General features: G+C 70.6%; 37 protein-coding genes. 20 read left to right on the top strand and 17 right to left on the bottom strand.

The window, feature by feature from the left end:
• Positions 1-1246: GAF domain-containing protein (locus IEZ31_RS36935; RefSeq protein WP_190254731.1), on the bottom strand; the 1246-nt coding region annotated here is incomplete at its 3' end.
• The gene (locus IEZ31_RS36930; protein WP_190254730.1) at positions 1243-2019 is read right to left on the bottom strand and encodes an SDR family NAD(P)-dependent oxidoreductase; all 777 of its coding nucleotides are present in this window, start codon (positions 2017-2019) and stop codon (positions 1243-1245) included. The genes IEZ31_RS36930 and IEZ31_RS36935, both read right to left, overlap by 4 nt.
• Positions 2020-2303: 284 nt before the next feature.
• Here IEZ31_RS36930 and IEZ31_RS36925 point away from each other — a divergent pair, with 284 nt between their 5' ends.
• Positions 2304-2972, top strand: a complete 669-nt coding sequence (locus tag IEZ31_RS36925; RefSeq protein WP_190254729.1) for a TetR/AcrR family transcriptional regulator — start codon at positions 2304-2306, stop codon at positions 2970-2972.
• 120 nt (positions 2973-3092) lie between these two features.
• Positions 3093-3908, top strand: coding sequence for an SDR family oxidoreductase (locus IEZ31_RS36920; RefSeq protein WP_190254728.1), 816 nt, complete (start codon positions 3093-3095; stop codon positions 3906-3908).
• Positions 3909-4082: 174 nt separating this feature from the next.
• Here IEZ31_RS36920 and IEZ31_RS36915 read toward each other — a convergent pair whose 3' ends face one another.
• The 11 genes from IEZ31_RS36915 to IEZ31_RS36865 all read right to left on the bottom strand — a co-directional run bounded on the left by IEZ31_RS36915 (position 4083) and on the right by IEZ31_RS36865 (position 17830).
• On the bottom strand, positions 4083-7598 hold the full coding sequence (locus tag IEZ31_RS36915) for an indolepyruvate ferredoxin oxidoreductase family protein (RefSeq protein WP_190254727.1): 3516 nt from the start codon (positions 7596-7598) through the stop codon (positions 4083-4085).
• A gap of 30 nt (positions 7599-7628) precedes the next feature.
• A complete protein-coding gene (locus tag IEZ31_RS36910; protein WP_190254726.1) occupies positions 7629-8411 on the bottom strand; it encodes an enoyl-CoA hydratase-related protein in 783 nt (260 codons plus the stop codon).
• 12 nt (positions 8412-8423) lie between these two features.
• Complete coding sequence (locus tag IEZ31_RS36905) at positions 8424-9542, bottom strand: mandelate racemase/muconate lactonizing enzyme family protein (protein ID WP_190254725.1); 1119 nt, start codon at positions 9540-9542, stop codon at positions 8424-8426.
• Entirely contained in the window at positions 9539-10342 is an 804-nt protein-coding gene (locus IEZ31_RS36900) for an ABC transporter ATP-binding protein (RefSeq protein WP_190254724.1), read from the bottom strand. The genes IEZ31_RS36905 and IEZ31_RS36900 overlap by 4 nt, the downstream gene beginning before the upstream one ends.
• Positions 10339-11292 carry an ABC transporter ATP-binding protein gene (locus IEZ31_RS36895; protein WP_190254723.1) on the bottom strand — a complete coding sequence of 318 codons (954 nt, stop codon included), beginning with the start codon at positions 11290-11292 and terminating at the stop codon, positions 10339-10341. Before IEZ31_RS36895 ends, IEZ31_RS36900 begins: the two co-directional genes overlap by 4 nt.
• 2 nt (positions 11293-11294) lie before the next feature.
• Positions 11295-12173 carry an ABC transporter permease gene (locus IEZ31_RS36890; protein WP_190254722.1) on the bottom strand — a complete coding sequence of 293 codons (879 nt, stop codon included), beginning with the start codon at positions 12171-12173 and terminating at the stop codon, positions 11295-11297.
• Positions 12170-13132 carry an ABC transporter permease gene (locus IEZ31_RS36885; protein WP_190254721.1) on the bottom strand — a complete coding sequence of 321 codons (963 nt, stop codon included), beginning with the start codon at positions 13130-13132 and terminating at the stop codon, positions 12170-12172. The genes IEZ31_RS36890 and IEZ31_RS36885 overlap by 4 nt, the downstream gene beginning before the upstream one ends.
• A gap of 73 nt (positions 13133-13205) precedes the next feature.
• Entirely contained in the window at positions 13206-14825 is a 1620-nt protein-coding gene (locus IEZ31_RS36880) for an ABC transporter substrate-binding protein (protein ID WP_190254720.1), read from the bottom strand.
• A 311-nt stretch (positions 14826-15136) separates the two neighbouring features.
• Positions 15137-15772 (bottom strand): TetR/AcrR family transcriptional regulator, encoded by a 636-nt coding sequence (locus IEZ31_RS36875; RefSeq protein ID WP_190254719.1) that lies wholly within the window; start codon positions 15770-15772, stop codon positions 15137-15139.
• Between the two features lie 8 nt (positions 15773-15780).
• Positions 15781-16755, bottom strand: a complete 975-nt coding sequence (locus tag IEZ31_RS36870) for a ketopantoate reductase family protein (protein WP_190254718.1) — start codon at positions 16753-16755, stop codon at positions 15781-15783.
• Positions 16730-17830, bottom strand: a complete 1101-nt coding sequence (locus IEZ31_RS36865) for an enolase C-terminal domain-like protein (RefSeq protein WP_190254717.1) — start codon at positions 17828-17830, stop codon at positions 16730-16732. The genes IEZ31_RS36870 and IEZ31_RS36865 overlap by 26 nt, the downstream gene beginning before the upstream one ends.
• Positions 17831-18115: 285 nt before the next feature.
• On the opposite strand from IEZ31_RS36865, the gene IEZ31_RS36860 reads away from it, so the two are divergent.
• Genes IEZ31_RS36860 through IEZ31_RS36845 form a run of 4 tightly spaced genes read left to right on the top strand, consistent with a single transcriptional unit; the run spans position 18116 to position 22575 of the window.
• On the top strand, positions 18116-19270 hold the full coding sequence (locus IEZ31_RS36860) for a thiolase family protein (protein WP_190254716.1): 1155 nt from the start codon (positions 18116-18118) through the stop codon (positions 19268-19270).
• Positions 19270-20184, top strand: coding sequence for an enoyl-CoA hydratase-related protein (locus IEZ31_RS36855; RefSeq protein ID WP_190254715.1), 915 nt, complete (start codon positions 19270-19272; stop codon positions 20182-20184). The genes IEZ31_RS36860 and IEZ31_RS36855 overlap by 1 nt, the downstream gene beginning before the upstream one ends.
• The gene (locus IEZ31_RS36850; RefSeq protein ID WP_268241719.1) at positions 20177-21421 is read left to right on the top strand and encodes an acyl-CoA dehydrogenase family protein; all 1245 of its coding nucleotides are present in this window, start codon (positions 20177-20179) and stop codon (positions 21419-21421) included. Before IEZ31_RS36855 ends, IEZ31_RS36850 begins: the two co-directional genes overlap by 8 nt.
• Positions 21418-22575 (top strand): acyl-CoA dehydrogenase family protein, encoded by a 1158-nt coding sequence (locus IEZ31_RS36845; protein ID WP_190254714.1) that lies wholly within the window; start codon positions 21418-21420, stop codon positions 22573-22575. The genes IEZ31_RS36850 and IEZ31_RS36845 overlap by 4 nt, the downstream gene beginning before the upstream one ends.
• A gap of 120 nt (positions 22576-22695) precedes the next feature.
• Here the strand turns inward: IEZ31_RS36845 and IEZ31_RS36840 are convergent, their stop codons facing one another.
• From IEZ31_RS36840 to IEZ31_RS36830, 3 genes are all read right to left on the bottom strand, one after another.
• The gene (locus IEZ31_RS36840) at positions 22696-23079 is read right to left on the bottom strand and encodes a RidA family protein (protein WP_190254713.1); all 384 of its coding nucleotides are present in this window, start codon (positions 23077-23079) and stop codon (positions 22696-22698) included.
• Between the two features lie 129 nt (positions 23080-23208).
• On the bottom strand, positions 23209-24324 hold the full coding sequence (locus IEZ31_RS36835; protein WP_190254712.1) for a mandelate racemase/muconate lactonizing enzyme family protein: 1116 nt from the start codon (positions 24322-24324) through the stop codon (positions 23209-23211).
• Positions 24321-25493: a M20 family metallopeptidase gene (locus tag IEZ31_RS36830; protein WP_190254711.1), complete on the bottom strand. Its 1173-nt coding sequence runs from the start codon at positions 25491-25493 to the stop codon at positions 24321-24323. Before IEZ31_RS36830 ends, IEZ31_RS36835 begins: the two co-directional genes overlap by 4 nt.
• 457 nt (positions 25494-25950) lie before the next feature.
• On the opposite strand from IEZ31_RS36830, the gene IEZ31_RS36825 reads away from it, so the two are divergent.
• The 9 genes from IEZ31_RS36825 (at position 25951) to IEZ31_RS36785 (ending at position 35554) form a co-directional block, all read left to right on the top strand.
• A complete protein-coding gene (locus IEZ31_RS36825) occupies positions 25951-27441 on the top strand; it encodes an ABC transporter substrate-binding protein (protein WP_190254710.1) in 1491 nt (496 codons plus the stop codon).
• A gap of 37 nt (positions 27442-27478) precedes the next feature.
• Positions 27479-28447 (top strand): ABC transporter permease, encoded by a 969-nt coding sequence (locus IEZ31_RS36820; protein WP_190254709.1) that lies wholly within the window; start codon positions 27479-27481, stop codon positions 28445-28447.
• Positions 28444-29307 (top strand): ABC transporter permease, encoded by an 864-nt coding sequence (locus IEZ31_RS36815; protein WP_190254708.1) that lies wholly within the window; start codon positions 28444-28446, stop codon positions 29305-29307. Before IEZ31_RS36820 ends, IEZ31_RS36815 begins: the two co-directional genes overlap by 4 nt.
• Entirely contained in the window at positions 29304-30272 is a 969-nt protein-coding gene (locus IEZ31_RS36810) for an ABC transporter ATP-binding protein (RefSeq protein ID WP_229836205.1), read from the top strand. The genes IEZ31_RS36815 and IEZ31_RS36810 overlap by 4 nt, the downstream gene beginning before the upstream one ends.
• On the top strand, positions 30269-31276 hold the full coding sequence (locus IEZ31_RS36805; protein WP_190254707.1) for an oligopeptide/dipeptide ABC transporter ATP-binding protein: 1008 nt from the start codon (positions 30269-30271) through the stop codon (positions 31274-31276). Before IEZ31_RS36810 ends, IEZ31_RS36805 begins: the two co-directional genes overlap by 4 nt.
• 13 nt (positions 31277-31289) lie before the next feature.
• A complete protein-coding gene (locus IEZ31_RS36800; protein ID WP_229836204.1) occupies positions 31290-32924 on the top strand; it encodes a carboxypeptidase-like regulatory domain-containing protein in 1635 nt (544 codons plus the stop codon).
• On the top strand, positions 32921-33781 hold the full coding sequence (locus IEZ31_RS36795; RefSeq protein ID WP_229836203.1) for an amidohydrolase family protein: 861 nt from the start codon (positions 32921-32923) through the stop codon (positions 33779-33781). Before IEZ31_RS36800 ends, IEZ31_RS36795 begins: the two co-directional genes overlap by 4 nt.
• Positions 33782-33872: 91 nt before the next feature.
• A complete protein-coding gene (locus tag IEZ31_RS36790) occupies positions 33873-34784 on the top strand; it encodes a U32 family peptidase (protein WP_190254706.1) in 912 nt (303 codons plus the stop codon).
• Positions 34785-34789: 5 nt separating this feature from the next.
• Positions 34790-35554 carry a creatininase family protein gene (locus tag IEZ31_RS36785; protein ID WP_190254705.1) on the top strand — a complete coding sequence of 255 codons (765 nt, stop codon included), beginning with the start codon at positions 34790-34792 and terminating at the stop codon, positions 35552-35554.
• A 4-nt stretch (positions 35555-35558) separates the two neighbouring features.
• Here the strand turns inward: IEZ31_RS36785 and IEZ31_RS36780 are convergent, their stop codons facing one another.
• Entirely contained in the window at positions 35559-36302 is a 744-nt protein-coding gene (locus IEZ31_RS36780; RefSeq protein WP_190254704.1) for an IclR family transcriptional regulator, read from the bottom strand.
• A 98-nt stretch (positions 36303-36400) separates the two neighbouring features.
• On the opposite strand from IEZ31_RS36780, the gene IEZ31_RS36775 reads away from it, so the two are divergent.
• From IEZ31_RS36775 to IEZ31_RS36755, 5 genes are all read left to right on the top strand, one after another.
• Positions 36401-37333 (top strand): acetamidase/formamidase family protein, encoded by a 933-nt coding sequence (locus IEZ31_RS36775; protein ID WP_190254703.1) that lies wholly within the window; start codon positions 36401-36403, stop codon positions 37331-37333.
• Positions 37330-38220: an amidohydrolase family protein gene (locus tag IEZ31_RS36770; RefSeq protein WP_190254702.1), complete on the top strand. Its 891-nt coding sequence runs from the start codon at positions 37330-37332 to the stop codon at positions 38218-38220. Before IEZ31_RS36775 ends, IEZ31_RS36770 begins: the two co-directional genes overlap by 4 nt.
• A gap of 51 nt (positions 38221-38271) precedes the next feature.
• On the top strand, positions 38272-39393 hold the full coding sequence (locus tag IEZ31_RS36765; RefSeq protein ID WP_190254701.1) for a mandelate racemase/muconate lactonizing enzyme family protein: 1122 nt from the start codon (positions 38272-38274) through the stop codon (positions 39391-39393).
• 30 nt (positions 39394-39423) lie between these two features.
• Entirely contained in the window at positions 39424-40770 is a 1347-nt protein-coding gene (locus IEZ31_RS36760; RefSeq protein WP_190254700.1) for an aspartate aminotransferase family protein, read from the top strand.
• Positions 40771-40849: 79 nt separating this feature from the next.
• The coding region (locus IEZ31_RS36755; protein WP_190254699.1) for an aldehyde dehydrogenase family protein at positions 40850-41353 on the top strand (504 nt) is incomplete at its 3' end.

The following is a 41353-nucleotide window of genomic DNA, read 5'->3' as shown; positions in this document are numbered from 1 at the left end:
CGCCGGTCCGGTCGCCGGCGTACGCCAGCCGCAGGGCAAGGTGGCGCTTCTGGACGTCGAAACCGAGTGCGGCCGCGGTGTCGGCGAGCCGGGCCGCGTCGCGGCGGCCGTGGAGCAGGTCGGCCAGGTAGTCCGCCCGCTCGTACGGCAGTGCGCCGGCGCGGCGGGATCCTGTCAGCAGCTTGAGCGCGACCGCGGTTGCCGCCTGTTCGAGCGCCGTCGCGTCGGTCGGGCACAGCCCGCCGCCGAGCTCGCACAACTCGAGGTAACCGGCGCACGCGCCGTCGACGACCAGCCTGACGAACAGGCGCCGGCAGCCCAGTTCCGGACTTGCCCGCAGCACGCTGCTCGGGCTGCCCCGGTCGAGCTCGGCAAGGACGCGGCGGACCTGGGGCAGGCAGCGCTGCACGGCGGTCAGGCCGGGGCCGTCGGGCAGGGCGAGCGACGGCGGGGCGGCCCAGGCGACGACGGTCAGCTCCGGGTCGTACAGGACGACCGGCTTGCCCAGCATCTCCGCGGTCAGGCCCAGCATCTCGCCGATCTCGGCGCCGTCGAGGACCGCGTGGGTGAGCCGGCTGTACAGCGCCTGAGCGGCGCCCAGGATCGTCCGGTGGTGCTCGATGGTCCGGGTGCGGCGGGCGAGCTGCTGGTAGAGCCAGGCCTGGCGGACCGCGATGGCGACGAGACCGGCGAACGCCTGGGCGAGCGTGATGTCGCGGGTCGTGTAGAGGTGTTCCTGCGCCTCGTTGTCCATGTAGATGATGCCGATGACCTCGCCGTCGACGACGAGCGGGACGCCGAGCATGTCGCGGACGCCCCAGCGGCGCATCGTCCGGCGGATGGTGCGCGGATCGGTCATCGCCTCCTGCACGACCACGGGGGACGCGGTGCCGACGATCTCGGCCGTGAACAGGTCGTGCTCCCCGCCCGAGACGAGCCGGCGCACGCCGGCGTCGATGTTGCGCCGCCCGGCGCTGTAGCCGACCCGCCCCTGGAACCGGCTGTCCGCGCGGCGCAGGTACACCGAGCACCGGCTCACGCCGAGCAGTTCGCACAGGCGCCGCCCGGCCCGGCGCAGCACGTCGTCGAGCGGCACCCGCTCGTTCGCGGCCAGCAGCGCGACCTCCTCGAAGGCCGCGACCGCCTCGGCGTAGACGTCGCCTGCGCCATCGCGCCGGGGGGCCGGGTCGCCGCCTCCGGGCCGCGCCGCGACGCCGGCGACCGGGCCGGTCAGCGGGCCGGTCAACGGGCGGCCATTCGGATCCCGCCGTCGAGCCGGATCGTCTCCGCGTTGATCATCGGGTTGACGATGATGTGCTCGACCAGCGCCGCGTACTCCGACGGACGACCGAGCCGGCTGGGATGGGGCACCTGCCGGGCGAGCGAGGCCTGCGCGGCCTCGGGCAGGCTTTCCAGCAGCGGCGTGGCGAACAGTCCCGGTGCGATCGTGTTCACCCGGACCTGGCTCCGGGCGAGCTCCCGCGCGATGGGGAGGGTCATGCCCACGATCGCCGCCTTCGAGGCGGCGTAGGCCGCCTGGCCGACCTGGCCGTCGTACGCGGCGACCGACGCGGTGTTGACGATGACGCCGCGCTCCTCGCCGTCGAACTCCAGCCCGAGCAGGTGCTGGGCCGCCAGCCGGATGACGTTGAACGTGCCGACGAGGTTCACCTCGACGGTCCGCCGGAACATGTCGAGCGGGAACGGCCCGTCGCGGCCGACCACCTTGGCCGGCGGGCCGATGCCTGCGCAGTTCACCACGACGCGCAGCGGCTTGCCGATCGACGCGCCGTGCTCGGCGGCGGTCACGATGGCGTTTCCGACGGTGTCGGGGTCGGTCACGTCACCGGCGGCGAACACGGCCCGCGGGCCGAGGCGGTCCACCACGCCCCTGCCGTCCGACTGTGGCAGGTCCAGGATGACGACCGCCGCGCCGGCCGCGACGAGTCGCTCGGCGGTGGCCAGCCCGAGACCGGACGCGCCCCCGGTGATGAGGGCCGTGGTGGAGGCGATTTCCATGTCGTACCTTTCGTCCGTGCCCCACCCGGTGACGGGCGGGAGCCGGGTGGCAGTGGTAGCGACGCCGGCGCTGGCCCCTTTGTGGCGGGCGAGCGGCGGTCCGCGTCGGCGCGCCCGGGCAATCGCTGCGGCTGGGCGCACGGAACCGACCGGTGTGCGGCATGCGGATGGGTACGCCGACTTACTTATCGCTCGCTAAAATCTAGGTCGTCGGGCGCGAGCCGGTCAAGGCACGTGCCGTCCGATCGCCGTGCAACCATTGAGTCCCAAGCCGAGGAGACCCTATGCCCCGTCGCTCCGCCGTTGCCACGGAGACAGCCGGCGTCCAGACGTGGCGACAGCCACCGGATCTGGCACTGACACCGATCCTGTCGCACTCCCTGGACGCGTTCTGCGAGACGGGCTACCACGGCACGACGGTGCGGGACATCGCGCGCAGGGTCGGCATCACCGTGCCCGCGCTGTACTACCACCATCAGAACAAGGAAGCCATCTTCGTCGCGCTGCTGGACGTGTCGATCACCCGGGTCAGGCAGCTCTGCGAGGAGGCCCTGCGCGACGCGGGTGACGACCCGGCGGCCCGCTTCCTCAATCTTGTCGAGTGCCTCGTGCTCTACATGGCGAACAGCACGAAGATCGCCTACCTCGACCACGAGTTCCGCGTACTCAGTCCCGAGCACCGCAAGTCGTACAGCGACAAGCGGCGCGACGTGGAGCGACTGCTGCTGGGCACGATCCAGGACGGCGTCGACGCCGGGTGCTTCGACGTCGCCGCGCCCGCCGACACCGCACGCGCCCTGCTGGGCATGATCCAGGCGGTGGCGACGTGGTTCCAGCCCGGCGGCCGGCTCTCCGCCCACAGCGTCGCGCTGCGCTACCTGGACATCGCCGCGCACACCGTTGGCGCGACGCCGGAAGTGCTTCGCCGGGTTCGCGGCGGCGCTCGCCGGTGACCCGGGCCGGCCGGGGCCACCGTCCGCCAGTTACTTGACACTTGTGTCAAGTAACTGGAACACTCGGTTCCACCGCCGATACCTGACGGCGAACCTCTGTCTTCGGTTGGGGGCTGACGCATGCACGGTCTGGTATCCAGGGATCTGCTCCGCGACCGGACCGTGTTCGTGAGTGGCGGTGGCAGCGGCGTCAATCTGGCGATCGCCAAGGCGTGCGCCTCGGTCGGGGCCAATCTCGTCATCTGCGGCCGCACCGAGGAGAAGCTGAGGGCGGCCACCAACGAGCTCGAAGGCTGCGGGGCACAGGCCGCCTATGCCGTCGCCGACGTGCGCGACCCCGGCGCCGTGGCCGCCGCCCTCGCCGTGGCCGCCGACCGCTTCGGCCCGATCGACGCGCTGGTCTGCGGCGCCGCTGGCAACTTCCTCGCCCCCGCCGAGCGCATCAGCTCCAACGGGTTCCGCGCGGTCATGGACATCGATCTGCTCGGCAGCTTCCACTGCGCGCACGCCGCCTTCGAGCAGCTGCGCCAGACCCGCGGCACCATCCTGTTCGTGTCCGGCGGCCAGTCGCAGATGCCGTTCCTGCACCAGGTCCACGTGGCGGCCGCGAAGGCCGGCGTCGACCAGCTGATGCGGTCGCTGGCGCTGGAGTGGGGCCCGTATGGCATCCGGTCCAACTCCATCGTGCCGGGCCCGGTGAACGGCACCGAGGGCATGCGCCGCCTGGCCGAGTCCGCGACCGAGGAGGTCTGGGCAGAGATGGTGCCGCTCGGCCGGTTCGCCGAGCCCGAGGAGATCGGGACCATGGCCGCGGTGCTCATCTCGCCGCTCGCCGCCTACGTCAACGGCGCCCAGGTCGTCGTCGACGGCGGCATGGCGATGTCCGGCTCGTCGGCCTTCAACCGCGCCGTCGCCGCCGCCGCGCCGGCATCCTGACCGCCGATCGGCCACCGCCGGGCCGGCACGGGCCGGCGGCGCGGTCACGTCCGCGCCCGCACGGCCAAACCCTCGCCGGTCACACCCGCATGGTTTCGCGGCCGCAGCACGGCACGCGGCCCGGGCTCGGCGTTGACCAGAGCGGTCATCGGCCGAACCCGGGCAGCGGGCTTGCTACGCCTCCGATGCGAGGTCGGTGAGCGACGGCGGGAGGCCGGGGACGATGCCGAGTGCGCGGGCCTGGGAGTCGACCGCGGCCGCGTAGCGCGCGACGTTGCGCAGCTTGACGTGTTCGTAGCCGCGCACGGCGTCGGCGGCGCCGAGCAGGCGGACCAGCCGGTCCACGGTGCCGGGGGTGACCGCGCCGGCCGCCGCCTCGGCCAGTGCTCGATAGTGGGTCACGAGGTCGCGCTCGACCCGGCGGACGTGTGCGTAGCCGAACACGTCGAGCCTGGTGTGGCGGACCCGCTTCAACGCGGCCAGGGCGGCGAACGCCGGGCGGAACCACGGGCCGAGGCGGATCTTCGACCGCATGCCCATCGCCCGGAGCATGGGCGGATGCAGGTACCAGAACACCTTCGCACCCGTGCCGAACTCGCGCTCCACCTGCTCGCGGCTGGCATCGAGCAGATGGAGCCGGGCCACCTCGTACTCGTCCTTGTACGCCATCAGCCGGTGCAGCTGGGTGGCGGCTGCCGTCGTGAGCGGACCGGCCGCGCCGGTCGCCGCCGCCTCGGCCGTGGCTACCCGCTCGACGACGTCGAGGTAGGCGTGCGCGTAGGCGGCGTCCTGGTACGACACGAGGTCACCGGCCCGGGTCTCGATCAGCTGGTGCAGGGCGGGCGCGCGGCGGGCCAGCCCGCTCACGCGCTCGGCCACCGCCGCCGGCACCGGCAGCCGGCCGAGGCGCCGCTGCCGGGCCTCGACCAGCGCTGCCACCGCGGCCGGATCGGCCACGGCGACCCGGCCCCAGCGGAACGCCTCCACGTTGGCCTCGATCGCCGTGCCGTTGAGCCGGAACGCCTCCTCGACGGAGGCCGCCGACAGCGGCAGCGCGCCGCTCTGCACCGCGGCGCCGACGAGCACGCTGTTGGTCATCAGGTGGTTGCCGAACACCGCGTCGGCGACCGCCTCGGGGTCGAGGAAGACGTTCTCTGCGGCCCGGGTCACCGCGCCGAGCTCGCCGACCTGAGCGTCGAGCGGCGGGTAGGCGACGCTCGGGTCGACCGCCATGTCCGCGGTCGGGGTCGGGCTGAGCGAGCCGACGGCGACGGTTCGCCCCGGCGACGCCTTGGCGAGGACCCGGGGGTTCATGGCGGCCAGCAGGTCGAAGACCAGCAGCAGGTCGGCCCCGCCGTCCTCGATCTGGGCGGCGGGCTCGGCGGCGGGATCGGTGTAGACCTGCAGCTGCGACACCACCGGACCGGCCTTCTGGCTGGAGCCGGTGAGGTCGAGATTGCGCACGAGCTTGCCGTCGAGAACGGCCGCGGTCGCCAGCACCTGGCTCACGGTGACCACGCCGGTGCCGCCGATTCCGGTCATGTGCACGTTGAACGCGCCGGTGGGCACCTTGGCCACCGGGGCCGGGACGGACGGCGCCGGCTTCGCCTTCGTCCGCGGCTGCCGGGCCTTGCGGGTCTCCACCCGCATGAACGACGGGCAGTCGCCGTTGACGCAGGAGTAGTCGAAGTTGCACGACGACTGGTGGATCGCCGTCTTGCGGCCGAACTCGGTCTCGACGGGCTGCACGCTCAGGCACTGCGACTTGGCACTGCAGTCGCCGCAGCCCTCGCAGACGCGGTCGTTGATGAGCACCCGCTGGGTCGGCTGGGCCAGCTGCCGGCGCTTGCGCAGCCGGCGCTTCTCGGCCGCGCAGTGCTGGTCGTGCAGCAGCACGGTGACGCCCGGCGTCGCGGCCAGCGTCTCCTGGGCCTCGATGAGCCGGTCCCGCTTCCAGACCTGCACGCCGCGGGGCAACCGGATCCGGCGATACTTGCGGGTGTCGTCGGTCGTGATGATGATCCGCGCGACCCCCTCCGCGCGCAGCATCGTCACCAGCCGCGGCACGTCCAGCACGCCTTCCACGTGCTGCCCGCCGGTCATGCCGACCGCGCTGTTGTAGAGCAGCTTGTACGTGATGTTGACGCCGGCCGCGACCGCCTGGCGCAGGGCGAGGCTGCCGGAGTGGTGGAAGGTCCCGTCGCCGACGTTCTGGAAGATGTGCCGGGTCGAGGTGAACGGGGCCATGCCGACCCATTGCGCGCCCTCGCCGCCCATCTGGGTGTAGCCGGCCATGGTGCCGTACTCCTCGCGCGGCACGACCAGCTCGAGGATGTGGCAGCCGATGCCGGCCGCGACGACCGCGCCGTCCGGGGCGACGAGCGAGCTGTTGTGCGGGCAACCGGAGCAGAAGAACGGCTTGCGCGAGGTGACCAGCGGCAGTAGCGGCCGCGTCCGGCGCTGCTCCGGCAGCCTGACCACGGCCCCCAGCCGGTCGGCCAGCGCCGGACCGAGCGCGGCAGCGAGCTGGTCGGCGCCGAGCACGCCGTATTCGGGCAGCAGCTCCCGGCCGTCGGGGTCGGTCTTGCCGAAGATCGCCGGCGCGCCCGGCTGCCCGTACAGTGCCTCCTTGAGCATCCGCTCGATCAGCGGCCGCTTCTCCTCGATCACGAAGATCTGTTCCAGACCGTCGGCGAAGGCCCGCCACTCCGCCGTGGACACCGGCCACAGCGCCGTCACCTTCTTGACCCGGACGCCGGCCCGCAGCAGGACGGCCTCGTCGAGGCCGAGCCGGTCCAGGGCGCGCCGCAGGTCGTAGTAGGTCGTGCCGGGCGCGACGATGCCGACCGTCGCGTCCTGCGGCGCGACGACGAGCGGGTTGAGCCGGTTCGTCTCGATGTAGGCCTCGGCGATCCGCCGCCGCGCGGTCACCAGGTCCCGCTCGGCCTCGCGCATCGGCGGCCCCGGCGTGTTCACCCGCAGTACCGGCGTGAAGGACGTCGGCGGCGGCACGACCGTCAGCCGCTCGGGCGAGACGTCGGCGGAGCCCGACGCGTCGGCCAGTTCGGTGACCATCTTGAAGCCCACCCACAGTCCGCTGGCCCGCGACAGCGCGAAGCCGTGCGCGCCGAGGTCCAGGATGTCCTGCACGCTGCCCGGGAACAGCAGCGGCATCCCCCAGTCGATGAACGCGCCGTTGCTGTCGGTCGGGAAGTTGGTCGATGCCGCGTCCGGGTCGTCGCCGGCCACCACGAGCACACCGCCGTGGCGCGCGGCGCCCCGGATGTTGGCCGTGCGCAGCGCGTCGCCGGCCCGGTCCACGCCCGGGGCCTTGCCGAACCACAGGCCGAACACGCCGTCGACGGTCGCGCCGGGCAGCTCGTTGACCGTCTGGCTGCCCCACAGCGCGGTCGCGGCGAGGTCCTCGTTGAGGCCGGGCTGGTGGCGGATGTGGTGCGCGGTCAGGAGCTTGCGCTGCCGCTCCAGCTCGATGTCGACGCCGCCCAGCGGCGAGCCGGGGTAGCCCGAGACCAGCCCGGCGGTGTCGAGGCCGGCGGCCTTGTCCCGCCGCCGCTGGTCGAGCAGGACCCGGACCAGCGCCTGGATCGCGGTCAGGTACACCGCACCGGAGCGCTGCTCGAACCGGTCCTGCAGCGAGAAGTCCGATCCGCGCTCGTTCGTGATGGTCATGGGCATCCCCACTGGTGGTTGACGTACACATCAAGTCCTATCGCCGGCCGGGCCCACGGCCCACCGCGGCGCGCGCCGCTCGAAGAAGGCGGCGATCCCCTCGGCCCGGTCGGCGGACCGGCGGGCCTCCTCGTCGGCCACCGCGGTGAGCAGCCACGCGCGCTCCTCGGCCTCGGCCCGTGCCTTCGACACCGCCGACAGGGTCGCGGCGACCGCGGCCGGGCTGTTGACCGCGATCCGCCGCGCCAGGGCCAGCGCCCCGGCGACCGCACCCCCGGGCTCGCACAAAACGTTGACCAGACCGGCCCGGTGGGCCCGCTCGGCCGTCATCGGATCGCCGGTCAGCAGCAGCTCCATGGCCAGCGTCGCCGGCAGGCGGTCCGGTGCCCGAAACAGCGCGCCGCAGTTCGCGACGACGCCGCGGCGCACCTCCGGCAGGGCGAACGAGGCGGTGCTCGACGCGACCACCAGGTCGCACGCCAGCACCATCTCGAACCCGCCACCCACGGCGGGGCCCTCGACCGCCGCGATGAGCGGCTTCGAGCGGACCCTGCGGACCAGGCCGTACTCCCCGCCCGCGGCCGTCCGCGGGCCGCTCGGCAGGCTCAGGTCGGTGCCCGCCGAGAAGACGGTGTCCGAGCCGGTGAGCACGCCGGCGCGCAGCCCGGGCACGGACTCCAGCCGGTCGATCGCGGTGCTCAGGCTGTCGGCCAGCGCCTGGTCCATCGCGTTGCGCCGGGCCGGGCGGTCGAGCCGCAGCACGAGCACGCCGTCGACCTCGTCGACCACGAGCCGGCCGGAGTCCGGTGTCATGCCGACGAGATCTCAGTGACCGATGACCGACGAGGCGTCGCCGATCGTCAGGTGCCGTACGGTCAGGTTGTCGATCTCGTCCTCGTCGATCTCGTAGCCGAGGCCCGGCTTGGTCGGCGCGTCGACGTAGCCCTCGGCGTTGACCCGCAGCGTGTCCTTCATGCCCTGGTCCAGCACACCGGTCGGCACCGGGAGCTCCACCAGGTCGCAGTTGTGGATCGCCAGCATCACGTGGAAGTGGGCCGCCTGGATCAGAGTCGAGCCGTAGCTGTGCGGCTCGAACTTGACGCCGAACGCCTCGCACAGCGCGGCCGTCTTCTTCATCGCCGTGATGCCGCCGGTCCAGTCGCCGACCGACCGCACCGAGTCGACCGCGTGGTTGACCAGGTACGGCGGAACGAACTTCAGGCCGCCGCCGACGCTCTCGACCGCGGTGATCGGGATCGAGAAGTGCCGGGTGAGGTCGGTCAGGCCCTGGATGTCGGCGTCCTCGATCGGCGCCTCGTACCAGTAGAAGTCGAGCTCCTCGAGCACCTTGCCGACCTTGAAGGCGCCTTGCCGGTCGTAGGCGTTGACGGGGTCGAGCATCAGGTCCATGGTGTCGCCGACACCCTCGCGCACCGCGCGGCACACCTCGATGTCCTTGTCCGGCACGCCGAACGCGTGCAGCTTGTAGGCGGTGAAGCCCTCGTCGCGGCACTGCAGCGCCAGGTCGACGTACTCCTGCACCGTGTCGTAGCGCACGGTGCTGGCGTAGGCGCGCACCCGGTCGCGGGCCGCGCCCAGCAGCTTGTAGATCGGCTGCTCGTGGATCTTTCCGACCAGGTCCCACAGGGCGATGTCCACACCGGACGAGACCGCGTTGGGCGCCGTGAGGTTGTCGGTGAGCTCGTACGAGAACTTCTCGATGTCGTGCGGATCGCGGCCGACCAGCGTGTCACGGACCCGCGGCAGGGCGTCCTCGAACTGGCCGGGGCCGGCGAGCCACGTGATGCACTGCCCCTCGTGGCCCTCGTCGTCGCGGATGCGGAGCAGGATCATGCCGACCCGCCGCGGCGGCAGCTGATCCTTCCATTGGAACTCGAACTCGGTGGGCTTGAGAACCTGGGCGCTGACCTCGGTGATCTTCACGGACGAACCCTCTCTTCTTCCGGTTCCAGCGAACGCAGCTCCGAAGCCGCGACGAGCCTGCGGGTGTACTCGTGCCGGGGGTCGCCGAGGACGTCGGCGACGGCGCCGTGCTCGACGATCTGCCCCTTCAGCAGCACGGCCACCCGGTGGCACAGGTGCCGCACCATGTGCATGTCGTGGGCCACGAAGATGTAACCGATGGAGAACTTCTCCTGCAGATCGAGCAGCAGGTTGGCGATCTGGGCGCTGACCGAGACGTCCAGTGCGGACATCGGCTCGTCGAGCACGATGACGTCGGGGTCCTCGCACAGGCCGCGGGCGATGGCGACGCGCTGGCGCTGACCGCCGGAGAGCTGATGCGGGAACCGGTCGGCGAACTCGGCCGGCAGCGACACCAGCTCCAGCAGCTCGATCGCCCGGGCCCGGCGCTCGGCCTTCGGGGCACGCCGCTCGATCGACCGCCGCTCGGTGATGATGTCCCACAGACGGCGGCGCGGATTCAGGGAGCTGTACGGGTTCTGGAAGACGGCCGAGACCGAGTTGAAGTAGTCGCGGCGATGCTCGGCGGTGAACCGGTCCCGCGGGGTGCCGCGGAAGCGGACCGTCCCGCTCGTCGGCTGCTCGATGCCGAGCAGGATCCGCGTCAGCGTGGTCTTGCCGCTGCCGGACTCGCCGACGAGGCCGACCATCTCCCCCGCCGCCACGCCGAAGTCCACGCCGGTCAGCGCCCGGGTCGTCTCGCCGCGCCGGCCGTGGAAGGTCTTGCTGACGTTGACCGCTTCCAGGATGTACCCGCTCATGACGCCACCGGGTTCCAGCAGGCGAAGGAGCTGCCGTCGGCCTTGCCGGTGGTGGCCGGCATCTCGCGGTGGCAGATGGCCGTCGCGTTCGGGCACCGCGGCGCGAACGGGCAGCCGGGCGGCATCGCGAGCAGCGTCGGCGGGCTGCCCGAGATGGCCCGGAGCCGCTGCCGCGGGCCGACGTCGAGCGAGCTCGCGTCGAGCAGCGCCCGGGTGTAGGGGTGCGACGGCGCGTCGACGACCGCGCTCAGCGGGCCGCTCTCGACCACCACCCCGCCGTACATGACGGCCACGTCCTGGCACACCAGGCGGGCGACCCGGATGTCGTGGGTGATGAACATCGTGGTGAGGTGGCGCTCGCGCCGCAGCCGGTCGAGCAGCCGCAGGATGCCGATCTGCGTGGTCACGTCCAGCGCGGTGGTCGGCTCGTCGGCGATGAGCAGGTCGGGCTCCTTGGCCAGCGCGATGGCGATCGCGACCCGCTGCCGCATGCCGCCGGAGAACTGGTGCGGATGCTCCCGCAGCCGGTCCCGGGCGTCCGCGATACCGAGCGAGGTCAGCAGCTCGACGATGGTCTCGGTGCGCTTGTTCCGCTCGACGTGCGGCATCGCCTCGACGATCTGCGATCTGATCGTGTAGAGGGGGTCGAGCGCCGTCGTCGGATCCTGCGGCACGAAACCGATCGACGTGCGCAGGATCTCGCGCATCTGCTTGGGCGACGCCGCGGTCACGTCGGTGCCGTTGACCCGGATCGTGCCCTCGGCGATGTCGCCGATCGGCGGGCGGATCATCCGCATCACGCTCATCGCCACCGTGCTCTTCCCGCTGCCGGACTCGCCGACGATGGCCGTCGCCAGGCCCTTCTTCAGCGTGAGGGAGGCGCCGCGGACGGCCGTGGCGACCTGGCCGCCCTGGAAGTAGTGGGTCGTGAGGTTGGAGATCTCGAGCATGCCTATCGCCTCGTCGCGGGGTCGAGCGCCTGGCGCAGCCAGTCGCCGAACAGGTTGGCGGCGAGCACGGTCAGGCTGAGTGCCACGCCGGGGACGACCGGGAGCCACCACGCCGTGGCCAGGAAGTTGCGGCCGTCGGCGAGCATGTTGCCCCAGGACGCCGCGGGTGGCGGGACGCCGATGCCGAGGAAGCTCAGCGAGCCCTCCGCGATGATGGCCAGGCCGATCTGGAGCGTGGCCAGCACGAGCAGCGTCGGGATGGTGTTGGGCACGACGTGTCGGGTGATGGCCCAGAACCGGCCGCCGCCCATGACCCTGGACATGGTGACGAACTCCTGGGTGCGGATCCGGATCACCTCGCTGCGCAGCACCCGCGCGTACTGCGGCCAGGCAGCCACCACGAGCACCGCGATCACGACCGTGACGCCCTTGCCGTAGATGGCCACGATGACGATGGCCAGCAGCACCACGGGGAATGCCATCGACGCGTCGGCGACGCGGGTCAGGACCGCGTCGAGCCGGCCGCCGGTGTAGCCGGCCAGCAGGGCGACGAGCATCCCGATCGCGCCCCCGATGAGCACCGCGCCGGCGGCGACGAGGAAGGACACCTGGGCGCCGGTCAGCAGCCGGCTCAGCACGTCGCGCCCGAGCTGGTCGGTGCCGAGCAGGTAGGTGGCGGTGCCGCCGGCGAAGACCGGGGGCTTGAGCGACTGGCTGAGGTTCACCTTGTCCGGGTCGTGCGGCGCGACGACGCTGCCGAAGAGACCGCAGAAGGCGAAGATCGCCATCACCGTGCCGCTGAACCACGGCCGGCGACCCGGCCTGCGGCGCAGCCGAAGGAAGGGCCGGATCCGCGGCGTGGATGCCACTGCGCTGCTCATGCGGCCGCCTCCACGGTTGCTTCCACTCTCGACTTGACCGCCGTCTTGATGGCCCGGACCCGCGGATCGAGCCAGCCGTACGACAGGTCGACCACGAACAGCAGCGCCACGAACACGAACGTGTTCACCACGACGATCCCCTGGATCAGCGCGAAGTCGCGGGCCTGGATGCCCTGGATGGCCAGCTGCCCGACGCCGGGCCAGGCGAAGAGGTTCTCGACGACGATCGTGCCGGAGAACATCGCGCCGAGCTGGATACCGGCCAGGGTCACGACCGGCAGCGAGGCGTTGCGCAGTATGTGCGACATGAGCGTGGCCGGTCCGACGCCCTTGGAGCGCTCGAACAACGTCTGATCGCGGGCGACGATCTCCAGCACCGACGACCGGGTCAGCCTGGCGATCGACGCCAGCGGGAAGGCCGCCAGCGCGCAGGCGGGCAGGATCAGGCTGGTGAAGCCCTCCGAACCGAAGGCCGGCAACCAGCCGAGGTTGATGGAGAACAGCAGCACCAGCAGCATGCCCAGCCAGAACGGCGGCACCGACTGGCCGAGCACGCTCAGCCCGCGCACCGCCTGGTCGTAGCGGGTGCCGGCGCGCACCCCGGCGATCGCGCCGAAGGTGACCCCGAGCACCAGCGCGATGGCGAAGGCGGCCAGGGCCAGCCGGGCGGTGTTCACCATGGCTGGGACGACCAGGTCGGCCACCGGCTGGCGATAGCTCACGCTCTGACCGAAGTCGAGCGTGGCGATACCCCGCAGGTAGTCGACGTACTGCAGGTAGAGCGGCTGGTCGAAGCCGTAGCTGACCCGGATCGCCGCGATCTGCTCCGGGGTCGCGTCGGCGGGGGCCAGCAGCGCGGCGGCGTCACCGCCGAGCCGGGCCAGGAAGAACACGATGGTGACGATGACCCACATCGCGACCAGGCCCTGCAGCAGTCGACTGAGCGTGTATCTGGTCATTGCCTCTCCAGGGAGGGGTTGAACGACGGTGGTGGGTGGCCCGGCCCCGTCGGGTCCGGGCCACTCGCCCGATCTACTTCGCGTCGAGGTACCAGAACGGCCCCGGGTAGGGGTTGCCTTCCATGAGCTTCCACGCCGCGACCTTCGGGCCGACGGCGTAGACGGCGTCGAGCGACACGACCGGGAGCCCGTAGAGCGTCTCGTGGAGCTTCCGGCTGATCTCGCCGGCGATCTTGGCCTGGTCGTCGCGCTTCACGGTCGAGCTCAACCGGGCGAACATCCCGTCGAGCTCGGCGTTCTTCACCGACGAGTAACCGCCGGTCGACGTGTAGAAGATGGACAGCTTCTCGGGGTCGGAGATCAGAAGCCCGGGGGTGCCCAGGATGACGGCGCCGGTCAGCTGGTGCTTCACCGCCTTGTCGAGATACGTGGCGGGGTCCATCGCGTCCATGGTCACGTTGACGCCGACCTCCTTCCAGTATCCGATCACGGCCTCGGCGAACTTCTGCACGTCGGCGATGGCGGTTGTCTGGTTGTAGAGGTGCAGCGTGAAGGAGAGGTTGCCGGCACCGGCCGCGGCGAGCAGCTGCTTGGCCTGGTTCGGGTCGTACGGCCAGGCCTGCAGCGAGGCGTCGTTGCCCAGTGTCACCGGCAGCGTCGCGTTGACGGTCACCGTGCCGAAGCCGCGGTACAGCGAGTCGGCGATCGCCTTGCGGTCGATGGCCAGCATGAGCGCCTTGCGGACGTTGGCGTCCTTGAGCTTCGAGTCGGCGTCGAACCAGTTGTCGACGAAGAACACGTTGGCCACGCTGGCCTGCTTCGAGGTCACCAGCTTGATCGTCGGGCTGCCCTGCAGCTGGGCCGCGCTGTTGGGGGTGAGGCCTTGCGCGATGTCGAGCTGCCCGGTCTGGATGCCGGACAGCCGGCTGCTCTCGTCCGGAATGATCTTGAGGACGAGCTTGGAGAAGTTCGCGACCCGGTCCTTGTCCCAGAAGTCGTCGAACCGGGTCAGGGTCATCGAGTCGTTGAAGACCTGGGAGTCGAACTTCCACGGGCCGGCCGCGACCGGCTTCTTGCGGAACTCGGTCTCGCCGACCCGGTTGTAGTAGTCGGTGGCCACCGGGGCCGGGGTGTCGAAGACGAGGTTCGCGTACGGCACCGTCGTCTTGATCTTGATCTCGTAGTCGTTCACGATCTCGACCGACGCGATCTTCTTGACGTAGGCGGCGTACGACGTGAAGGCGGCGTCCTTCACCCGGTTGATCGAGGTCTGCACGTCCTTGGCCGTGAAGGTCGAGCCGTCGTGCATCTTCACGCCCTGGCGGAGCTTGACGTCCCAGGTGAGGTCGTCCGCGCTGACCGACCACTCGGTGGCCAGGGCGGGAACCTGGCGCATGTCGAGCTCCTGGCGGACGAGGGGCTCGCCGACCGACCACTTGATCGGATAGGTGTTGCCACCCTCATTGGCCAGCACCGGGTCGGCGTACTGCTGTTGCAGGGTGGCGACGCCGACGGTCAACGTCTGGTTGGTGGCGGACGCGGGAACCTCCGCGCTGCCGTCGGCACTGGGAACGGCGGGGCCGCTGCAGGCGGCGACCAGGCTCAGCGCCAGGGCGCCGACGACGGCGGTGAGTCTGCCATATCGGGGGCGGGAGGAGCGGCCGGTGACCGCGATCCGCCTGAGGTTCGACATCTGTGCTCCTTTGGTCCGCCGGCGAGGGCGGGTGTGCGGTATAAGACCAACAAACCGCCTGAGGTCGTCGATCGGAACGTCAGCGGTCCCCCGAAACAGCAGCGCAATCAGTTGTTGACATGCATGTCAAGAGTGGCCGCCGTCACGGGAGCTGTCAAGGGCGCTCCGGCCGGGAGACGGGCGCACCGCGCCATCGCCACGGGCCGTGACTGTCCACTGCGGACATTCGATTGCACTTGCGCGCAAAGGGGCTCGCGTACGGCCGTGACCGACGCAGAGGGCATGGAACTATCGGGGTCGTGCTGCGGGGGTCAGCGAGCGGCACGCAGGGTCTTGCGCCAGACGAAGGCCAGCGTGTCGACAAGCCGGTCCTCGTCGAAGTTCTTGTCGAGGCAGAACCACAGGTAGCAGGTGTACTCGAGCATCGCGCCGAGCACCTCGGCGGTGTACTCGACATCCATGTCAGGATCGGTGAGCACGCCGCCGGCGCGCAGCCGCTGGATGCCCCGCTTCGTGCGCTTGACGAACGTGTCCCTGATGTCGAGGCGCAGCTCGCGCATCTCCGGCGAGAATGTGCCCACCTGTTCGATCAGGCCGATCATCGTGGCGTGCGGCCGGTAGGCCTGCACGAAGCGGCGCACGAGGTCGTGGATGCGTTCGTCGAAGCCGGTCGTGGGGATCGGCGTCGACATCGCCGCCAGCATCGCGTCGACCATGTCGTGCGCGACCGCCGAGAAGATGGCTTCCTTGGTGTCGAAGTAGGTATAGAAGGTACCGTGCGAGACCTGCGCCTCCTTGACCACGTCGGTCACGCGAGTCTCGATGAATCCCTTGCGCTCGAAGACCCGACGGGCCGCGTCCAGGAGCGCCCGCTTGCGCGTCGCACCACGGTCGGTGAGCGGACCGTTGTCCCGACGTGCCTGCTGAACCTCGGTGGGACCGGGCATCTGATCTCCTACGTGAATGCAGTGCGGGGCACCGACGACGCCGGCGCCCGCACCGGAGACAGCGTCTCCAGCAGGTCGGTTGCCATTTGCGAAAAGGGTGCGTCTATATTATGGGACCGTGCAACCCGCACCACCGCACCGCTGATCGCATCGTGTTCGAGCGGTCGCCCGGCCTGCCGGTCCTGCCACATCGACGACCGCACCGTGTCCGGATAGGCGGCGAACTCGTCCAGCATCCGCTCGGCGAGGTCGGCCGGCAGCGTTGCCAGCTGCGTGGCGGCGACCTTGCGGGCCTCGTCCACCAGGGCGGTGCCGATGCGTCGCAGTTCCGGGCGGCGGCCGATCTCGCGGACCGGCAGGTCGGTGATGGTGGAGATCGAGTTGCCGACCAGGTTGTAGGCGAGCTTGGTCCACTGTGCGGTGGCAAAGTCGGTGACGACCTCGACGTTGAGCGAGGTGGGCGCGGCCAGCGCGGCGAACCCTTCGCCACCGGTGCCGGCCGGCACCCGGACCATGCCGTCGAGGGTGTGCACCACCCGGCCCGGCCCGGGGCGGCCGGCACCGTAGGTGACGAGCGCCGGGACGACCCGGCCCGGATCGACGAACGGCGCCAGCCGCTCCTGGTGGCCGACCCCGTTCTGGGCCACCACGACCGTCGCGCCGGCCACCGCCGGCCGGCCGAGCCATCGCCCGACACCGCCGACGTCGTAGGTCTTGGTCGCCACGACCACCCACGACAGCCCCGGTGGACCTGGTGGACCGGACAGCTCGCTCGGATCGCGCAGCACCGCCACGTCCGGTTCGGCCGGCTCGCCGCCGAGCGGGGTGAAGGTGAAGCGCTCGATCGGCTGCCGGGCGGCGAGCAGCACCGTGACGCCGGGGGCCTCCGCGAGCTTGGCCGCGATGAGCCCGCCGATCGCCCCGGCGCCGACGACGAGCACCCGCCCGGCCGCGGTCTCAGCTGAGCTGCTTGACGGTGGCATTGTCGATGACGTCCCAGTCGAGTTCGTAGCCGAGGCCCGGTGCCGTGGGCGCCCGCACGTGACCGTCCGCGCCGACCTCGATCACGTCCTTCATGCCGAAGTCCAGCGGTCCGCGCGGGTAGGGCAGCTCGAAGTACTCGCAGTTACGGACGGACAGGATGTAATGCAGATGCGCGGCCTGCACCAGCGTCGAGCCGTACGAGTGCGGCTCCATCCGCCGGTTGTGCAGCTCGGCCAGCGCGCCGATCTTGCGCAGTCCGGTGATGCCGCCGATGATGTCGCCGACCGCCCGGAGACCGTCGCAGGCCCCCTGAGACAGGTAGTGGGCGAAGGTCCAGGGGCCGCGGGCCGTCGACTCCCCCATCAGCACCGGCACGTCGAGCACCTGGCACAGCTGCACGAACCCGGCCACGTCGTCGTCGCGCATCGGGTCCTCGTACCAGTGGAAACCGAGCTTCTCGATCTCGCGCCCGACCCGGACCGCGTCGTGCCAGTCGTAGGCACTCGTCGCATCGAGCATGAGCGTGAAGTCGTCGCCGACCGCGGCCCGGGTGGCCCGGCAGGCCTCGATGTCCTTGTCGGGCGTCGCCGCCGCGTGCAGCTTGACGCCGTGCAGGCCCTGCTCCTTGCACTTGACGGCGATCTGCGCGTAGTCCTCGGCATGCTTCTGGGTCTCGGTCGTGATGTAGACCGGCACCCGGTCGCGATACGCCCCGAGCAGCTCGTACACGGGGCGGCCGGCGGCCTTCCCGGCGATGTCCCACAGGGCGATGTCGATGTTGCTGGCCGCCTTGGGGGAGATCATGTAACGGCTGAACGCCATCAGCTCGTGCCAGATCTTCTCCCGCTGGAACGCGTCGGCGCCGATGAGCAGCGGCTTGAAGAAGTGCATGGCCGACTCGGCGATCTCGTTCGGCGCGGCCGGCAGCCACGACGTCGAGACACCGGTGATGCCCTCGTCGGTCTCGATCTCGAACACCGTCATGGTCAGCTGGACCGGCGGGATGTCCTCGCGCCACTGGAAGACGAACTCGGGCGGGGCGACGACGCGGGTCCGGAGGTCTGTGATCTTCATTGGTACCCTCCAGGTGCGCTCTCATGTGAATGGCGTCACTGACCGGAAACGTAAGCCCGAGTTGACACACATGTCAAGAGAGCGTTTCGCGCCCGGAAACCGGCGGCGCACAGGCGTACAACCAGCCGGCGAGGCGGTCGCCAGCAGCGGACCTTGACCCCGCGGCACCCGCACTTGCTACGCTCCTTAGCGAGCGCTAAGTAAATCTACTCGATCTTGGGACCTGGCGGCGGCGCACCGGTACACGGGCGCGGACCGGCGACCCGGGACAGGAAGGAACACGCCATGGCCGAGGCGGTCATCATCGACGTCGTCAGGACGGCGTCGGGGCGAGGAAAGCCCGGCGGGGCGCTGTCCGGGACGCACCCGGCGGACCTGCTGGCCACGGTCATCAGGACGCTGGTCGAGCGCAACGGTCTCACCGGGGCCGAGGTCGACGATGTCATCGCCGGCTGCGTCGGCCAGGCCGGCGACCAGGCGCTCAACATCGCCCGCACGGCCACGCTGGTCGCCGGGCTGCCCGAGGAGGTGCCGGCCACCACCGTCGACCGGCAGTGCGGCTCCAGCCAGCAGGCGGTGCACTTCGCCGCGCAGGGCGTGCTGGCCGGCGCCTACGACGTGGTCATCGCCTGCGGCGTGGAGAGTATGAGCCGGGTGCCAATGGGCTCGGCCACCGCCGGCGGCGACCCGCTCGGCCCCCTCGCCGCCCGGTTTCCCGAGGGCCTGGTGAACCAGGGCGTCTCCGCCGAGATCATCGCCGCCCGCTGGAAGTTCTCCCGGGCGCAGCTCGACGAGTACTCGGCCCGCTCGCACCAGCGCGCCGCCGAGAGCGACTTCCGGCGCGAAGTGGTGCCCATCGGCGGCCACACCGCCGACGAGACCATCCGGGCGGGGACGACGACCGAGGCGCTGGCCGGGCTGCGCCCGTCGTTCCGGACCGACGAGCTGGCCGGCCGATTCCCCGAGATCGGCTGGCACATCACGCCGGGGAACTCGTCGCCGCTGACCGACGGCGCGTCGGCCGCGCTCATCATGAGCACCGACAAGGCCCACGCGCTCGGGCTGACCCCGAGGGCCCGGTTCTGCGGCTTCGCGGTCACCGGCAGCGACCCCCTGCTCATGCTCACCGGCGTCATCCCGGCCACCGCTCGCGTGCTGACCCGGGCCGGGCTTTCCATCGACGACATCGACGCGTTCGAGGTCAACGAGGCGTTCGCGCCCGTGCCGCTGGCCTGGGCGCAGGAGTTCAACGTCGACCAGGCACGGCTCAACCCCCGCGGCGGGGCGATCGCCCTCGGCCACCCGCTCGGCGGCTCCGGCACACGGCTACTGACCACGCTGTTGCACCACCTCGAGGACACCGGCGGGCGCTACGGCCTGCAGACCATGTGCGAGGGCGGCGGGATGGCCAACGCCACCGTCATCGAGCGGATCGGCTGATGAGCGGTCACGTCCGCTACGAGGTGTCCGACCACGTCGCGGTCGTCACGCTCGACCGGCCGGCGTCGCTCAACGCGTTCACCGACCGGATGGAGGCCGGGCTGATCGAGTGCTTCGACCGGTCGGACGCCGACGACGCCGTCCGCGCGGTGGTCCTCACCGGCGCCGGTCGCGCCTTCTGCGCCGGCATGGACCTCACCCCCGGCGAGGCCGGCGGCGGCACGTTCGAGACGTGGCGGAACAGCCCCGACGCCCCCGCCGATACCCAGTTCGAGCTGCCGGGGCACGCGCTGCCGCTGCGGCGCGACGGCGGCGGCCGCGTGGTGCTGCGCATTTTCGAGTCGCTCAAGCCGGTGATCGCCGCCGTCAACGGGCACGCGGTCGGTGTCGGCATCACCATGACGCTGCCGTGCGACATCCGGATCCTGGCCGAGGACGCCAAGGTCGGATTCCCGTTCACCCGCCGCGGGCTGGTGCCGGAGTCGTGCTCCTCGTGGTTCCTTCCGCGCGTGGTGCCGATGCAGCAGGCGATGGAGTGGATGCTGACCGGCCGGGTGTTCGACGCCAGCGAGGCCCTGTCCGGCGGCCTGGTGCGCAGCCTGCACCCGGCGGGCGACGTGCTGACCGTCGCCCTGGGCCTGGCCGGCGAGATCGCACGGCACGCCGCGCCGGTGTCGGCGGCGCTGACCCGGCGACTGCTGTGGCAGATGCTGACCGTCGACCACCCGATGACCGCGCACGAGATCGAGACTCATGCGCTGAACCTGCGCGGGGTGAGCGCCGACGCCGCCGAGGGCATCGCCGCGTTCCTGCACAAGCGCGAACCGGCCTTCGCCGACCGCGTCTCCCGCCACATGCCGCCGGTCCTGCCGGGCGGCCGTGTCTTCACCCCGCCGGCGGGCCGTCGTGACTGACCTCCGGCTCTCGCCGCGCGGCGCCGAGCTGCGTGCGTCCATGGCCGACTTCATGCGCGACTGCGTCTTCCCCGCCGAGCAGGCCTACCACGAGCACCGAGCCGGCCACGGCGAGCACGACCACACCGTGCCGCCCGTGGTCGAGGAGCTCAAGCAGGAAGCCAAACGCCGCGGCCTGTGGAACCTGTTCCTGCCCGCGGCATCGGGCGTCGGCCAGCTTGACTACGCGGCCGTCGCCGAGCTGTCGGGCTGGAGCCCGGAACTGGCGCCTGAGGCGATCAACGGCCAGGCACCGGACACCGGCAACATGGAGCTGCTGCACCTCTTCGCCACCGCCGAGCAACGCGAGCGCTGGCTCGAACCACTGCTCGACGGGCGGATCCGATCGGCCTTCGCGATGACCGAGCCCGACGTCGCCAGCAGCGACGCCACCAACATCACCACGGCCATCCGCCGCGACGGCGACGACTACGTGATCGACGGCCGCAAGTGGTGGATCAGCGGCCTGGCCGACCCGCGCTGCGAGCTCCTCGTCGTGATGGGCAAGACCGACCCGCAGGCGCCCGCCCACCGTCAGCAGTCGATGGTCCTGGTCCCCGTCGGCACCCCGGGCGTCGTCGTCCACCGCGACCTGCCCGTCTTCGGACGGCACGACCAGCACGGTCACTGTGAGGCGAGCTTCGAGGGGGTCCGCGTGCCGGCGACGCACCTGCTCGGTCGGGAGGGCGACGGCTTCGCCATGGCCCAGGCGCGGCTCGGCCCCGGCCGGCTCCACCACTGCATGCGGGCGCTCGGCGCGGCCGAGCGGGCCCTGGCCATGCTGATCCGGCGCGCCCGGCAGCGGGTCGCATTCGGCGGCCCGCTCGTCGAGCGCGAGTCGATCCAGCGCGACATCGCCGAGTCGCGGGTCGCCATCGATCAGGCGCGGCTGCTGTGCCAGGCCGCGGCCAGAACGATCGACCTGGCCGGAAACAAGGCCGCCGCCGCTCAGATCTCCATGGTCAAGCTCGTCGTACCGCGGGTGGTCACGCAGGTCGTCGACCGGGCCATCCAGGTGCACGGCGCCGCCGGGGTCAGCGACGACGTCCCGCTGGCCGCCATGTGGGGCTGGCACCGGGCGATGCGAATCTTCGACGGCCCGGACGAGATCCACGCCCGCGCGGTGGCCCGCTCGGAGCTCAAGACGGCGCCGCTGTTCGACCTCGACACCACCAGCCCACGGAAGGATGCCTCATGAAACGCCATCTCTACACCGCCGACCATGAGCAGTTCCGGGAGGTCGTGCGCGAGTTCGTGGCCCGGGCCGTGGCCGGCAACCTGCAGCGCTGGGACCACGATCGCCTCATCGACCGCGACGTGTGGCTGACCGCCGGCAAGCAGGGGGTCATCGGCCTCAGCGCGCCCGAGGAGTACGGTGGCGCCGGGCAGCACGGCGACTACCGGTACCGCAACATCGTGCTGGAGGAATTCGCCAAGGTGCACGCCACCGCGCTGGCCTCGAGCTTCTCGCTCCAGGACGACATCGCGATTCCGTACGTCACGGCCCTCGGCACCGCCGAGCAGAAACGGCGCTGGCTGCCGCCGATGGCGTCCGGCGAACGCATCGGGGCCATCGCGATGACCGAGCCCGGCACCGGCAGCGACCTGCGCGGCGTACGCACCTCCGGCCGGAGGGTCGACGGCGGCTGGGTCGTCAGCGGCGCCAAGACATTCATCACCAGCGGCATCAACGCCGACCTGGTGATCACGGTCGTGCGCACCGCGCCCGAGGGCGGCAGCCGCGGCTTCAGCCTCCTGGTCGTGGAGCGCGACATGCCCGGCTTCACCCGGGGTCGCAAGCTCGACAAGGTCGGCCTGCACGCCCAGGACACGGCCGAACTCTTCTACGACGACGTGTTCGTGCCGGACGAGAACGTCCTGGGCGAGCTGGGCGGCGGCCTCAAGCAGCTGGCCGGCCTGCTCCCGCTCGAACGGCTGTCGATCGCCGCCCACGCGGTCGCGGTGGCCACGGCGGTGCTCGCCGACACCCTCGCCTACACCAACGAGCGCCACGCCTTCGGCCAGCCGATCGCCGACTTCCAGAACACCCGCTTCGAGCTGGCCTCGATGGCGACCGAGATCGACGTGACCCGCGCCTTCGTCGACCAGGCGATCCTCGCCCACGGCGAGGGCGAGCTGTCGGTCGTGGACGCCGCCAAGGCCAAGCTGTTCGCGTCGGAGATGCAGAACCGCATCATCGACCGCTGCCTGCAGCTGCACGGCGGCTACGGCTACATGCTGGAGTTCCCGGTCGGCCGGGCCTTCCAGGACGCCCGCATCCAGCGCATCTTCGGCGGTGCCAACGAGATCATGAAGGAGATCATCGGGCGCGACCTCGTCGGCCGCCGATAGTCGACGCACCGGGGCCGTCCCGCCACGGCGGACGACCCCACCCGCACCGTTGTGCTCGTCCATCGGGCCTCTCGTCGCCGGCCGGCGCCGCGGCCACAGTGGAGCCGGCGGTACCGGCCGTTATGCGCGGTCGGGGAGGAGCACAACCGCGTCGATCTCGATCAGGAATCCGGGCAGCTGTACCTGGATCGTCGTACGGGCCGGATGCGGGGCGGGCAGCACCTCGCGCATGATGTCGTTGAACTCCGCGAAGTCGTCCAGGGTGCGCAGGTACGCGCCGATGCGCAGGATGCCGGAGAGATCCCCGCCGGCGGCCGTGATGACGCGCTCCACGTTGGCGAAGGTGGCGCGTGCCTGGCTCCCGAAGGTGTCGCCGACGAGCTTGCGGTCGGCGTCGAAGGGGCCCTGGCCCGAGACGAAGAGCAGGTTGCCTGCCCGGATCCCGGGTGAGTAGGGCCCGGCGGGCGGTGCGCCGCCCGCGGGGACGATCGGTTCCTTCTGCATGGTTGCCTCCTGAGGCGCGATTGCGCGATGCGGGACTGGGACAGCGTGTTCTCGTCGATCTCGATGCCGCGGAGCGGGGAGTCTGGCACCGCGTAGGCCGGCATCGGTGCCGGCCGCCCGGTTCCGTCGTCAGCGCTGCCGGAGCCGGTAGTGCTCGACCGCCGCCTCGTCCAGGGCGACGCCCAGGCCTGGGCCGGCCGGACAGGTCGCACCGTCGAAGCGTACGAACGAGTCGTCGGTGACCAGCGAGTGTTCGTGGTACAGCGGCCCGATCAGGTCGGCCGGCATCGCGGTGCTGAGCTGGGGCAGCGCGGCGAGCATGTGCGCCATTGCGGCCGAGCCCACCCCGAGTTCCAGGTTCGACCCGACGCTCACCCGCATCCCGTGTGCCCCGGCGATGGCGGCTACGGTCATTGCGCGCCTGATACCGCCGCATTTGCCGGGATACAGGCAGGCGATGTCGAGGGCCGAGTGGGCTGCCGCCGTGACGATGTCGGCTTCGGACCAGATCGACTCGTCGCCGGCGATCGCCGCGCGGCCGGTGTGCCGTAGCGCGGCCAGCGCGGCCCACGCGTGCCGTGCGACGGGTTGCTCGACGACCGCGACGCCAAAGTCGTCCATGCGGCGCAGCGCGGCCCGGGCTTCGTCGACTCCCCAGCCCTCGTTGGCGTCGACGGTCAGGTGCATCTCGGGTAGCACCTCGCGCACCGCCGCTACCCGGGCGGCGTCCTGAGCGATGTCGATGCCGACCTTCACCTTGAGCGCGAGTGCACCCCGTTCGGCGGCGGTCGCGGCGATCCGGGTGGCCGTCTCGGGATCCCGGGCCGGCACCACGAACTTCGTCGGGATGCCGGTGCGTCGCGCGCCACCGATCAGCATCGAGACGGGGACACCCGCCTGCTTGCCCAGGATGTCGAGGCATGCCATTTCGAGGGCGGCCCGGAGGAACGGGCGGTGCATGGTCAGCCGCCCCAACCGGGCGGCGACCTCGGCCCAGTCGCCCGCGTTGGCACCCAGGAGCAGATCCCGGACGGTCCCGTTGATCAGGGATTCGGTGCTGATCGCGTCCTCGCCGCTCCAGGCGCGGTCGACCGTGGCCTCGCCGAGGCCGACCGGCCCGTCCTCGGTGCGCACCTGCACGATGACGTAGTCGCTGGTGGCACGTTCGCCGTGGGCGGTCTTGGGCCGGAACTGCGCCAGCCGGGGTACCGACACCGCGCGGGCGATCACATCGGCAATTCTCACGGCGAGTGCGGCAGTTCGTAGGCGGTCGCCAGGTAGATCGCGGCGGCGTCGCGCAGGTCGGTGATCGATACCCACTCGTCCGGCGCGTAATGCCAGTCGCCCGGCCCGTACACGGCGGAGTCGAGTCCGATCGCGGCGAGGTCTGCGGCGTCGGTGACGAACGCCTGGCCCGGCATCGGGCTGCCCACCGCCGGTGCGGCTCCCCGGATCCGGGTGTGCGCCGTGCGCAGGGCCGCCACGAGTGGGCTGTCGGCGTTGCCGATGAAGGACTTCTGGGCCGCGGTGATCCGCAGCTCGCAGGTCGTGTCCGGGCTCAGGTGCTGGTCGATGATGCGGCGCAGATCGGCGCGGACGGTGTGCCGGTCCATCCCGGGCACGGTGCGGACGTCGCCGAGCAGGGTCGCCTCCGGAGCGGTACAGCCGGCGGCGAAGCCGGCCTGGAGCACGCCGACGAGCACGATCGGCAGATCCGGCAGGCTTGGGTGCGCCTGGTGGGTGAACGCCATCGAGGCGACGCCCGAGTAGACCCCGACGGCCGAGGCGAGCGCGTCGATGCCTTCGTCGAGGCGGGAGATGTGCGAGGCGCGGCCCTTGACCGCGATGCTGAACTTCACCGCGCCGCCGTTGGCGACGTGGATGGACAGGTTCGAGGGCTCGCCGCAGATCGCGTACCCCTCGGTCGGCCCCTCGGACGCGAGCAGGTACTTGGTGCCGAGACCCACGGTGTCGTGATGCATCACCGCCTGAAGGATGAGGTCACGCGGGGTGCCGCCCAGCCGGGCCGCGGTTTCCATCGCGACCACCATCGACGCGAGGCCGCCCTTCATGTCGGACACCGCGCCGCCGTACAGGCGATCGCCCTCCACCCATCCGGCGAGCGCGTCGCGCCGCCAGCCGTCCACGTGGAACGCCCCGTCCAGGTGCCCGTTGAGGACAAGGGGCGGCAGGCCGCCGTCGGTGCCCGGCACCCGGGCGACGACGTTCGGGCGGCCCGCGACGACCTCCTCCAGATGGACTTCGATGCCGGATCGTTCGAGGCGGCGCGCGATGTGCTCGGCGATGGCCCCCTCGTTGTCCCGGTCGGACGCGATGTTGCAGAGGCCGGTGGCCAAGGAAGCTACGTCGTCGGCGTCGATCGCCTGGGCAGCGTCGTAGGGGAGCTGACTCATGCTGAGACGTACCTCACATTCATGCAGATGGCGGCGCATGCTGGGCGTGGCTGTCGGAGATTGCGTTCAACGCACCACGGATGCGACTGGCGCATCCGAAAGCACTATGGCAGCTCGGCCGGACCGGTTGTCAAGACCCGCCATTGCCCGCCTCAGGGCATCCATTGACTGGGTGCGTCTGCTTTCGGGCCGGCTCGGCGATCCGTTGACAGAGATCAGTGGTGACGTCTACCTTGCGTTCACTGACCGCACCAAGTTTGCGCCCGCTGCAATTGAGGGCGTGAGTGTGCAGCCCGTCGTCAGACCTGGGAGCCCGGACACATTCGAATGTTTGGAGGTCTAGGTGAAGTGGATCTATAGCGGGATGGCGCTGCTTGTCGGGGCGTCCGTCGCAGTGACCGGCTGTTCGTCGTCGAGCGATTCCGAGGACACGTCTTCGGCCAAGTCGCAGTTGATCATGACCTATCCAGGCAAGTTCTCGTTCAACTTCCACCCGGTGGCCGACTCCGACAGCGGGCAGCAGATCTTCTACAACTTGTTCTACAGCAACCTGGTCCGGCGCGGCTCCAGCGCCGGAACGATCGTGGCCGACCTCGCCTCGACATGGGAGAACGTCGCCGCCACCACGTACACCTTCCGCCTCAACGACAAGGCCAAGTGGAGCGACGGCCAGCCGGTGACGGCCGACGACGTCGTGTTCACCGCCACCGCGGCGGCGCAGAACGCCGACAAGTTCACCGGGTACACCCCGACCGCGTGGCTGGCCATCGACGGAGCGGCCGCCATCGCGGGAACGACGAAGCCGCTCACCGGGATCAAGGCGGTTGATCCGCACACGGTGCAGATCACGCTCGCGGCGCCCGACAGCCAGTACCTGACAACGCTGGCCAACGCCGTGCACGTCATCCTGCCGCAGCACGCGCTCGCCGCCGTCGCTCCGGCGACCTGGGCGAAGTCCGCATTCGCGACGCAGACCCCGATCGGCTCAGGTCCGTACAAGTTGGCCAAGGTCGTCCCCGATCAGTACCTCGAATTCGCCGCGAACATGGACTACTACCAGGGCGCGCCGAAGATCAAGAAGATCTTCGTCAAGACCGGCATGACCGAGGCCGGCATCGTCAACCAGCTCAAAACCGGCGAGTTGGACGTGGCGCTGGGTATGGACCCGACCAACCAGTCGCTGCTCGCATCGACCTCCCGACTCAAGACGTCGGTCGATGTCGGTGTGGGCACGATGTACATCCAGTTCCGGGTGGACAATCCGCAGGTCGCCGACGAGCGCGTACGCCAGGCCTTCTACTACGGCGTGGACCGGGCCTCGATGCTCAAGAGCCTGTTCGGCAACGCCGGCAAGGTGCTGTGGGCACCGGCCGGTTTCGATCAGACCGGCGCCGATCTGAACCACTACGACTACGACCCGGCGAAGGCGAAGCAGCTGCTCGACGCCGCGAACTTCGACTACGCGAAGCCGCTCACGTTGCCCTACGCCTCGACCGAGTCCGGCTGGGACAAGATCGCCGCGACGATCAAGGACGACATGGGCAAGATCGGCGTCAACATCACGCTAGCCCCGATGGACGAGACGGCGTGGTCCTCGAAGCTCAGCGATCCCAACCCGAACGCGTTCTCGGTGACGTTGAACTGCTGCGGGACCGAGGGACGATCGCCGGACGCGAGCTCCGTCTACTACAACAAGACGTTCGTCGGCACGAAGTACTACAACGACCAGCTCATCGGCCTCTTCGCGGCGGGCCGGGCCGAGTCCGACCCGGCCAAGCAGGCCACGATCTACGCACAGGCGGCGAAGATCCTCAACACCGCCGTTCCCTACAACTGGCTGTGGGCGCGCTCAGGGCTGAACGTCCTGCCGACCGCACTCCAGGGTGCGTCGATCTACCAGAGCGTCATCGACACCACCGGCAACGCCTGGCAGTGGTCGCTCCGCTGAGCACGGAGAACACCGGCACGAAGGAGGAGGTTGGGAATTGCGATACGTTGTCCGACGGCTGCTGGCCGCGATACCAGTGCTCATCGGTGTCACCCTCGTCTCATACCTGGCCCTCTCCTTCGCACCGGGCGACAAGCTGTCGGCAGTGGTCTCTCAGGAGGCCCTGCTCCAGATGACCGAACCGCAGAAGGCCGCCCTCCGGCACTCGCTCGGGCTGGATCAGTCCCTCTGGAAGGGCTACCTGCATTTCCTGCAACGGCTGGTACACGGTGATCTCGGGTTTTCGTTGTCCTCGGGACGGCCGATCGCCAGTGAACTCACCGAACGGATCGGCGTCACCCTGCAGCTGGTGGGGCCGTCGCTGGTGATCGGGCTGGTGGTGGGCATCCCGCTCGGAGTGGTCGCCGCGGTGCGTGCCGACGGGCTGATCGACCGGATCATCACCTCGGCGTCGACGTTGCTGATCGTGGTCCCCGGCTTCGTGCTGTGTCTCCTGCTGATCGACCTCTTCGCCGTCCAGTTGCGATGGCTGCCGGCGAGCGGGCTCTCCTCGTTGGGTGCCGAGAGCCTGAACGACCGGATCCGGCACCTGATCCTGCCCAGCGCCGTGCTCGGCGCGGCGCTGGCAGCCACCCTGATGCGCTACACCCGCAGCAGCGTGATCGAGGTGCTGGCCAGTCCGTACATCATCACGGCCAGGGCGAAGGGCATTCGAACCCGCCGCTTGTACGGTGTGCACGCGCTGCGCAACGCGCTGGTGCCCGTGATCACCGTCTTCGGGCTCTCGCTGCCGATCCTGCTCGCCGGCGCGATCATCACCGAAACCGTGTTCGGCATTCCCGGCATGGGCAGCTACGCGGTCGACGCCGCCACCCGCCGCGACCCCGGCGCGATGATGGGCGTGATCCTGGTGATCGGCGGCGGAGTCGTCGGTGCCAACCTGTTGACCGACCTGATCTATTCAGTGGTTGACCCGAGGATCCGGCTGGGCGGTGCGGGGACATGACCCGTCCACTCCTGCCCGGCTCGGTCCGGGCGGCGGCCAACCGGTTCCGGTCCGACGGAACCGCCATGTTCGGCTTGATCGTCATCCTGGTCACCCTCATCGCCGCGGTCTGCGCGCCGCTGATCGGCCGGTACGACCCGAACGCGACCAACCTCGACGAGGTGATGCGGGCGCCCAGCGGTAGCCATTGGCTCGGTACCGACGAACTCGGCCGCGACGTCTTCACCCGGCTGCTGTACGGCGCGCAGACCTCGCTCACCGTAGGCCTCGGCGCGGTTGCCCTGTCGGTCCTCGTCGGCATGATCATCGGAGCGGTCGCCGGCTATGCCGGTGGGTTCGTCGACGGCGTCATGATGCGGCTCACCGACATCGCGCTGAGCATCCCGCCGCTGCTCATGGGCATCGTCTTCGTCGCGATCCTGGGCCCGAGCACCACCTCGGTCATCATCGTCATCGCGGCGCTGAGCTGGCCGTCGTTCGCCCGGCTGGTCCGCGGCGAGGTGTTGCGGGTGCGCGGCAGCGACTACGTGCTGGCCAGCCAGATCGCGGGGACCCGGCGGCTGCGCATCCTCACCGGGCACGTCCTGCCCAACATCATGGGACCGGTCACCGTGGCGTTCGGCCTGGGCATCGGGACCGCCGTGCTGACCGAGGCCGGGCTGAGCTTCCTCGGCCTCGGGGTGCGCCCGCCGCAGGCCAGCTGGGGCGGGATGGTCACCTCGGCACTGTCGCCGGAGGTGCTGCAGAACGCGAAGTGGATCTGGTTGCCGCCGGCCGGGATGATCGGCCTGCTCGTCCTGGCCGCGACCTTCGTCGGTGACGGCCTGCTCCGGGCCGTCGACCCCCGGACCCAGTCGTGAGCGAATCGTTGCTTGAGGTCGAGGGCCTCTCCGTCGAGTTCGTCAGTAAATCCCACTCCACCCTCGCGGTCCGTGACGTCAACTTCAGCATGGCGGCGGGCAGCTCGCTGGCGCTCGTCGGGGAGTCCGGCTCCGGCAAGAGCGTCACGGCGCTGGCCCTGCTGGGGCTGGTGTCCACCCGCAACGGACGGATCAGCGGCAGCGTGCGATTCCAGGGTCGCGACGTGTTGCGGCTGCCGCCCCGGCAACTCCGGGAACTGCGCGGCGCCGAGATCGCGATGATCTTCCAGGATCCGCTGTCCAGCCTGAACCCGGTCATGTCGGTCGGCCAACAGATCGCCGAGGTGGTGCGGGCACACGAGCGGGTATCGCGCGGTGCCGCCAAGGCCCGGGCGCGAGAACTGCTGACGTTGGTCCGCATCCCTGGCGCCGAACGCCGGTTCGGCGACTTCCCGCACCAGTTCAGCGGCGGGATGCGCCAGCGCGTGATGATCGCGGCCGCGCTCGCCTGCCGCCCGAAGCTGCTCATCGCCGACGAGCCGACCACCGCGCTGGACGTGACCGTGCAGGCGCAGATTCTCGACCTGCTGCGTGACCTGCGCACGGAGTTCGACATGGCGACACTGCTGATCACCCATGACCTGGCCGTCGTGTCGGAGTTCAGCGAGCGGATCGCGGTGATGTACGCCGGCCGGATCGTGGAGACCGCGTCCACGCGGGATCTCCTTGACGCGCCGGGGCATCCGTACACCCGTGGGCTGCTCGCGTCGACGCCGCAGATCGAGTCGGAGCTGGGCCTGCGGCTCACCCCGATCCCGGGCACACCGGTCCAGCTGCTCAAGGCACCGACCACGTGCCCGTTCGTGACCCGGTGCGACCAGGTGCTCGATCGGTGCCGGGAGCAGGAGCCGCCCCCGTTCGGCCCGCGTGAGATCAGGTGTTGGCTGCATGAGGAGGGGTCGTGACGAGTACCGGCGCTGTGCTGCGCTGCGCGGACGTCCGCGTCGTCTTCACGCCGCGTGGCCTGGCCACCGCGCGGGCCGACCGCATCGTCGCGGTGGACGGGGTGTCCTTCGAGGTCGCCGCCGGCCGGACGTTGGCGGTCGTCGGTGAGTCCGGTTGCGGCAAGAGCACGTTGGCCCGGGCGCTGGTCGGGGTACAGCGGTACACCGGGGACATCACCGTTGCGCAGCACCGCGGGGCGGAGCGTCGGCGACCGATCCAGTTGGTGTTCCAGGATCCGTACGCGTCGCTGGATCCCAGGCGCACCATCGGGTTCAGCGTGTCCGAGCCGATCCGGGCGCAGGGCCGGCACAGCCGCGCCGAGACCGCGAAGCGGGTCGGCGAACTCCTCGAGCTGGTCGGGCTCGATGCCCGGATGTCGGCGCGGTATCCGCACGAGTTCAGTGGCGGCCAGCGCCAGCGGGTGGCGATCGCGCGCGCACTCGGCGCCGACCCGGCCGTGCTCGTGTGTGACGAGGCGACCAGCGCGCTGGACGTGTCGGTACAGGCGCAGATCGTCAACCTGCTGATCGACGCGCAGCGGGCCCAGGGCTTCGCGATGGTCTTCGTGACGCACAACCTGGCCGTCGTCCGGCAGCTGGCCGACGACGTGGCGGTCATGTACCTGGGCCGGTTCCTCGAGGTCGGGCCGGCCGCGCAGGTCTTCGCCCAGCCACGCCACCCGTACTCCGAGGCGTTGCTGTCCGCGGTCCCCCGCACCTCGGCGATCGTTGACGAGCACCGGCAGATCCGGCTCGTCGGCGATCCGCCGGATCCGCGCAACCGGCCGGACGGCTGCCACTTCCGCCCGCGCTGCCGGCTCTACCAGCAGTCCGGCGAGCCCGAGGTGTGCCGGACCCGTTCGCCCGGCCTGCTTGCCACCCGGCAGCAGGAAGCACACCTGGCCGCCTGCCACGTGACCAGCGGGCCTGCCGGACCCGGCAGCGTCAGCGGGACAGCCCAGTAAGCAGAAGGAAGGGATGACCGTGCTCATCGGTTTCGTCAGCGACGAGATGTACGTCGCGATCGCCGACGCCCAGATCGAGTTCGTCCCGGCCGGCGGCGACACGTCGCTCGACGTGCGGTCCCGGGCCTCCGGCGCGGTGTGGGCGGACCTGCCGCCGGGCAACTACACGGTGACGATCGCCAAGCCCGGTTTCGGTCGCAAGACCACCGCCGTCGAGATCGGTGCCGGAACCGAGCCGGTCCAGTTCCGGCTCCTCAGCGACGAGAGCCTGCTCGGGTACGTCTGGCCGAAGTACGCGAGGGCCGGCCAGACCGGCGAGCTCCGGTTGCATGTCAACGAACCGTTCCAGGTGTCGCTCTGGCGCTACGGCTGGCAGAAGGAGAAGGTCTGCGACATCGGCTGGTTCGAGGCGTTCGCTCCCGGCGGCGACATGCAGACGATCCCCGACGGCGACATCGTCGCCAGCGGTGTCGACTGGAATCACGCCCGGTTCGCCTTCCCGCCCGATCTCGATCTGCGCACCGTCACCGCACCGGACCGCACCGGGCTGTACTACTTCCACGTCAACACGAGGTCGGGCAGGTTCACGTCGTTCCCGTGGGTGGTCGCGCCGGCCGTGCCGACGAACCGGATCGCGGTACTGGCCGCCAACCTGTGCTGGAATGCCTACAACGACTGGGGTGGCCGCAGCAACTACGTCGCCGCGTCGCGGCTGCCGGGCCGTCCGAGCGTGAACGTCACCCAGGAGTCGCCGTGGTTCCGCCCGACCGGCGCGGTGTGGTGGACCGCCGCCGCGTACGCGCCGCTGAGCTTCGACCGGCCGGAGCCGATCAACGCGATCGGCGAGTCGGACGACATCGGCGATCCGATCACCCGCACCGGCACCGAGCACGTCGCACCCGGGGAGTGGCGCCTGCTCGGCTGGCTGGAGCAGCAGGGGTACCCGTTCGACCTGTATGCCGAGAGTCAACTCGACGAGGGTGTGCTCGATCTGGGCGCCTACGACGTGCTGATCCTCAACTGCCATCCCGAGTACTGGACGACGTCGATGTACGACCGGGTCAAGACCTGGGTCCAGGACAGCGGCGGGAAGCTGCTGTACCTGGGCGGGAACGGCATCAACTGCAGCGTCGACATCGACGGTTCAGCCATGACCGTGCAGAACATGGACCTCTCCGACTGGCTGCCGAGCCGCTCCTACGTGGGAGAGGGCGCGCTCATGCCCAGCCGGTTCGGGTTGCGGCACGAGCTGGAGAGCAATCTGCTCGGCGTCGGGATGACCCTCACCGGCATGGGCACGGGCGCGCCGTACTCGGTGGTGGCGCCCGACGATCCGGTCTTCGCCGGGACCGGTCTGGCCCGGAGTGACCAGTTCGGGCACGGTTTCCTGGCGATGCGGTGCCCGGGCGGGGCGTCGGGCCATGAGACCGACAAACGCGACGCCGGCACGCCGCCGGGGACGCGGCTGCTCGCGGCCGGGCTCAACGAGGACGGCGGCGGGGCCGAGTTCGTCACCTACTCGACGGCCTCGGGCGGGCTGGTGTACTCGGTCGGCTCGATCAACTGGCCGACCTCCGTGGTGGTCGACTCGGCCGTGGCCGCGATCACCCGGAACATGCTCGACATCTGCCTGGGGACGACGCCGTGACCGGCGCGCCGACCGTTGACGTGCATGCCCACCTGCACATCGGTCACGAGTCGTCGGAGCCCGGGTTCGGCGCCGCGGTCGAGCGCGCCTACCACGGAACGGTCTCGCTGGAGACGAGCCTCGAGGGCTATCTGGAAGGCTGCCCGGACGGTTCGCGGGCGATTCTGTTCGGGGGTAAGGCCGCACTCTCGGGACTGTGGGTCGACGACCGGCTGATCGCCGACGCGGTCGCGATGGCGCCCGACCGGCTCATCGGCTTCCTGTCGCTCGATCCCACCCAGCCGGGCTGGGAGGCCGAACTGCGCCACGCCCACCTCGACCTCGGCCTGGCCGGGGTGAAGCTGATGCCGATGTACGCCGGCTTCGACCCGGGCGCGCCGTGGCTGGAACCGCTGTGGAGCTACCTGGAGACGAACGGCATGCCCTGCCTGCTCCACACCGGCACCACGTTCGTTCCGCAGGCGCCGCTGGAGTATGCGCGCCCGGCGCTGCTCGATCCGGTCGCGATCCGTCATCCGGAACTGCGCCTGATCCTGGCTCACCTGGGGCACCCCTACGAGCCCGAGTGCATCGCGGTGATCCGCAAGCACGTCAACGTGTACGCCGATGTCAGCGCCCTGCACTACCGGCCGTGGTCGCTGTACCAGGCGTTGCTGAAGGCTCAGGAATACCAGGTGTGGGACAAGCTTCTGTTCGGCAGCGACTACCCGTTCAGCTCGGTGCGGCAGACCATCGACGGGCTGCGCGCATTGAACACGGTCACCGAGGGCACCGCGCTGCCACGGCTGGACGAGCAGCAGATCGAACGCATGATCACCCGGCCGGCTCTCGACCTGCTCGGCCTGTCCACGTCTTAGCCGGCCGGAGCTGCGGTGACGGTGACACGTCATCCGTGGCGTCAACACTATTCGCAACGCTGTTGCGCACAACGCTACGAAGGGCTTGAGTATGACTCTTCCCGACCTGGGCTCGCTGGGGCTCGCCGACCCCGCCGGGAAGGCGCCCGCGACCTTCCCCGACGGGGCGCAGTTCCGCATCGAGATCCCGAGCGTCGAAGGACCCGAGGCGCTGGCGGCGGTCGTGGAGACCGCGTCACGTGAGGGCATCACGATCAACCGTGTCTCGCAGGGCAGCGGCGCGATGCTGCTCGCCGAGTCGGAGCTGCGCGAGATGGCCGCCGTGGCGGCCGCGGCGGGGCTGGAGATCTGCCTGTTCGTCGGGCCCCGGGCCGGCTACGACGTGGGCGCCCTGGCCCACCTGGGCAGCGCGATGGCGCACTACGCCTCGGTGCGGGGCAACGACGGGCTGCGGCACGGGGTGGCCGACGTGTTGCGGGCGATCGAGTGCGGCATCCGCGGATTCCTCGTCGCCGACCTGGGCCTGCTCCAGGTGCTGCGCCGCCTCCAGGCCGACGGCCGGATTCCCGCCGAGGTGTGCTGGAAGCTCAGCGCGTACTTCCCGACCAGCAACTCGGCGACCTTGGCGCTGCTGGAGCGACTCGGCGCGACCACGGTCAACGTGCCGTCCGACCTCACCGTCGCCCAGCTCGACGAGCTGCGCGGCGCCGTCTCGGTGCCGCTCGACCTGTACATCGAGACGTCCGACTCGTCCGGCGGGACGATTCGCATCCTGGAACTCCCTGCGCTCGCGCGCGCCGGAGCCCCGATGTACGCGAAGTTCGGCCTCGCCAACGCGCCCGGCCTGTACCCCGCCGGCGAGCACCTGGTCGGCACCGCGGTCAGCCTGGCGCGCGCCAAGGTCCACCGGGCCGCGATCGCGCTGGAGTGGATCGCCCGCCTCGATCCGCAGCTGCGGCAGTCCGGTCCGCACGCTCCCGGTTCCGCGATTCCGGTGGTGTGAGCGCCGTGCCCTCGGTCCTGTTCGCCGAGTACGACCGGGAGAGCCTGCGCCGGATCGGTGACTCGGGCGCAGTACTGGTGCTGCCGATCGGCGCGATCGAGCAGCACGGCCCCCACCTGCCGGTGTGGACCGACAGCCTGGTGGTCGAGCGGCTCGCCACCGCCGCCGCACAGTCGTTGGCCGGCACCGTGCCGGTGCTGGTCGCGCCGACCATGCCGTTCGGTTCGTCGGCGCACCATCTGCCGTTCGGCGGCACCCTGTCGCTGGACACCACCGTGCTGTACGAGGTGCTGCTGTGCCTCGGGCGGTCGGCGCACGGTGCCGGGTTCCGCCGGGTGTTCCTGCTGAACGGTCACGGCGGCAATCACGAGCTGGTCGAGCTGGCGGCGCGGGACCTCAGCCTGCGACTGGACATCGACGTCGCCGCCGCGTCGTGGTGGCGGCTGGCCTGGGCCGGATTGGCGGAGACCGATGTATTCGCGCATGGCCGGGTACCCGGGCATGCCGGCGCCTTCGAGAGTGCCCTGGTCGGCGCGCTGCGCCCGGATCTGGTCCGGCCGTTCCCCGCCGCCCGCCCCGGACCGCACCGCAGCGATCCGGTGCACGCGGTGGCGCCGATACGGGTCGAACGGGCCGGGTTCTGGCAGGACATCGACGGCTACACCGACCAGCCGGGGGCGATACCGCCCGAAGCCGGCGCCGAGATCCTCGCGATCGCCACCGCCGCCGTGGCCGGCGCGCTGGCCGACTTCTACCGGACCGATGAGTAGCGGCTCACTGAGGCTTCGCGCGGAACGGGCCGACGATCGTCAGGATCTCCGGCAGGGCCTTGTCGATCTCGGTGTGCGACCAGCGCGACGACGGGCCGGTCAGCGACAGCGCGAACGGTGTCGTGTGCGGGAGGACCTGGAGCAGCACGGCCAGCGCGGTGACGCCGATCTCGGTCTCCTCCAGGTTGACCGCGTATCCCGTCTCCCGGATCGTCTTCAGCTCCTTGAGGATGGCGGACTTGCTGGTCAGCGTCTTGGGAGTGAGCCGGGACAGCGGAATCCGGCTCAACAGGGCAGCCGCCTCGTCTTCGGGGAGCCAGGCCAGGTAGACCTTGCCGACCGCGGTGGCGTGCAGCGTGTCCTCGTGGCCGATGTCGCGGGTCACCCGCAGCGAGTTGGGGCTGTCGATCCGTCCGACGGTGATCATGTGGGTGCCGGTGGGCACCGACACGTGCACGGTCTCGCCGGTCAGGTCACACACCTCTGCCGCGATCTTGAGGACCTGCTGCAGGGTGTCGCCCGACACCGCCGACTGACCGATCGCGATGAGTCGATGCCCGAGGTGGTACTCCGTGCGGCTGTTGTTGGACGTGACCCAGCCGAGCTCACGCAGGGTCGCCAGCAGGCGCAGCGCGTTCGACTTGTGCACGCCGAGTTCGGCGGCGGCGTCGTCGAGGCTGATCGCCTTCCTCGCCGCGAGCAGCTCGATCAGCTGCACGACGCGGGTCGCGTTCTGAAGACCGGACATTCGATTGCCCCTCATCACACTGCTCCATGCGACCGCCGAGGCCGGACGGAGAACACAAGCTCATTGCGTTCAGTGCAACCTATCACCCGGAGGCGATCATGAACGTATCGACCGTTGCCTGCGACCGGTCGCAAACCGCCTACGACCCGGCCGTCCCACCCGTCCTCGCGGTCGAGCCCGGCAGCGTGGTCACCTTCGAGACCCACGACGCCCGTGCCGGCGCGCTCCTGGACCGGCCGACCTCGGTCCCGTTCCGCCTTCCACTGCCGACGCCGGGAGCCGGCAATCCGGTCACCGGCCCGGTATTCGTCCACAACGCCCACCCCGGCGACGGGTTGCTGGTCGACATCCTAGCCATCGACTGCGCCGCCATCGGATGGTGCGGCGGGCACGCCCACGTCGGCCCGGTGCCGATCGGCCGGGTGCCGGAGCCGGTCGGACGTACCTGCCGGGTCTCGGCCGAGGGCATCGAGTTCGCGCCCGACATCGTCCTGCCGCTGCGTCCGATGGTCGGCTGTCTGGGCACGGCGCCGCCCGAGGGCGTCGGCACGCACCTGGCAGGCCCGCACGGCGGCAACATGGACCAGCCGATCGTCCGGGCCGGCGTGAGCGTACTGCTCCCCGTGTACGTCGAAGGGGCGCTGCTGTCCGCCGGAGACGTCCACGCGAGCCAGGGAGACGGTGAACTGTCCGGGGTCGGCCTCGAAGTGCCGGCCACCGTCTCGGTACGGGTCAACGTCGCACCGGCCGCGGCACCGCGCTGGCCCTGGGTGCTCACGCCGGACGTGGTGGCCGTCCTCACGGTTGCGGGCACCTTCGCCGAGGCGGTCTCGATCGCGGTCGACGAGGCGATGCGCCTGCTCGAATCCACCCGGTCACTGGTGCCGGGCGACGCGCTCGCCCTGCTCTCGGTGTGCGCCGACATCCGGGTCGGCGGCGCCTGGGGTGGCAGCCAGGTGAGCGCCCGGCTGGAACTGCCCCGAAGCCTGGCGGCGATCCCGGCCGGACTACGAACGGAGGTCAGCTCGTGATCGTTGACGTGCATACCCATCTGATGTGGTATCCGGAGCACATCTCGGAGCGGTTCGCCGAGGAGGCACTGGCGTCCAAGCGGGTCAAACTCGCCCAGTCGGCCGGCCTGGCCTACGCTCCCCAGCTCGACCTGCACTCCTACGACTCCCGACCGGAGCAGCACTGGGCCGCGTCCACGTCGGCCGACCGGGTTGTCGTCTTCGGCCTGCAGGCCCGGGCGACCGGGGTATGGGTTCCCAACGACACCATCGCCGAGTACGTCGCGCAGCATCCGGAGAAGTTGGTCGGCTGGGCATCGGTCGACCCCAACGATCCTGACGGCGTCCGCGAACTGGACCGGTGCGTACACGAGCTCAATCTGCGCGGCCTGAAGGTCGGGCCGGCCTACCAGCACTTCGACCCGACCGACCGCGCGAACTGGCCGCTGTTCGAGCGGTGCGCCGAACTGGATATCCCGGTCATCTGGCATCAGGGCGCCACCTTCCCCAGCCAGGCGTCGCTGCGCATGTCGTCGCCGCTGCTGCTGGAGGACGTCGCGCTCGCGTTCCCGACGCTGCGCATGATCGTCGCGCATGTCGGCCACCCCTGGGAAACCGACCTGATCGTCCTGATGCGCAAGGCGCCCAACCTCTACGCCGACATCTCCGCCGTGCACTACCGGCCGTGGCGCTACTGGCAGGCGATGATCACCGCGATCGAGTACGGCGTCACCCACAAGCTGTTGCTCGGATCGGACTTCCCATCCGCGACGGTCGACCAGGTGATCGAAGGACTGCGCCGGGTCAACGACATCGTCGACGGAACCCGGTTCCCCCGGGTACCCGACGAGGTGATGGACGCCATCGTGCACCGGAACTGGGAACGCGCCCTGCCCGAACTCGGCTGACTGCCGCTCCCGCGCTGTGCCCATCGACATTGAGACGGAGTTGGACTGCTCATGACACCCCGAGCCATCAACGCGACCATCGCCGCCGTCCAGACGCTCGCCATCAGCCTCCCCGTCCGGCGCGAGCTGGTGGTCTCCGGCGCGGGCGGCACCCACGACCACTCCGACTTCCTCCTGGTCCGGGTGCTCACCTCGGCCGGCGTCGAAGGCATCGGCGAGGTCAGCGCGACCCTGATCTGGAGCGGCGAGGACGCCGGGACCGCCGAGCACGTGATCCGCAACGCGCTGGCCCCGGCCATCCTCGGCCGGCCGCTGACCCCGGTCGCCGACCTCGAGGCCCGGATGGACAAGGCCGTCGCCGCCAGCCAGTTCACCAAGGCCGGCGTGTCAACCGCCCTCTGGGACGCCTACGCCCGCACCCTCGACGTCCCGCTCGCGGTCGCGCTCGGCGGGCCCCTGCGAACGTCCGTTCCGGTGAAGTTCTCGCTCAGCGGCGACGGCGACCGCCTGCGGACGACGTACCAGACGGCCTTCGACCTCGGTTTCCGGGCGTTCAAGGTGAAGATCGGCCTGGACCCGGTCACCGACGCGGCGCGGTTCGCGACCGCCCGGCAGTTGGTCGGCGCCGACACGTTCCTGGGCACCGACGCGAACGGCGGGTACTCCCGCCGCGAGGCGCATCGGGCGATCGAGCTGATCCGCCCGCACGGCCCCGAGTTCCTTGAGCAGTGGCTCGCGCCCGGCGACCTGACGGGCCTGCGGCAGATGCGTGAGGCGGGCGTGCCGGTGGTCGCCGACGAGAGCGTGTTCACCCTGGCCGACCTGGTCGCGGCGGTACGCGCGGAAGCCGTCGACGTGGTCAGCCTGTACGTGGGCAAGAGCGGCGGACCGGCCCGCGCGGTACGCATGGCAAGCGTGGCCGACGCGTTCGGACTGGAGATCCTGCTCGGCTCCAACGGCGAACAGGGCATCGGCGCCGCCGCTCAGCTGCATGTGGCCTGCGCCTCGCCCGGCCTGTCGTCCGCGATCCCCTCCGACATCATCGGCGCGCATTACTACGACGAGGACATCCTGGCGGCGCCGCTGCCGGGGGACGGCCGGTGGGTGCACCTCCCCGACGGGCCCGGGCTCGGCGTGACCCTGCGCGCGGACCTCGCCGCCCAGTTTCGCTGAGCATCTCGACCTCGACGAAAGGAGCCAGGCGTGAGCCTCGACTCGATCAGCCACCGCGCACTGTCCGTGATTCCCGGCGGCGTCAACTCCGGCCAGCGGCGCGTCCCCGGGCTGGAACAGCTGGTGATCACAGCCACCAGGGGTGCCACCTTCACCGACAGCCGCGGCGACACGTACACCGACTACCACGCCGCCTTCGGCCCACCGCTGCTCGGCCACAACGACCCCGACGTCGACGCCGCCGTCGCCGAGGCGGCGGCACACATCGACCTGATGGGCGTGGGCGTCACCCAGGCCGAGGTCGAACTCGCCGAGGACCTCGCCGCGCTCATCCCCAGCGTCGAGAAGGTCCTGCTGACCTCGACCGGCAGCGAAGCCACCTTCCACGCGCTGCGCGTCTCCCGCGCGGCCACCGGCCGGCGCCTTGTCGTCAAGTTTCAGGGCTGCTACCACGGCTGGCACGACTCGGTCAGCATGAACGTCATCTCCGCGCCGGAGCGGGTCGGCCGCGTCGATCCCATCTCCACCGGCATCCTGCCCGAAGTACTCGACGCCACGCTCGTTCTTCCGTTCAACGACAGCGGCGCCGTCCGGCGCGCGTTCGCCGAGCACGGTGCCGACATCGCCGCCGTGATCGTGGAACCGGTGCAGCACAACGTGGGCTGCGTCCTGCCGGTGGACGGGTTCCTCCAGGTGCTTCGGGACGAGACGACCAGGGCCGGCGCGGTACTCATCTTCGATGAGGTGATCACCGGGTTCCGCCACGCACTCGGCGGCTGGCAGTCCATCTGTGGCGTCACACCCGACCTGACCACCGTCGGCAAGGCGATCGCAAACGGCTACCCGATCGCGGCAATCGGTGGGCGGGCCGACCTGATGGACACCTTCAGCTCCGCACCCGGGCGGCCGGTCTTCTTCGCCGGCACGTACAACGGCCACCCCGCGATGGTGGCGGCGGCCCGTGCCTGCCTGCGAAAGCTCCGGAACGAGCCGGTACACGAGCACGTCTTCGCGCTGGGCGAGCAGATCCGGAGCGGTCTGGAAGAGGTCTTCAGCGAAGCCGGCGTGCCCGCCTCGGTTGCCGGCTACGGTTCCGTGTTCGTCGCGTACTTCATGGACGGTCCCGCGCCGCAGACCTACACCGATCTGCTCCGCAATGACGCGGCGATGTTCCTCGGCTATCGGCGAGCGCTGATGCGCCACCGTATCTTCGAATTGCCGCTGAACCTCAAACGCAGCCACGTGTCCTACGCCCACACGGCGGCGCACGTGGACGAGTTGCTCATGGCAAGCCGGGCGGCACTCCGCGAAGCGATCGAGTCCGGTGGCGTCGCCGACATCGCCAACGCCTCGACCATGGGCGGAGCGATGCGCTGATGCCTGTGGGACGCGCCGGTACGGACCGCCTTCCTTCCGCAGTGAGCTTGCTGCGCCGCACCTCCGGGGAGCACACCTGATGCGCACGCTCACCGGCGACATGTTCCTGGGGTTCCGCCGCTTCCGCGGTACCGCCGGCGAACAGCACTCCACCGACCCGGCCTCCGGCGTGCGCAACGGTCCCGGCTACGGCATGGACGACGGCACCGGCGCCGCCGAGGCGTGCCGGCTCGCGGGTGCCGCCTTCGACCGCTACCGTGCCACGCCCGACACTCTGCGGGCCGCCTTTCTGCGCCGGATCGCGGCCAACCTCGAGGCCGACGGCGAGCAACTGGTGACCTGCGTGCTGCAGGAGACCGCCCTCGGCGAGGCGCGGGCCCGCACCGAACTCGCCCGCACCACCGGCCAGCTGCGCATGTTCGCCGACCTGATCGACGCGCCGGACTGGCGGGACCCCCGGCGGGTCGCCGCCACCGACGCCGCACCCGAGGTACGGTCCCGGCAGGTCCCGCTCGGACCGGTGGTCGTCTTCGGCGCGTCGAACTTCCCCCTCGCCTTCTCCGTCGCCGGCGGGGACACCGCC

It is taken from the genome of Dactylosporangium sucinum (genome assembly GCF_014647515.1).
GTDB classification, from domain to species: Bacteria; Actinomycetota; Actinomycetes; order Mycobacteriales; family Micromonosporaceae; genus Dactylosporangium; species Dactylosporangium sucinum.
Note: the sequence above shows the minus strand (reverse complement) of the source record. Positions and strands in the feature narration are given on the sequence as shown.

Coding starts and splice junctions, on each gene's coding strand:
- IEZ31_RS36815 (WP_190254708.1), top strand. CDS start 28,444: ATGACCCGTCCACTCCTGCCCGGCTCGGTCCGGGCGGCGGCCAACCGG.
- IEZ31_RS36855 (WP_190254715.1), top strand. CDS start 19,270: ATGAGCGGTCACGTCCGCTACGAGGTGTCCGACCACGTCGCGGTCGTC.
- IEZ31_RS36890 (WP_190254722.1), bottom strand. CDS start 12,173: ATGAGCAGCGCAGTGGCATCCACGCCGCGGATCCGGCCCTTCCTTCGG.
- IEZ31_RS36920 (WP_190254728.1), top strand. CDS start 3,093: ATGCACGGTCTGGTATCCAGGGATCTGCTCCGCGACCGGACCGTGTTC.
- IEZ31_RS36900 (WP_190254724.1), bottom strand. CDS start 10,342: ATGAGCGGGTACATCCTGGAAGCGGTCAACGTCAGCAAGACCTTCCAC.
- IEZ31_RS36825 (WP_190254710.1), top strand. CDS start 25,951: ATGACCTATCCAGGCAAGTTCTCGTTCAACTTCCACCCGGTGGCCGAC.
- IEZ31_RS36775 (WP_190254703.1), top strand. CDS start 36,401: ATGAACGTATCGACCGTTGCCTGCGACCGGTCGCAAACCGCCTACGAC.
- IEZ31_RS36840 (WP_190254713.1), bottom strand. CDS start 23,079: ATGCAGAAGGAACCGATCGTCCCCGCGGGCGGCGCACCGCCCGCCGGG.
- IEZ31_RS36830 (WP_190254711.1), bottom strand. CDS start 25,493: ATGAGTCAGCTCCCCTACGACGCTGCCCAGGCGATCGACGCCGACGAC.
- IEZ31_RS36915 (WP_190254727.1), bottom strand. CDS start 7,598: ATGACCATCACGAACGAGCGCGGATCGGACTTCTCGCTGCAGGACCGG.
- IEZ31_RS36780 (WP_190254704.1), bottom strand. CDS start 36,302: ATGTCCGGTCTTCAGAACGCGACCCGCGTCGTGCAGCTGATCGAGCTG.
- IEZ31_RS36895 (WP_190254723.1), bottom strand. CDS start 11,292: ATGCTCGAGATCTCCAACCTCACGACCCACTACTTCCAGGGCGGCCAG.
- IEZ31_RS36865 (WP_190254717.1), bottom strand. CDS start 17,830: ATGAAGATCACAGACCTCCGGACCCGCGTCGTCGCCCCGCCCGAGTTC.
- IEZ31_RS36925 (WP_190254729.1), top strand. CDS start 2,304: ATGCCCCGTCGCTCCGCCGTTGCCACGGAGACAGCCGGCGTCCAGACG.
- IEZ31_RS36875 (WP_190254719.1), bottom strand. CDS start 15,772: ATGCCCGGTCCCACCGAGGTTCAGCAGGCACGTCGGGACAACGGTCCG.
- IEZ31_RS36885 (WP_190254721.1), bottom strand. CDS start 13,132: ATGACCAGATACACGCTCAGTCGACTGCTGCAGGGCCTGGTCGCGATG.
- IEZ31_RS36910 (WP_190254726.1), bottom strand. CDS start 8,411: ATGACACCGGACTCCGGCCGGCTCGTGGTCGACGAGGTCGACGGCGTG.
- IEZ31_RS36765 (WP_190254701.1), top strand. CDS start 38,272: ATGACACCCCGAGCCATCAACGCGACCATCGCCGCCGTCCAGACGCTC.
- IEZ31_RS36930 (WP_190254730.1), bottom strand. CDS start 2,019: ATGGAAATCGCCTCCACCACGGCCCTCATCACCGGGGGCGCGTCCGGT.
- IEZ31_RS36800 (WP_229836204.1), top strand. CDS start 31,290: ATGACCGTGCTCATCGGTTTCGTCAGCGACGAGATGTACGTCGCGATC.
- IEZ31_RS36860 (WP_190254716.1), top strand. CDS start 18,116: ATGGCCGAGGCGGTCATCATCGACGTCGTCAGGACGGCGTCGGGGCGA.
- IEZ31_RS36845 (WP_190254714.1), top strand. CDS start 21,418: ATGAAACGCCATCTCTACACCGCCGACCATGAGCAGTTCCGGGAGGTC.
- IEZ31_RS36790 (WP_190254706.1), top strand. CDS start 33,873: ATGACTCTTCCCGACCTGGGCTCGCTGGGGCTCGCCGACCCCGCCGGG.
- IEZ31_RS36870 (WP_190254718.1), bottom strand. CDS start 16,755: ATGCCACCGTCAAGCAGCTCAGCTGAGACCGCGGCCGGGCGGGTGCTC.
- IEZ31_RS36880 (WP_190254720.1), bottom strand. CDS start 14,825: ATGTCGAACCTCAGGCGGATCGCGGTCACCGGCCGCTCCTCCCGCCCC.